The following is a 57,671-nucleotide window of genomic DNA, read 5'->3' as shown; positions in this document are numbered from 1 at the left end:
CAGCCCTTGTGTATTAACAGACCAGATATGAACAGCTAAGGTTTCTGCAGGTCTGAAAATATTTAGTGGTGAGTTTTCAACGAATGGATTCCAGTTTGCATAATCCAGTCTTGGTGTTGATAATCCAGATGTAAATAATAGAGCAGCTGCTTCTCCGAACACTCTTCCTGAAGCAAGAATAGCGCCTGTTAGAATAGATGGAAATGCCGTTGGTAACAGAATCGTTTTAATTGTATGCCAATGTGTAATTCCTAATGCAAGACTAGCCTCTTTTTGATCACGCGGTACAGAACGTAGTGCATCTTCACTTACACGTACCATAACAGGCAGGTTGAACACTGTTAGTGCCAACGCACCACCAAGGATTGAATAGCCCCATCCAGTTAAGTTAACAAACATTAATAGACCGAACATACCAATAACAATAGAAGGAAGTGATGCAAGCACCTCGATACAAGTACGAATTGTATTTGTTACTCGACCTGGTTTTGCATACTCTGCCATATAGATTCCGCCGCCAACCCCAAGCGGAACAGTGATTAACATTGTGATAAACAAAATATAAAATGAATTGAATAATTGATCTCTGATTCCGCCCCCTGCACGAACATTACTGGAAGGATTAGTCAGGAAATCAAGAGAGATGTGGCTGACGCCATTAAACAAAATATATGAAAACAATCCGACAAGTACGGATACAATAACAATAGCTATCGCAACAAAAACACTGGTTGCGATACGATCTGCAACTCTGCTGTTCATTAAATTTTCCTCCTAGATGACAGATAACGGATTAGCAAGATAAATGCGAATGACATAATTAGTAGAATCAGACCCATTGACCATAAAGTATTGTTTTCAATACTTCCATATGTTGTATGACCCATATTCAATGTAATGATTGTTGTCAATGTTCCGGCTGGATCTAAGATGCTTTCAGGAATAATTCTTGTGTTTCCAATAACCATTTGAACTGCTAAAGCTTCTCCAAACGCTCTTGCCATACCTAGAACAACTGCTGTTAAAAGAGATGGCAGTGCAGCTGGCACAAGCACTTTCCTGATTGTTTGCCATCTTGTTGCACCAAGTGCATAAGATCCTTCTCGCAATGATTTAGGCAATGTTGCCATCGCATCTGTTGCAATAGTCGTAACTGTCGGCAGGATCATGATTGCTAAAACTATTGTTCCAGACAATAAGCTGAAACCTAGTCCGCCTACATGCTCTCTGATAAAAGGCACCAATACTGTAAGCCCTATGAACCCATAAACAACGGAAGGAATACCAACTAGCAATTCAATTACCGGTTGAAGTATCTTCTTCCCCCATGACGGAGCGATTTCTGTCATGAAAATAGCTCCTCCAATTCCAAGTGGTGCTGCAACTAGTGCCGCAAGCATTGTTACAGCGAAAGAACCAAAGATAAAAGGCAGCGCCCCATACATCGGGCTTTCTGGATCGGTAGGATTCCAATTTGTACTGGTTAAGAACTCAATCGGACTTACACCGTTTTTAATGAAAGACTGTAAACCTTTTGTACTTAGGAAAATTGTGATTGCAATTGTCGCAGAAATCATAATAATTGCACATAATGTTACTAAAACTCTACCCCGTACCTCACCATTAAGCCTTGTTTTATTAGATTTAATTAATCTTTCCCTAACAGGAAGTGATGACTTTTCCATAATTTTTGAAGCACCCCTAATTTACGTCATAATGGGGCTAACGCCAACTTGGCATTGCCCCCTACTCATTTCGTTTATTTTTGATTTCCTTCAGCGTCACGCTCTACGTCCATGTCGCCACCAGGAATGTAACCTTGATCTTCAATCAATTGCTTTTGCTCATCAGCAGCCATGTAGTCAAGGAACGCTTTAGCAAGTCCAGTAGGTTCACCTTTTGTATAAGCATGTTGGTAAGCCCAAACTGGGAATTTACCAGATTTTACATTTTCATCTGTAGCTTCTACACCGTCAATTGCAAGTGGTGTTACAGTGTCATCAGTGAAGTAAGAAAGTGCAAGGTAACCTACAGCTCCTTCTGTTTCAGAGATGATTTTCTTAACTGTGTTTGAAGAGTCTTCTGTAACTCCTTCAGCAGGTGTAGCGCCGTCTAATGCATATTTATTGAAAGTAGCACGTGTACCAGAAGAATCAGGACGGTTTACTAGAGTGATTTTTTGATCAGCTCCGCCAAGGTCTTTCCAGTTAGTGATTTCACCTGTAAATACTTTAATTAAATCTTCTTTAGTTATATCTTTAACTCCAGCAGATGGGTTAACAGCAGCTGTCATACCAACTACAGCAACTTTGTGGTCAACTAGCTCATCAGCAGGAATTCCTTCTTTTTCTTCAGCGAAAACGTCAGAGTTTCCAATATCAACGGAACCTTCAGAAACTTGTGATAAGCCTGTACCAGAACCACCAGCATTAACTTGGATATCAACTTCTGGATTCTCAGCCATAAACTCTTCAGCAGCAGCTGCTACCAATGGTTGCATTGCAGATGAACCTGAAATTGTCAAAGTGCCTGACAGTGCTTCTTCTTCTGAACCATTATCATCATTGTTAGATCCACTTGTGTCGTTATTTCCTCCGCATGCAGCAATGAACGCCATTAGTGCTGCAACTAGCAGAAGCAGGCTTAGCTTTTTCAAACTTTTCATTTCTTTAATTCCCCCTAAGGATATGTTGGATTTGTCCTACAAGAATTAGAATAAGGGAAAACTATTAATGCTGTTTGAATCATTTGTAAAGGTTTTGTAAAGGCGGGTTTTTTGTGCATATTTGTCGAAAAAGTGGTTATAGACCTATTTTTATAGTAGGAAAAACCTAAAATATATCCCTGTTTCCGTCATTTTTACTGCTAATCCGTTAATTTACAAAAGATTGGATGTGGCGTAATATAGATTTAAATGGTCCTATTCCGACTTAGATGAAGAGGTAAAAACTATGTCAAACGTTCAATCACTTGAAAGAGCATTAACCATCTTAAACAAACTGGCTGAATATCCAGACGGACTTCAAATCGCCCGGCTGTCTGAACAGGTTGGACTCTCCAAAAGCACTGTGCACCGGCTCTTAGCAACATTGACAAACATGAACTATGTGGAAAAGAATGCAGATACGGACAAATATAAATTAGGTTTGCAGACACTGTTTCTCGCTAGGAACTTCTTAAACAGCAATACCCTCGTCCAAACAGCAAGGCCTTTTCTTTCTAAATTGTCAAATGAAGTAAACGAAACAATCCATCTATGTATTAAAGATCGCGAAGAAGTCCTTTATGTGGACAAGATTGAAAGCACTCAAACAATCCGTATGTTTTCCCGTATCGGCAGCAGGGCGCCAATGTACTGTACAGCGGTCGGCAAGGTACTGTTATCAGGGCTTGATTCTGATATCCAGGAAGAACTGCTGTCCAAAATCGAATTCATCAGCAAGACACCTGCCACTATTACTTCAAAGGAAAGTCTTCGAGAAGAAATTGAAAAGGTGAAATTGCAAGGTTTTGCACTGGATAATATCGAAAATGAAAAAGACTTACGCTGTATTGCCGCTCCTATTTACAATCATGAAGGCAACATTATCGCAAGCTTTAGCATCTCAGGCCCTAGTACAAGGGTTACAATGGATGCTGTTAATGACATCTTGGTTGATAAAGTAAAGCAATACAGTACAGAAATTTCCCGGCACTTCGGCTGGATCAGCTCATAAACATAAAAAAAGAGCAAGGATTGCCTATCAAGGCATTCCATTGCTCTTTTTTTATGTTTATCTGTTTAATTTAAGTTCCATAAAGGCATTCAGATTTTCCCTGTCCGGCAGTCCATCATTATCTCCAGGGGACATCACGGCAAGTGCGCCGATGGCTGTACCTCTTATAATGGCTTCTTCCAAAGGCAGATTTTCCAGCAATGCACTTGTAACCCCAACCGCAAATCCATCGCCTGCCCCTACCGTATCAATCACCTTGCTGACCTTAAAGCCTTTTGTATAGAAACTCTTATCTAATGAGCTTGTAAAAGCACCTTGAGGTCCGAGTTTAATGACTACTGTCTTTACTCCAGCATCATGATAGAATTGGGCTATTCCCTCTGGCGTTTCTCTGCCTGTCAAAATCCTTCCCTCTTCCATTCCCGGGAAGACAATATCTGCTAGTACTGCAACGTTATTAATCACTTTAACCATCTCTTGTTTATCCGGCCAGAGAGCTGGTCTAATATTAGGATCAAACGATATCGGTACTCCTGATCGCTTAGCATTTTGTGCCAATTCATAAACCAACTCCCGGCAGCTTGGAGATAAAGCGGGAGGAATGCCTGTTAAATGCAGATGATCGAAATCCTCAAACTGCAAGGAGCTGATTGATTGAATATCCATATTTGAGGCTGCTGAGTTTTTTCTTAAAGAGAACACCTCTGGATCTCCCTTAACAACCTTTTGCTTCCATTGCATACCTGTAACATGCTTATCATCATAGGAAACAAAACTAGTATCAATATTGTTCTTTTCTAAAAATGTTTGAATATTTTTACCAAACGGATCATTTCCAAGCTTAGTTATATAAGTTACTTGATGACCTAGCCGAGCCATTCCAATTGAAAAGTTTACTTCTGCGCCTGCTACAAACCGACTAAATTTCTCTGCTTCCTCCAACAGCCCCTCATGCTCTGCAGCAAAAAGGGCCATCGGTTCACCTACAGTGACAATCCTGCTCATCATTCACCAACTCCTTCTATATATATAGGAAGAAACTGCTCCTAAATTGCCCGTGAGTCCAAGCCGCTACCGCTGCTTGTTTTATTTTTCTTTTGCATATATTTATACCAGGAAGCAGTCAATATCGGCACTAGGATAGACGTAACAATTACAGATGCAGCAACCAGTGCCGTTGCAGACTGGGCAATTGGCATAAATTCAGGCTTCATGCTAGCAATAATCATCGGGTTAGCAACCGCTGCTCCAGCAGTACTTGATGCAGCAATTCCGGCCGTTCCGTTTCCTCCGCCAATATATTTGTCAGCCAGCATTAACGGAATGCCTGTAACAACAATGACAAGAATGCCTAGTAAAATACCGGCAAAGCCAGTTTTCACAATAACGCCAAGATCAATCGTATTACCTAACGCAAATCCAAAGAACGGAATCATCGTATGTGTAGCTTTGCTGAAAAAATTTCTGAAATCAGAATCTAGATTACCTAAAATAAATCCAATCAAAAATGGAAGCACCGCTCCGACGAATGCCTGAGGCTCAAACGCTATTCCAGTTGAACCAAGAATAAGCATCGTCACAAGAGGACCGGATTCCAGCGACATCAAAACAAATGCCCCAGCCTCCTCCTTTGTTCCATATTGCTGCATCATCGACGCGTATAAACCACCATTTGTCATATCCATCGCCGCAACAAGTGTCAGAATCGAAAACCCGGCAAAAAAGCCTGTCTGCACTCCGCCTTCCGGCAAAAATGCTCCGGCCACAAGGGCAACAATCCATGCAACCCCAATCTTTGTCACCAGCAGCGTTCCTGATTTCCGCAAAACTACTCCTGTCGACTTTAAATTAATCCCTGCCCCCATGCAGAAAAACCAGACAGCAAGAATGGGAATTGTACCTGTCATCAGCCCATTCGTAAATGAACCGAAATACTCTCCTGATTTTGGTGCAAACGTATGAATAATAGCTCCTAAAAACAACGGAACCAGCATTAGGCCCCCTGGAATCTTCTCAATCGACTTCATGATTTTCATTCGGCATCCTTACCTTTCCATATAGGTAATTAAGCAATCGAAAAAGACGCTGCATATAATATAAGTAATTATGTAGTCTAATAGCTTATACAGTTCTGTAAAAGGATTTTAGTCCTTTCCAAATACCATTAAACGCGTCATCCAATTCTTCTTGCTTGTTTAGTAGTTAACGATAGATAAAGCCAGAAAAACATTACTGCTAAAGTCATACTGCTGCTTTTCAATAGTTGGAATACGCTTACATTTTTAATGGTAAAAAATAATTTCTCTATCCATCACCTCTTTTAACGTTCCACGATGTGGTACGTTGTTCCATAATATAATTATAGCGCTTACATATTTATATTTCAATAATCTGGCAAAATAAAGTGGAAATTCGACAAAAAAAACAATATCTGTTTTCGGTGATATTGTTTTTTCATATATGAGATTTTTTTCAGAGTTAATGTATTGGTCTAATGGTTACAGTTAAACTCTCTCCAATGGCATAAACTATGCTTTTCACTTTAAATGTTTACAGCCAAAGTTTAAGAGTCAACATATCATATGGAGGAATAATATACTCATCCTCTTCTAGTATTTCTTCAATACAATTTACTTTAGCTATCTTTGTAAAACTTGGAAATTTATAGTCGGTTAGACGTTTAAATTTATCTGTTGGGTTTTTCAACCGTAATAAAAATGCATTATCTTCATACAGAGACGGGGACAAACTGCTGAAATGATTGTCTTTAGGTACTTCCAATAATGAAAAAACATAGGATAGCTGTTGTCCTTGTTCACGAGGCTGAAGCTTATTATCGAGACGATGAATAAACTTATTTAGTGTTTGAGATTGATAGCTTATATGCTCTACAGTGTAGTCCTCCCAACACTTTGCAGTAGATTCCTCATCATACTTATCTTCTGCAATTCGAAAAGCAAAGTTAAATTGGTGTGTTCCAATCAGTTCTGCTTTTGGGGTTGGAATCATTACATGCCCTTTTTTTGTTGTATCTCCAGAAGCACGTCCAGGTCTATAAAGCAGGTCCGGTTTCCCTAGCTGACTTGTCGATGCAAATAATACAGCATCTATAAAAGCTTGATTCTTTGTCACTTGCTCCGCTTTCTTAAAAGAATAAATGATTTCTTCATTGATAGAATGATTATTTTGCTCATCATTAAATATTGAAATTTTAATTCGTTAAATCCTTTAAAACCAATTTTTTCAGAAAAAGAAATTACTGTACTTGGAACATTATGTGTCCTTTTAGCTAAATCTCTTGCTGTCATGCTTTCAACCTGATCTGGATTATTCAGTATATAGTTAGTAAGTGATTTATGTGCTGGTGATAGTCTTCTTAAATGTTCATTAATTCTATTAATTACTATATTCATTTCTACCTCCCTCTTCTTGATATGTGTCCCTTAGAAACCTATAGCCACACTAAAAAACCTCTATGAAGAAAATCAGTCTATTCGGCTAATTCTTCTTATAGAGGAGAAATTCTATTATTTTAAAGTATACTATTCCTTTTCTAATTGCTAACTATTGCTTTTTGACAAAATAATGACACTTTTATAATTTATCCCTTTAGAGAAAATAGAAACTATTGATTACATTGTGGATATCTTCTAATTAATAAGAAGATATCCACAAAAAAAGCCCCCCATCCACAACAGGAGACTTTCAACTAATTTCATTAAGTGTTGATAGCTTTATCCACAAGCTTTTCAACATTATTTTATTTCAGCATGATTATAGAAAACCCATATGGATCTAAATTAATCCTCGAATTCTCTTCCATTTGCGTGCCACTCCATAGATCTACAGGATTTTTGTCCGTAAAATCGTATGGAATAGACACTGCAATCGAGTCATTAGAGTTGTTGATAGTTATAAGAAGCGTTTCTGTCTTGGTTTGTTTTTTGTAGACGATGTGGTTTGTCTGCCGGTTTGCTTCAAGTATCTGAAAGTCGCCATTGCTGCCAAAGGCAGCTATGTTTTTTCGCAGCTCTATCAGTTTTTGAACAAAGTCAAACAGGTTACGATCCTGGTCTGTTTCTTCCCACACCATGCACTTGCGGCAGCCAGGGTCATTTTCTCCAGTCAGACCAATTTCATCTCCATAATAAATACAAGGACTTCCCATAAAGGACAGCTGAAATAAGAACAACAATCTTAACTTTTCTTTGCTGTTATTGCTGACTGTTAATATTCTTGGTGTGTCATGACTGCCTAGCAAATTAAATGCAGCTTGGTTAACATTTTTGGGGTAGGCTGTAAGAACAGTTGTAATTTTTTCTGCAAATTCCTCTGCATGGAGCTCATCCTTTGCTAAGTAGCCTAACACTGCTTCTGTAAAAGGATAATTCATTACTGCGTCAAATTGGTCTCCTTGAAGCCAAGGCATGGAATCATGCCAAACTTCACCGAGGATATATGCATCTGGTTTTACTTCTTTCACTGCTTTTCTAAACTCACGCCAAAATTGGTGGTCCACTTCATTTGCCACATCAAGACGCCAGCCGTCAATATCAAATTCTCTTATCCAATAGCGGCCCACTTCCAGCAAATATTCTTTTACTTCGTGGTTTTCTGTATTCAGTTTAGGCATCATATGCGTAAAGGCAAATGTATCATAATTAGGAACTGGCAATGGTTTTACAGGAAATTCTCTAAAGTGAAACCAGTCTTTGTAAACAGATGCTTCTTGATTTGTTAAAACGTCCTGGAACGGAGCAAAAAAGAGGCCGCTATGATTAAAAACAGCATCCAGCATCACTTTAATGCCTTTTTGATGACAGATTTCTACTAATCTTTTAAACGTTTCTTTATCACCAAATTGGGAATCAATCTCCATATAGTCAATTGTGTCATATTTATGATTGGAGAAGGATTGGAAGATAGGTGTGAAGTAAATTCCCGTTATCCCTAGGTCAACTAAATGGTCTATGTGTTCGATAATTCCTTCAAAATCTCCGCCAAAGAAGCTGTCTGGCTTTGGCTCTTCACTTCCCCAAGCTAGTGCCTCTTTTGGATTTAATTCAGGATTTCCGTTTGCAAATCTCTCAGGAAAAATTTGATACCAGACTGTATCCTGCACCCACTCTGGAGCATGAAAGACATCTGTCTCATTTAAAAATGGAAAACAGTAGTAAAAGCTTATTTCCTTCGGATAATGGTTTTTAAAGCCACCTTCTCCATGAATGAGTAAATCATTCCCTGAATATAACTCAAAACCATACCGCAAACGGCGGTATTCCGGCTTTATCTCCACAAACCAATAATCAAATAATTCGTCTGTTCCTTCCAGATGCATCGGTTTTGTCCGATTTTGCCAGCCATCCTCGCTCCACTCATATGGGTCACCATAAATTAAATAGGCTTTCGTTAAATCATTTCTTTTAGCACGGAGACGTATATGCAGTTTTTCTTTATCATAAGCATAAGCAAAATTATTTATTGGTCTATGGAAAATCGCTTCTTTTAACATAACAAGTTATCCCTCCCTTTAGGATAAGGGGATATGCGTCAGTGTGCCTTACAGAAGCTTTTCTACGTTTTTGCTCCTATAAGATTAGCTATTGAACGAAGCCGTGCTTTGCCTAATTTTTAGACTGACTGGAGAAATTATTTTGCGATTGTGTTCCATAGTCTTTTCCTCTATTTGATCGATGAGAAGTTTTACAGCAGAATGACCTCTTCCATAAATATCCTGTCTAACAGTTGTCAATCCTGGTGTTAAATATTCCGAGAAGTACAAATCATCAAATCCTACTACAGAGAAATCATTTGGCACAGAGACACCGAGATCATAAAAGCCTTTAATAACTCCCATGGCTGTCATATCTGAAAAAGCAAATACAGCAGTCGAATTCCCCTTTTGTTTTATAATTTGCTGTGCGGCTGTATAACCGCCCTCTACTGAAAATTCATGTGGAAAAACTAAGCTTGGGTCAAAATCAATTCCTGCTTCTTCTAATGCCTTTATATGACCAAAAAGCCGCAAATGGCCGACTGTATTCATTTTTGTCTTTTCTGCCGGATTGCCGATAGGATCAAGATTGCCAGCAATAACATTGATTGACTTGTGCCCTAAGCTGATTAAATATTTCGTTGCTAAGTATCCTCCCAATTCGTCATCTATCACTAACTGATAAAGCTCAGGATCAGAAAGATAGCTGTCCATAAAAACCGTCGGCAGTCTCAGCTTTTTTATCTCTTCCAGTATTACTTGGTTTTCATTTGCACCAAAAACAATCAAACCATTTATTTGCTTCTCCAGCAAAACAGATAATTGAGGTTCATCTTTGACCGCAGCAACAATCACATGAAAATTCCTGTCTCTTGCTCCGCTTTCAACACCAGAAATGAGCTGTGTAAAAAATGGATTAACAAAGACTTCTCCTTTATCGGCAAATGGCACAACCAGTGCAATTAATGGGTTTAATTTATCCTTTAAGCTTCTTGCTGCTACATTTGGCATAAAGTTTAGTTCTTTAATGATTTTGTCAATTTTCTTCTTTGTTTCTACAGAGTATCTTCCTTTTCCGTTTATTACATTGGAAACAGTGCCTATTGAAACATTAGCCATTCTTGCTATATCTTTAATTGTTGGTTTCTCCATTATGGCTTTCCTCTCATATATATAAATCAATTGCTGTTCTTAAATTGGTTTGTATCATTCCATCTTTATAGAGTAATTGTATTTTATCACGCCAAACCTATAAATAACTAAGATTCCCAATCTAAGAAGAAGCTATTTTTTTATCCATATGAGCGCAGTTTTAAAGGAATCAACCTTTATTAGCTCCTGCCTTTAGGCCGTCTGTCAGCTGATCCTGGAAGATAAAGAACAGAATAGTAATTGGCACTGCCACTAGAACTGCTCCAGCTGCAAATGTAGTAAATTCACTGTTCCCGCGCCCAGTCACCATTTCAAAAAGTCCGATAGCCAATGTTTTTTTCTCGCTTGAGCGCAATACTAATCTGGCAAAAATAAAATCCATCCATGGTCCGATGAAGTTAGTTACCGCCACAAAAACTAAGATTGGTTTGGAAAGCGGCATCATAATCTTGTAGAAAATTTTCACATTGCTGGCACCATCTATCTTTGCTGCTTCCTCCAGGCTTCTCGGCATGCCATCAAAATAACCCTTTACGAGCCATGCATTAAATGGAATTGAACCACCTGCATAAACTAAAATCAATCCCCAATGATTGTCTAATAGATTAAGCTGCAATAACAGGATATAGATTGCAATCATTCCCATAAATCCTGGAAACATCTGCAAGACAAGCATGGTCATCAGCCCCTGCTTTCTGCCTGGAAAGCGGAATCTGGAAAAGGCGTATGCTGCTGTTACTACTAAGAAGGTAGATAAAATCATATTCCAAAAAGCAATTTTCAGCGTATTTTTATACCAATTTAAATAATCTGTTTCATTGAATAAATAAACATAGTGTTTTAATGATAAGGAATCTGGAATGAGACTTGTAGAAAATAGTGAATCCCCGGGATTTAAAGATCCAGTTATAATCCAAATAACAGGATACAAGACGAAAATGGCTGTAATGACTAAAATAGTATAAGTGAAAAATTTGCTTATTTTCTCTCTTAAAGATATCCCTATCATGACATCATATCCTCCTCTTTAAATGCTCGTGTTTTCCTGAAATTATAGATGGAGAATATCGCGATAATAATGAAAATCAGGATAGACACAACAGATGCAACAGCAAACTGGCTATTATCTAATGTCAGTTTATAAATCCAGCTGATTAAGATATCTGTGGAACCTGCATATGAGTAATCAGTATTAACTGGTCCACCCTGTGTCATTAAGTAAATAATGTTGAAGTTATTAAAATTGTTCGCAAACGACATGATTGCCAGTGGAGCTGTTGAGAACATGATAAGCGGCATTGTAATTTTCCAAAACTTTTGTACAGAAGAAGCACCATCCACCTCTGCAGCTTCATAAATTTCCTTATCCACACTTGTCATAACACCGCTCATCAGCACCATCCAAAACGGAAAGCCAAACCACATGTTTACAATAACCAGTGTAAGCTTTGCTAAAATTGGATCTGAAAGCCAATGAATTGCCTGGTCTGTAATTTCCCAGTCCATTAAGTACTTATTAATTGGTCCAAACTCTCCATTAAAAATATTGCGGAAGATTAAAATGGATACAAACTGTGGAATTGCCCATGGCAAGATAAATATACTTCTCCAAAACTTTTTCAGTTTTATTCCTTTTTGGGATATCAAAACAGCAAAAACAAGTCCCAGAAAATAAGTTGTAATCGTCGCTAGAACAGCCCAGATAACTGTCCAAGAAAACACACCATAAAATGTAGCGCTCCATGTTTTCATTTTGAAAAGTTGAACAAACGTGTCAAAACCTACCCAGTCCACTAAAGCCTTCGGCGGCAAATGGTTTGGTGCTGAGTAGTTTGTAAAAGCAATCAATACGCCGAACAGCAAAGGCAAAATGGTCAAGAAGGCGGTAAAGAGGATAGAGGGAGTCAAAAGAATATAAGGAAACCCATTATCCCAAATGTTTTTGAGCATTTGTTTCGCATTATTAGGCTTGATGCCTTTTTCTGCTTTAGCAGCAACCTTGTAGGCATCGCGAATATTTAAATAATAAAACCACAGGAACAGCAAGAATGAAATCAGAAACAATATCCCTTCAATCATTAAAAAGATGGAATGGTCTCCTTGAATAATTTCAAACCCTTGTCTGGTCTGAACAGTTTCTCCTAAAGTTGTGAGACCCCACATCGCCCATTGGAAGGGCACTGTCCAAAAAATAAGAAGATACAATTCTAGCAACAGAAAAGTTAATCCCTTTAAGTATTGTTTATTATAGAGCTGTCCGAGTCCCATAAAAAGAACAGATAAACCTGCTGCAAGCATAGGTTTTGTAAAGAACTGTTTCTTTACAGGCGGTGCCGCCTTTTCGTTGTTTGTCAACAGACCCTCATTCAGCTTCCGTTCTGGTGTTGCCATTTATCATTCCCTCCTTAGTTATGCTGTTGAGCCAATCCCAAGAAGGCATTGGCTCAACACATGTCTATTCAGTTTGTGAAGCAATTGCATCTTTAATTTGCTGAACACCTTTATCAAGGGCCTCTTTTGGTTCAGACTGGCCATTCCATAATGCTGTAAATGCGACTTCCATACTTGCCCACACATGCTGCATTGCTGGGATGTTAGGCATTGATATAGAATATTGCGCTTGCTCCAAGAAAGCAGCATTCATCTCATCTGCTTTAATTGTTTCATTCTCCATCAATGTTTTTACAGGCGGTAATTGCCCTGTCATTTCATAACGTTCCAGCAGCATTTCGTCAGAGGTTGCAAATTGTGCAAGTAATGTTGCAGCCTTTGGATATTTGCTGTATGCGTTTACAAATAATGATTTAACACTTGAGAAGGTTTGAGGATGTTCCCCATTGTCCAATAAAGGCATTGTTTTAACACCAAAGTTAATTCCAGCATCTTGATGCCCTTTTACTGCCCATGGACCTGTTATATAGTACAGCAACTTTCCTTCATTAAACTGGGAACTGATAACATCACCAGTAATGTCTTCTTTTTTAAGCGGCAGAATTTCATCATGTATTTTTGTCATCAGCTCTGCAGCTTTAAGTCCGCCTTCCCCGTTCAAACCAATGTCCTCTGGATTTGTATTATCCTCACCAAAGATATAACCGCCGTATCCTCCAAGAAACCCATGCACTAAATAATAGTTGCCTGGCTCAACCATAAATCCGTATGACTTAGGATTCTTTTCCATAAATTGCTTTGATTGGTCAATAAGCTCATCCATCGTTTCTGCCGGCTTAAAGCCCATCTCATCTAATAAATCTTGGTTGTAAAATAATCCTATTGTTTCAATACCAACTGGATATCCATAAACTTTCATCTCCTCATCTGTCTTTGAAGAAACTCCAGTGATGGCTCCTTCCATGAAACGCTGTTTATATTCATCAGCAAAATAGTTTTCATAAATTAGTCCTGCTGCGTTCATTGTCCCTACATGATCATGTGCCCCGGTAAATACATCACCACCCAGCCCTGCTGGTCCGTCTGTTTCCAGTTTCCCGGCAGCCTCCACATGGCTCACCTCTTCAATTTTGACAGGAACCCCATATTTATCGGTGTACTTTTCTGCAACAAATTTGGACCATTCTGCTTCTTCATCTCCATTTGTCCACATTACCAGCTCGGCTCCATCCTCCGGTTCTATCTCTGCACTGTTTTCCTGTTTAGAGTCATTCGAAGAATCAGAACTTGCTTCATTTCCTCCCGTTGAACTGCTGCCAGGTTTACTGCAAGCAGCCAACACAATCAACATGAAAACTAGTATTACTGACAAAGATTTTTTCATTCATTTTCCCCACCTTTTATATAATTTTGCAGCATAAAAAAATTGATTAAACGTTTTATCATTATGTAAAAAAATATAGGAATAAAACCAACTATATATTTAAGTAAAAAATGATTAAACGTTTTATCAATACATCAAAAAAATATCACATAAAGTGATAACCCAAAAATGAAAACCCTTTCAATTTACAGGTTAATTATAAGTTGCTGTATTGGCTCTGTCAATAACTGAATAGCTTTATTTTTCGAGGAATTTCGACTTTTAACTAGAGGCTTCCCTTTAAGTTATCTTGTTGTTCACAGAATAATCAACTACTCATTAACGGAAGCATAGAGGAGGAGAAATGGTTATGAGATAGTGAAGAAAGATATAGAACGCAAGAATCATTAGATAAGACTAAGAGAAAAATGGGGCACATTTCTTGATGCACAGGTGATTAATTCTTTACTTATCGTATATGAACTTAAGGCGGTGATAGTGATGGCAATAGCTCCAACTAAAAAAATTGGAAAGAAACAATGGTTTTTAAGCAATAACTCCATAAAAAAATAAATAGTTTCATCCTTACACATTAATCCCTAAGTCTAGTTGCTATTTATGCTGTTAATAGTTCCCCTTTTAAATTCTACATATAGCTCCCCCGCACTTTAAAATTAGATGCATAAAAAAATAAATCCCGGATTTCATGAAAGAAACCCGGGAAGCATTCTATTTTAATACCAACTGCGCAACAGCCTCTACATGCATTGTCTGCGGGAACATATCCACAGGCTGTACTTCAAGTGTTTTATAGCCGCCGTCTTCAAGGACGCGTAAATCTCTTGCTAATGTTGCCGGATTACAGGAAACGTATACGACCTTTTTCGGTTTCATGTCAATGATTGTCTGCAATAGTGCTTCATCACAGCCTTTTCTTGGCGGATCGACTACGAGCACGTCTGCTGTATTCCCTTCCTTATACCAGTTGGGGATAACTTCTTCTGCTTTGCCGACAGCAAAATCCACATTGTGGATATCATTGAGCAAGGCGTTTTTTCCTGCGTCTTCTATTGCTTGGGGAACGATTTCTACACCGAATACCTTTTTCGCTTTTTTAGCGAGGAATAAGGAAATGGTGCCTATACCGCAATAGGCATCAATAACACTTTCTTCTCCTTGCAAATTAGCATATTCGAGCGCCTTTTCATAGAGAACCTTTGTCTGTTCTGGATTCACTTGATAGAAAGAACGGGCAGAAATAGCGAACTTAACATCACCAATATAATCAGTGATTGTTTCTTGTCCCCATAATACCTTAGTCGTATCTCCCATAATTACATTTGTTTTTTTGTTATTCACATTGTGGATAATTGATTTTAAGCCTGGAACAGCTTGTGCAATTTCATCCACAATTTTATTTTTGTTAGTAATTTCATTTGTTCTGGTGATAAGAACAACCATAATTTCACCGGTAACTAACCCGCGGCGGGCCATAATATGACGAAGCTCACCCTTGTGACGCTCTTCATTATATGCCTTTACTCCGTGTTTTTGGCAGATTTCTTTCACTGCTCTTACGACATCATCATTTTCCTCTTGTTGAATAAGGCAAGCTTCCATATTGATAATTTGGTGGCTGCGCTGCTGATAGAAACCGCCTATCAGTCCGCCTTCATGCTCTCCTATCGGCACTTGTGCTTTGTTGCGGTAGCGCCACGGCTCACTCATCCCGATAGTCGGGTGTACAACAGCGTCTATTTTCCCGATTCTTGTAAGAACGTCCTGGACATGCTTATGCTTCATTATAAGCTGGCCTTCATAATTAAGATGCTGAAGCTGGCAGCCGCCGCATTCTTTATAAATAGGACATGGTGCTTCCACTCGGTAAGGGCTTTTTTCCTCCAGCTCGAGCATTCTGCCAAAGCCGTAATTCTTATTCGTTTTAATAACTTTAACTTTTGCTTTTTCTCCAGGAAGTCCATTGGGGATAAACAGTGGATAACCTTCAACTTTTGCTACACCAGAGCCGTCATGTGTCAAATCTTCAAATACTATATCTATTATATCGTTCTTTTGAACGGGCAATGTTCTGCTCATTGTCTACTTCCTTTGCTACATTTATCTTTTAAAAAGTATACCGAACAAATTGTATCATACTTTTCCTGTAATCTATAATCCTTGTTCGTTTTTGGTCAGTTGAAAACAATGGAAAAAAGGGGCTTTTTTGGGGGTTAAAAGAGTGGTGGATAGAGTGAGTCATCCTCACTCTATAGCTTTACTCGTCTGTTTCTTTTACTGCTGTCTCTTTATCAGGACGGTCCTCATCACGGATACTGTCTATTGGAACAAACACTTCAAAATGTCTGTACAAATTAACAAATTCAGCTGGAAGAACCCCGCCAAATTCACCGTCGAGATTTAGTTGAACCTTTTCCTCTGATGTTACTTTAATGTGGTTGGCATTAACATAGATAACGCTTGGATCATTAATATGCTCTCCGCGCAGAGCCAATGTAGCGATTCGAATAAAATCAGCTAAATTTGCCTTTTTCAAGATTAGCAAAGAGAATAGACCATCATTAATGGAAGAGCCTGGCGCAAGTTTCTCAAACCCTCCGACAGAGTTAGTCAGCCCAATTAAAAACAGCATGACTTCTCCCTCAAACAATTTGCCGTCGTATTCTATCTTTACTTTCGTTGCTTTAATGAAAGGCAGCTTTTCCATACCCTTTAAATAATAGGCAAGCTGTCCAAGCATTGTTTTTAACTTGCTTGGCACTTCATAAGAAAGCTCTGTCAAATTGCCTCCGCCGCCAATATTGATGAAGTACTTATCTTCATTCAGCCGTCCGATATCAACAGGAATTGTGTCTCCTTTTGCAATTATATCGGCAGCAGCTTCAATATCTCGGGGGATATGCAAGGCTCTTGCGAAATCATTAGTCGTTCCCACTGGGATAATCCCAAGCTTCGGCCGGTACTCCTGCTCTGCAAGCCCATTTACTACTTCATTAATCGTCCCGTCACCGCCTGCAGCAACAACAAGATCATATCTTCTTTCTACTGCAATCCTTGCCGCTGTTGTAGCGTCCTCTGGACCTGTCGTAGCATGGCAGGATGTTTCATACCCTGCGTTCTCCAGTTTTTTCAGCACCTCCGGTAAATGCTTCTTAAAAGCTTCCCGGCCTGATGTAGGATTATATATAATTCTAGCCCTTTTCATACCCATCATCCTATTTCATAATTTCATGACTTGTTTCTACCATCTAACATCATATACGAAAACTACTTCATTAGGCAATATTTAGTATCCTGCGAAAAATGCTCTGCAGGATTTAGAAATCTGCTATCAATTATACCCTAATAATAGGCGTTCCAACCGCTTTTGCCTGTTTTATAAAATTAAACAAACGTTTGATTAAATTCTTATTTCATATTATTTAAGATCAATGTGTCACTATTGGATACATATATATGATTTTCCGCTTTTCCTTTTTCAAGGGTAGCATTAGGCGTTGTGACTTCCACTTCACTAGCTGAATCCGCGTTCCCGTCTATGTCATTATCCAGCTTAGCAAACTTCCAATTCTGGTCCTCTTTATTGTATATGTCCGTATTTTGGACGGAGACACGAACATTATCTGTCTCTCTAATATCCAATCCGATCTCCCCTGTACCTGCTATTTTCCAATCACTGTTCAAATTTCTTGGATTAAGAGAAATATTGCTCCAAAGATCAGCAAGCTCCAGTTGGACATCTGTCGGCACAAGCAGAGTAGCATCCAAACTTGAATAATCTTCATACAATCCTGTTTGATGCGGACGCTCCTTCACCCTAATATACAGTGTATCTCCTTTATCCGTAATGGTAAGATAATCCTCTGCTTTTTCTATCTTTTCGATTGTACTGTCTTGTCTGTATGTACCAAACATGGAGACATTTCTTTCGTTTATTCCTTCGACTCTAAATTGCTCTATGCCGTCACCTTCTACTACGACTCTTTTAATATCCTTACTTATATCTTGGTTAAAGGCTGGAAGGTCCAATGTTATTGCTTCCTTTTTAATTTCATCTTGAATTAAATCCATAACGCCTGAAGTCTGCAAAAAAACCATGATGACCCCTGCTGTACCTAATATCCCAACGATAACGATGCTGAAAAGGTCAAAATTCAAATATGGCTTCTCTTGCTTGCTAAGGAACAGATACACAAGGATTTCCAACCCAAGGACTACAAGAATGACAGGCCACCACAGCTTTAATGCCGTTGTGATATTCCAATCCAATATTTGCGACAATAACAAGAAAACCCCCAGAAACAAAAGTGACAACCCCATCGAAAATGTTCCAACTCTCCATGTTCTCATTCCGTGCTTCTCCCCCTTTATGCAATCTTTTTTTGCTGACTGCTTATTTGTCTGTATTTTTCTTATTGCCGACAAGCACCCGCAATCCGCCTAGAATAAGAATGATGCAGACTACTCCTGTCTGGAAATAATGATAGAACAAGAATTGCAAATCAATTCCAAGCCATACCTTCAGCCTTGAAGAAAAGGCAGGAAGCAGGATATTAACGATCATGTAATAGAAGCCTACAAGAAGAAGTCCAACTCCAACCCATTTTTGATAATTGGTCAAATAGGCGATAACAGGTGTATCTTCCAGCTCCACTTCTCCTATTTTAGATGCTTTTTGGAGTCCATCGAAAAAGCTGTAGAACCAAATAATCGGAATTAGAAATAGGAAAATCCCTAAGTAAAGCTCATTGATTAAAAAGATTGCAAACAGGAATGCTGCCATCAGCTGCAGCCCCCTTTGCTGCAACCCTAAATAAAGATGGCCGGCTCCTGGAAAAATGGATAAAAAAGTGGCAATGATTTTGCTTTTCTTTCCGTCTTCACGATTTTTTTCAAAGTCTTGGAAAATCGTCTGGTCAACCAATTCCTCTCCATTTTGCTTTTTGGTAAACTGCTGCATCACATCAAAAAATCCATATACCCAAATGACCGGCAGGATAGCAAGAAACAGCAGAAACTCTCCTGCACCTGTCAATATGGAAACAAACAGCACCATGATAATCAGCCCTAAGAAAGTGGACAATAGTGTTATCCCTCGGTACATCAATCCTAATTGAATATGTCCTAAACCAGGCACAAAGGATAAAACAATGGTGTAAAAACGCTGTGATTCTATTGTATTTACAAGCACTGTTCTCTCCGTTCCATCACCTGTCTGACTGCTTGGGAGAACCTGTCTTTTAAAATAGCGGCTAGCTGTAATATAAGTGTCCAAAATGCTTATGCAATAGATGAGAAAGCCAATAAAAATAACGGCTGCAACAACCCCATCCATATATCCAGACATGCTAAACAGAAATATCGAGAATACAGCCAGTCCGAATACAGCTGCTCCATACAAGGACCCTCTTATCCGGTTTCCAATGTAAAATAGTCCGCCTCCCGGAAAGAAAGCTAATATAAATGCGGCAAACGGGTTTTTCATTTTTTCTTTTCCTCCTTCATACTCATACTCCCATCAAATGTATTTAGCCAAGAAAATGTTTTATCAACAAAGCCTACTTTTACCTCTTCCTGTTTCATTGGCATTTCTGCCTTCTGAATGCTTTCAGTATGTTTGATAATCGATTGGAAAACTCCAGTCGTCATCAAAACTAGTGTAATGCTGGCCGCAATTGCGTAGTGAAAGATAGAGGATTGATAGAATGATTTTTTCTTTTTCGGTTTTACAACAGGTATATCCATTAATTCTGCCTGTTCCTGTGTAATTTTTTGCATGATTTGATCTGTGAAGCCTTCCACATCCGAAATAGACGGTAGTTCCTGTTCTTGTGCTTCTACTGCTTGGACATACAAATCAAGACAATGATCACATCCATATAGATGGTCTTCCATTTGTGAACGATTACCCTCGTCCAGTTCATCCTTTGCATACTCTAGCCATTGTTCAAAAGAATAGTGTGTTATCATAAGAAATCCTCCTCCTTCCAATGCTTCTTCAACCAGATTCTTGCCCGGTACAGTTTTGTTTCAATTGTTTTGACTTGAACATTTTGCTCTTCTGCCAATTGCTGATAGCTCTTTTCCGCAATATAGTAGCCATAAATAACATCACGGTAGTTATCTGGAATATCGTTGAGCTTTTCTCTTAACAGCTTGCGCTGCTGCCTAATGAGCACTTCTGCTACTACATTGTCTTTTTTTCCTGTATCCAGCTCGATTTGTTCTGTAATGTCCTCTTTTCTTCTTTGCTGTTTTCGCTTAACATCAATCGAATGATTGACAGCAATTCTCGTTATCCAAGTCTTAAATCCTTGGTTTTCATATTTAGGGAGAGAGTAATAAATTTTAAGGAATACTTCCTGTGCAGCATCTTCAGCTTCCTTCTGATCCTTCAGGATGCTGTAAATTGTGCGAAATACATCTTGGCGATACTTCTCGACGAGCTGTCTAAATGCATCATCATCTCCAAGTTTGACTAACTCAATCAACTCTTGATCTGCTATTATTCTCTCCCCCCTTCTAAACATGTTCACATAATAGACGTTATAAAATGCTCAACCCCTACACCAATGTTATATTTTTTTCAATTAATAAGCTTTCCAGCGAGTCATACTTTTTTATAGTAACATTTTTCTGATCTTATAAAGATGTTTTTTGTCGGATTAAGTTAGGAATGATTTATGAAACTATTATGGGGAACATTCCGTATTACAATGGAAGCAATTATCATAAGGAGGTTTATGTTAATGATATATTTATTATCATTGCTCGCGTTAACGCTTAATCCAATTGTTTGGAAAGCTTATTATCGCAGTAAAGTTTTTTTATACACACAGCTTCTGCGCGTCATACTTGGAGCGATTATCATCTTTATTTTAACTTATTTCCAGCTTATCGATTATTCTGTGCAGGCTGCAATTAAGTTTAGCTTATTTTATTTAGCGCTGTTCTTTTTGGCTGACATCATTTATCGGAAAGCAAAAGGATTTTATTACACAAGCTTTCTCGGGATTGCCATGCTGGTCGCAAGTGCTTACTTCCAATTTGTTTATCCTTTGACAATAGCTAATGATAAGTATGATTTTGTAGCAGCAAAGGCCACTGTTGCCAAAGAGCAAGAAGAATCTACAGATGAACAGCATATTGCTGTGGTTCCGGAAAAATACGCAAGGTATCGAAGTGAAAAAAAGCTTGGGGAGCTGTCACATGCCTCCTACTATGACCTCGGGGAATCTACTTTGCAAAAAATCGACGATCATCTTTATTGGGTAACGCCCATTGAATACACAGGCTTCTTTAAATGGATGAAAGATGTGCCTGTTCCTGGATTCGTTAAAATGAGTGCAGAGGATGAAAATAAAGATGCCGTTTTAGTAAAATCAGAAATGACTTATGTTCCATCTGCTTATTTCAACGAAGACTTAAAGCGTCTTGTAAGAAAAAAACACAAGGACTCTGTCCTGCTCGAAGCAAGCTTTGAACCCGATGATAATGATAAGCCCTATTATGTTGTTCCATATGGGGACTACAATAAATTTAGGGAAATTGTCGATGTAAAGGGCATTTATATTATTGACCCAGAAAGCGGGGAAATAAAAGATTATAAGATGAACGAGATTCCTGCATTTATCGATCATGTCATCCCAACAAGTGTAGCGGAAGATTGGAATGAATGGTATGGAAAATATGTGCATGGCTTCTGGAATACTATTTTCTCTAAAGAAGATATAAAGGTGCCAACAGAACGGGAAGACATAGATGAAGTGAATGGAGTGTTCAATAAGGATCTTGCGTTAAACTGGTTTACAGATTTCACTCGTCCTAAATCAGACAGCGGCAGCATGGTCGGCTACTCTCTCATAAATGCCAGAGATGGCAAGCTCACATTCTATGAGAATGCAAATGGATCGTTAAATGGAAAGTCTGCCATCAATGTGGCGGAAAAGACATTCAGAGCGGAAAAATATGAAGCTGGCACGCCTATACTTTATACGATCTATGGCCAGTTTACATGGGTAGTTCCTTTGATGGACAGCAACAACGTGCTGAGACAAATTGTTCTTGTCAACGCCAAGGATGAGAAGGTTTACAGCTACAGCAATGAAAAATCAAAGCTATTTAATGATTATAAATATGCAATTGCTACATTGCTAAAGGACGATAACACAGTTCCTACCGATTTGGCTGATATGAAGGAATTACAAGGGACAATCAGCAATGTCTATAAATCAGAAAAGGAAGGCAGCACTGTCGTCCGCTTTATGGTAGATAAAGATAAACGAATATTCCAAGTGTCATCTAATGATTTCCCTTACAGCATCTTCCTAGAAAAAGGGATGAATGTTTCTGTGCAATATATGGATACAGAAGAGGTTGTTGTCAGTGTCCAAGAACTTGTCATGGCAGGATTTGAATAGACTATATTTGTCACAAGAGCCGCCTATCAATTAAAATTGGCGGCTTTTTTGCCGTTTTTTTAAAATCATGTTATTCAGGAACAAGTATACTTTTCTGCTTGCATATACTAACATAGGAAATGGGAATATTTATCATACCGTCAAAGGAGAATGCTTTTGTATACGATATTAATCGCATATTTAATAGGATCTATTCCAGCTGCCATTATAATAGGTAAGATGTTTTTTGGTATCGATATAAGAAAGCACGGCAGCTTTAATCCAGGAGCAACGAACTCTATTCGCGTTCTTGGGAAAAAAGCTGGTCTCGCCGTACTCATCTTCGATATCGGCAAGGGTGCACTAGCTGCAGCTCTTCCAATTTTATTGCACCAGGATATCGATCCGATTTACACAGGTTTGGCGGCTGTAATCGGCCATTGTTTCCCTGTGTTCGCAGGCTTCCGTGGCGGAAAGGCCATCGCCACTACAGCAGGTATGCTGATTGTCGCAAATCCTGTTATGTTCTTGGTTGTCTACTTAACATTTATCGCTGTTATCTGGATAACTAAATATGTATTCCTCGGCAGCATATCTGTCGGAATTACGATATTGCTGTATGCCCTATTCGATGCTACTTTAGAACATGAACTTATATTTATCATCTATCTTTTACTGCTTATATACTTGCACAGATCCAATATTATTAATTTCTTTAATCACACTGAACCGAAAATAAATGATAAAACAATAAAAAAAGACCGCATCGGACCGAAAAAGATTAGCTAAGTATCTTCATTAGGACAAGCTTTGCAAAAAAAGTTCGAAAATTGCCAAGAGAACACTTTTCCTGGGAAATATGCAGAGAAAATGTCGAAATAAATGAAAAAACCAAGAGCAGTTAGCTCTTGGTTTTTCTACATTATCTTTTGTTTATTTCTTGAACAAGCAGCTTGTTGACCATTTGCGGGTTAGCCTGTCCTTTTGTTGCTTTCATGATTTGACCAACAAGGAAGCCGACAGCCTTTTGTTTGCCGTTCTTGAAGTCATCAATTGATTGCGGATTATTGTCCAATGCTTCGGAAATAACCTGAAGGAGAGCTCCTTCATCCGAAATTTGCACTAATCCTTTATCTTTAACGATTTGTTCTGCGTCGCCGCCGTTTTCAATCAGCTCTTTGAACACTTGCTTAGCAATTTTGCTGGAGATTGTCCCATCTTCAATGAGTTTAATCATGCTTGCAAGACTCTCTGGAGTCAGTGCAACATCTGCCAGCTCTTTTCCTTCTGCATTCAAGTATGCTGATACATCACCCATAATCCAGTTAGAGGCAAGCTTAGGATCTGCTTTAGCATTTACTGTCGCTTCAAAGAAATCTGCCATTTCTTTCGTAACAGTCAATACATTAGCATCGTATTCAGGCAAGCCTAATTCTTCTACATATCTCTTCTGACGAGCATCAGGAAGCTCTGGAATTTCCGCACGAATTCTAGCTTTCCAATCTTCATCGATATATAGGTCCATTAAGTCTGGCTCTGGGAAATATCGATAATCATCTGAACCTTCCTTAACACGCATCAATATTGTTGTATTTGCTGCTTCATCATAACGACGTGTTTCCTGCTCTATCACACCGCCGCCAAGAACAACTTCACGCTGACGCTTTTCCTCGTATTCAAGACCTTTTCTAACAAAGTTAAATGAATTTAAGTTCTTCAATTCTGTTTTTGTTCCGAATTCTTCTTGTCCAACAGGGCGAATGGAAATATTCGCATCACAGCGTAAAGAGCCTTCTTCCATCTTACAGTCAGATACTCCAGTATACTGGATGATTGATTTCAGTTTTTCCAGGTATGCATATGCTTCGTTTGGTGTTCTGATATCAGGCTCTGAAACAATCTCAATCAAAGGTGTTCCTTGGCGGTTAAAGTCGACTAGAGAATAACCGTCACCATGGTTCAGCTTTCCAGCATCCTCTTCCATATGAACACGTGTGATTCCGATTCTTTTCTTATAACCGTCCACTTCTATATCAATATAGCCATGCTCACCGATTGGTTTATCAAACTGAGAAATTTGATATGCTTTCGGATTATCTGGATAGAAATAGTTTTTACGGTCAAACTTTGTTTCTGTTGCAATTTGGCAGTTCAATGCCATTGACGCTTTCATACCGTAATCGACAGCTTTTTTGTTCAAGACCGGCAATACGCCTGGATAACCTAAATCGACAACTGTCGTATTTGTATTTGGTGCAGCCCCAAAATGGTTCGGGCTTGCAGAAAATATCTTCGATTCTGTTTTTAATTCCACATGGACTTCAAGTCCTATGACTGTTTCAAATTCCATTTATTTCACCCCTTACAGCGTTGGTTTTTGCTTATGATAGTCCGTTGCTTGTTCAAATGCATATGCCACTTTATAAACAGTTTCTTCATCAAAGTGCTTACCGATAATTTGCAAGCCAAGCGGCAATCCGTTTGTGAATCCGCAAGGAACAGAGATTCCAGGCACTCCAGCAAGGTTTACTGGAATTGTCAGAATGTCATTTGCATACATCGTCAATGGATCATTCACATTTTCACCGATTTTGAATGCTGGTGTTGGGGTTGTAGGTCCTACGATTACATCGTATTTCTCAAATACATCCTCAAAGTCCTTCTTAATAAGTGTGCGGACTTTTTGTGCTTTTTTATAGTAAGCATCATAATAACCAGAGCTCAATGCAAAAGTTCCAAGCATGATTCTGCGTTTCACTTCATCTCCGAAGCCTTCTGCCCTAGTCTTTTTATAGAGTTCAATTAAGCTTCCTGCATCTTCTGCACGGTAGCCGTAGCGGATTCCGTCAAAGCGGGACAAGTTAGCAGAAGCCTCTGAAGAAGACAGCAGATAATAAGTTGCCAACGCATATTTGCTGTGTGGCAATGATACTTCTTCCCATGTTGCTCCAAGCTTTTCTAACACCTTAAGAGCATCGAGCACAGATTGACGCACTTCCTCGCTTACACCTTCGCCTAAGTATTCTTTTGGCACTGCAATTTTCAAGTTCTTAATATCACCTGTTAAGCTCTTCGTAAAGTCCGGAACTGCCACATTTGCTGATGTGCTGTCCATCGGATCTACTCCTGAAATAGCTTTCAGCAAGAAGGCATTGTCTTCAACTGTTCTTGTAATCGGTCCGATTTGGTCTAAAGAAGACGCAAATGCCACAAGACCAAAACGTGAAATACGTCCGTATGTAGGCTTTAAGCCGACAACTCCGCAATACGCAGCCGGCTGTCTGATAGAGCCGCCTGTGTCAGATCCAAGTGAAAACAGAACTTCTCCTGCAGCAACTGCAGCTGCTGATCCGCCTGATGAACCACCTGGCACTCTATCTAAACTCCAAGGGTTCTTTGTGTTCATATAATAGGAGTTTTCTGTTGATGACCCCATCGCGAACTCATCCATATTCAGCTTCCCGATTGTAATCGTGCCTGCATTATGTAATTTCTCCATAACTGTCGCATTGTAGATTGGCTGGAAGTTCTCCAATATGCGGCTAGAACATGTTGTTCTTAAATCCTTAGTGACAATATTATCCTTTATCCCGATTGGCAAACCGAACAGTGGACCTGTCGTTTCACCTGTAGCCAATCTTGCATCAAGCTGCTTCGCCTGATTAAAGGCATTTTCCTCATCTAATGTCATAAAGGCTTGTACTTTTTCATCTACGTCCTTAATTCTCGTGTATGCTTCCTGCACCAAATCTGTAACAGAAAGTTCTTTTTTAAGCAGCATTTCTTGTAAATCTGCCGCTTTTTGATCAAATAAGCTCATCCTCTTCCCTCCTTACACAATAATTGATGGCACCTTGATCTGGCCGTCCTGATGCTCTGGAGCATTTCGCAGGACATCCTCGATTGGCAGGCCTTTTCCTGCAACATCTTCACGCAATACGTTTTTCATATCGAGCACATGGGATGTTGGTACAACACCTTCTGTATCCAGCTCATTCAACTGCTCAGCAAATGAAATGATTGCATCAAGCTGTTTCTGAAATTTTTCAGCTTCATCTTCTGTAATCGCAAGCCTCGCAAGGTTTGCAACATGCTTTACTTCTTCTTTAGTAATCCTTGACATAATTGTCACCTCCAAGTACGTTCCATGCAATAATCTGATGATATCAAACAAGCCTCTATTAAGGCAACAAGAACAATGAAGTATTTGTTATCCTTCCAAAAATCTTGCCTTTATAATGCTGCCCCAATTTACTTCATTAGGAAAAAAGCTATAATTGGATTACAATAGTAATATTATTAAGATACTTTAAAGTTGGTGAACTACAATGGCAAATGAAATAGATATGCTTAAACTGGAAAATCAGCTCTGTTTTTTGCTTTACGCCAGTTCAAGAGAAATGACTAAAAAATACAAAACTTTGCTTGAGGATCTTGATGTGACTTATCCTCAATATTTAGTTCTACTGTTATTATGGGAGCATGAGGTGCTAAGTGTGAAAAGCATGGGAGAAGAGCTGTACCTTGATTCAGGCACATTAACTCCAATGTTAAAACGGATGGAACAGAACGGTCTTATCAAGAGGGAACGTTCCCAAGAAGACGAGCGCTCTGTTATGGTATCGTTAACAGAACAAGGCAAAAGCCTTAAAGAAAAAGCAGCCTGCATTCCAGCAGAAATATTCAAGCTTTCTAATAAAGAACCACAGGAATTTAGTCAGTTAAAAAATTCCCTGGCTCATCTTTTACAGCAGCTTGCCAAATAAAAAAGAAGCGTCTTTAAAAAGGCGCTTCTTTTTAGGGATAAAAAAACCATCACATGTAGGCGATGGTTTTTTGATTTATTATGCAGCAATAACTTCAAGTGTAACGTCAATATTGCCTCTAGTTGCTTTAGAGTATGGGCAGAAATTATGTGCTTTATGAACAAGATCTTCTAAAGTAGCTTTATCTACGCCAGTACCTTTGACAGACAATTTAACACCAAGTTTAAAACCTTGATCTGTTGGATCTTTTATCAGGCTGACACTTGCTGTCACTTCTGATTCAAATTTCACACGTTCTTTTCCTGCGATCATCTGAAGAGCTCCATCGAAACAAGCTGCATAGCCTGCTGCAAACAGCTGCTCTGGGTTAGTTGCATCCTCAAGCTGTTTTGCTCTTGGTGTTCCAGGCATTGCTGTTTCTAATTGAATGACATAATCCTCTGATTCTACTCTTCCTTCTCTTCCGCCAACCGCTTTTACAGATGTAGTGAACAATGTTTCTGACATAGTTAAACCCTCCAATTAAATAATGTTTTACACAATTGTATTGTACACAATTTAATTTTACATTACAAGTTATATAACTTACTTTTTTTACATTTCCCATAAATAAACGAAATATCCTGTTGTTTTTGTATATCACGTGCCTGTCCCTTTTAAACCTCATCTAAAGAAACAAGGGAAAAGAATCAGCATTCTTTTCCCTCTCGCCATAAACCTTATTATCTTTTGAAGAGCTTAGCAAAAAAACCTTTTTTCTCTGTCGGTTCGTCTGCCTTCTTTTCTGCTGAATTTTCTGTTACATAAATATCTTCTTTGTCTACTGCATGGTCATATGCTATCAGCAAACCGATATCACTGTTATAATCGTTATTTGTTACAATTGTATATTCCATGTTTTGCTGATTGGCGATTTTTAAGTACTTAGACAAATAGGAATAATCCAAGTGGCCGTTTAAATAAAGTTTTGCCCCCTTATTGCCTTTAATAGCTTCCTCTGCCTCTTTATAGACATCTGGTTCTCTTACTTGGCTCTGCCTCAAAGCAAGAACAATCCTTTCCCTGATTGTTCCGAGAAACTGCCTTCTTTCTTCAGGCTTTGTTTCTTTAGTGCCGTACATACCTTGCTGCAGGTAATCATCTAAATTTGGATTTGTCATTCTTTCCAACTCCTTATATAGATACTCTTTACCACTATACTAAAAAAATTCCACCTACAGTCATTGAAATTGTTGCAAAAAAAGGAAAATAAAAAAGACTACCCCGTATTGGGATAATCTTTATACCTTACTGATAAATATGAACGAACGGTTCATCCTGACCTGCATCTCTGACTATCAGTGCTTCTTCTCCATTTGCAGAAGTTATGCTAACCTGTACTGCCTGGTTTGTGTCTTTGAAACGATCCATCACTTTCCCAGCTACATATTGGGAGAAACCGATGACTTCTGTCGCTCCATAAAATTGTATCTTCATCTCAATGCTGAGGCTCCGCAGCTTATTGTTTATATAAAATCCTTTGCCGATTACACCATTGAAATTCGGGAAATATTCTTCAATATCATTTTGAAATTTTGAGAAGGCAGCATTTTCTGTTTTATACTGGCTATCATTATTCGGATAAATCACATACTTCTCATTTATACTTTTCCACTCACCTAAAGAAGATTCTCCACTTCCTGCATTCGCATAAGCAATAAAATTGCCTGGTACAACAGAGGACGTCTCTTTTTGTTCAAACAAGGCGATGTTGATTGGTACATTTTCTAAGCCTTCGATTTTTCTGAGCCTTTTGATAACCTCTGCAGCAATTTTCTTCCCTTCTCTTTGAAGTGTTTGCTGACTAATATCTTTCTTTTTTGTAGATCCGTTATTTTTTTCCTGATAATAATAAACCGAATTTAGTGCAAGGCCGATTGTCACACCGCCCAGCTCCAATTTATTTGTTTCTTCATTTTTCACTAAATAATCATGCTCGAGAATATGTGCAAGATATATCGGATCCATCTCTCCACTTTCTGCTTGGCTCTTATCTTCATCAGAAGGATTCAACCCGACATTGTCACTTTCAGACATTTTCTTATCTTTCAGTTCCTTCGCTGTGTACTTTCTGTTCAGCCATGAAGCAACTGTTGAACTATTCAAATACTGCCCCTCTTGAAAATAATAGTTTTCTGTACTGAATGTGTTTTGGGCAACTCGCATCAAACCGCTCTCAAACTCACTGATGTCGTACCTTGAATTCAAATTATTGACGACAAGCCCTCTCGCCTCCGATGTTTTGAAAGGAAGACTCATGCTGTAATACTCATCCGATATTTTGAATTTCGGCAGGATGGCTGTCTCCGTTTCATTATCGCCTGTTTCACTCTTTACTTCCTCTTCTTTCTGGAAGTTGGGGGCACAGGCAGTAAGTAGAAAAACGAGACTGGCTATAAATAAAAAGCTTCTTTTCATCAACATTACACACCTTTAACCTTTAGTTCTTCCAACAGCTTATCCTCATCCCAAACTTCAATTCCCAGCTGTTCTGCTTTCGTCAATTTGCTGCCTGCATCCTCACCGGCGATTACGAGATCTGTTTTTTTGCTGACACTTCCCGTAATCTTCCCGCCTAAAAGCTCGATTTTTTCTTTCGCTTCATTACGGGAAAGCTGCTCTAGTTTACCAGTTAAAACAATTGTTTTTCCGGCAAACACGCTGTCTGAATCCTCAAGTGCAACAGGTCTTGCACCTGTATATTCCATGTTTACTCCAGAAGCTTTAAGCTCCTCAATCAGCTCTGCAGCCTCTTCCTGCTCGAAGAATGCAACAATTGAATCAGCCATTTTATCGCCTATCTCATTAATTGCTTTTAAGTCTTCAACACTCGCATTAGCCAATGCGTCCATATTGCTGAATTCCATCGCAATCGTCTTAGCAGCCTTCGCTCCAACATGACGAATTCCTAACCCAAACAACAGCCTCTCTAAGGAATTACTTTTAGATGCAGCAATAGCATTCAACAAGTTCGTCACAGACTTTTCGCCCATTCTTTCCAGATTAATAAGCTGCTCATATGTAAGCTTATAGAGGTCAGCAACATCTTCAATCAGCTTTTCAGAAAACAGCTGACTAACAACCCTTTCGCCAAGTCCGTCAATATTCATGGCATTGCGGGACACAAAGTGGATTAGCCCTTCTCTTATTTGGGCAGGACATTTAGGATTAATGCAGCGCAGAGCCACTTCTCCTTCAATTCTTACCAGTTCACTGCCGCATTCAGGACATTCAGTCGGCATGATAAAGTCCTGCTCTTCGCCTGTTCGTCGTTCCACAAGAACATTCACGACCTCAGGAATAATGTCGCCCGCTTTTTTTACAACAACACTGTCGCCGATTTTAATATCTTTTTCGCGAATTAAATCTTCATTATGCAAAGATGCCCGTTTGACAGTAGTCCCTGCCACCTTAACAGGGGCAAGCAACGCTGTCGGCGTCAACACACCTGTTCGTCCGATGCTTAGCTCGATATCAAGGAGCTTTGTGACAACCTCTTCAGCAGGGAACTTATAGGCGATTGCCCATCTTGGACTTTTCGCAGTAGTACCTAACTCGTCTTGCTGCTCCAAGCTGTCAACCTTAATAACAATTCCATCGATTTCATATGGAAGATGAGGGCGCTTATCCTGCCAGCCTTCCACATACTGAAGTACATCCTCAATTGTTGCACAACGCTGTCTTTCTTTATTCGTTTTAAAGCCTAGCTCATCTAACAAATCAAGTCCTTGGCTGTGAGATCGCACACCTGTTTCTCCAGGATCTCCAATCGCATAAAGGAAGATGTCAAGATTTCGGGAAGCCGCAATCCTCGGATCAAGCTGTCTGAGAGAGCCAGCTGCCGCATTCCTTGGGTTGGCAAACGGCTCTTCTCCGTTCTCATCTTTTGCTTTATTCAGTGCTTCAAATGATTTCTTCGGCATGAAGGCTTCGCCTCGCACTTCAATGCTTACAGGCTGATTTAACCGAAGAGGGATGGAGCGAATTGTCTTTAAATTCGCTGTAATATCCTCCCCAGTAGTGCCATCACCGCGTGTCGCTCCCAGTTCAAACAATCCATCTACATAGCGAAGCGACACAGCCAGTCCATCTATCTTCAGCTCACAAACATAAGAAAAGTTGTCTCCAATTGCTTGGCGCACCTTTCTGTCAAAATCACGTAAATCAGCTTCATTAAAGGCATTCCCAAGACTAAGCATCGGTGTCTCATGCTGGACCTTTGAGAACATATCCAAAATTTCCCCTCCAACCCTTTGGGAAGGAGAGTCGCTTGTCTTTAATTCAGGAAATGTTTGTTCCAAATCAACAAGCTCTTTTAAAAGAGCATCATATTCTGCATCGGGAACAGAGGGATTATCAAGTACATGATATTCATAGTTATATTTATTTAAAAGGTTATGCAATTCCTTTACCCTTTTTTCTGCTGCTTGTAGATCCATACTTCCATTCCTTTCTCGTTCATCAGCCTTTTTGGATTGGCGCAAATTTCGCCAATAGTCTCTTTATGCCTACCGGACTTGGGAATGCAATATCAAGCTCCTTGGAGTCTCCGTCTCCCTTAACGCTTACTACCGTACCGGTTCCCCATTTACCGTGAACCGCCTTATCTCCGACATTCCAGCCAATATCCTCTCCACCTGTTGTCCTTGCCGCAGGGCGTATAACTGCTTTTCTTGCTGCAGGTGCTGCCGGTCTGGCACTGAATCTCGATTCGCTCTTTCTTTCTGGAACACCTTCTAATAAATCTTCTGGTATTTCCTTAATGAAACGGGAAGGAGGATTCATATTCGTACGACCAAACAATGTTCTCATTTGAGCGTTTGTTATGAACAGCTGCTGTTCTGCCCTTGTAATCCCAACATAAGCAAGTCTTCTTTCCTCCTCCATTTCCACTTCCTCCATAAGGGAACGGGAATGCGGGAAAACCCCTTCTTCCAGACCAATCAAGAATACTACTGGAAACTCCAGTCCTTTTGCCGAGTGGAGCGTCATTAGTACAACAGCATCTGCCTGATTGCCGTCATCATCAAGCTTATCGATGTCTGCAACAAGAGCTAAATCTGTCAGGAAGGCAATTAAAGACTTGTCTTCATTCGTGTCCTCAAAGTTTTTCGTAACAGACATGAACTCCTCGATATTCTCAATTCTGCTTTGGGATTCAATCGATTTCTCTGCTTTCAGCGCCTCTAGATAACCAGACTTTTCAATCACTTCCTCCACCAGCTCCGTTACAGACAAGTACTCCTGCATTTCACTGTACTTACGGATGAAGTTGTGGAATTCTGCTACTGATTTTGTGATTTTTGGGCTTAATCCAATTAGCTCAACTGATTCAATCGCATCATACATAGACATATCATGCATTGCTGCAAAATTAGCGATTTTATCGATAGAGCTTGAACCAATCCCTCGTTTCGGCACATTTATGACCCTTTGCAAGCTAATATCATCATCGGGATTTGCAATCAGTCTTAAATAAGCAAGTGTATCTTTAATTTCTTTTCTATCGTAGAACTTTATTCCCCCGACAATGGAATATTCAATATTTGATTTTAGAAGCATTTCTTCCATTACACGAGATTGAGCATTTGTACGGTAAAGAATCGCAATATCAGCCAGTTTTTTTGAGGTTTCTCTTCTGATTTCTTGGATCTTACCAATCACAAATTGTGCTTCCCCTTGCTCACTGTCTGCACGATAGTAATGAATTTTATTTCCATCTTCATTTTCCGTCCACAGATTTTTATCTTTTCTGCCTGTGTTGTTTTCAATAACTTTGTTGGCAGCTTGAAGAATCTTCTTCGTAGAACGGTAGTTTTGCTCAAGCATGACCACCGTTGCGTTCGGGTAATCCTTCTCGAATGAAAGGATGTTGGCAATATCCGCCCCGCGCCAACGATAAATAGACTGGTCAGAATCACCTACAACACAAAGATTGCGGAATCTGCTTGCAAGCAGTTTTACAAGCATATACTGAGATCTATTCGTATCTTGATACTCGTCTACATGAATATACTGGAACTTGCGTTGATAAAATTCAAGAACTTCCGGTACACGCTGGAACAAGTGGATTGTCTGCATAATCAAGTCATCGAAATCCAAAGCGTGGTTCTTTCTTAAACGTCTTTGGTATTCGGTATATACATCACTGGCAATCTGAGCGAAATAATCCCCTGCTGTTTTTGCATATTCCTCTGGTGTAATCAGTTCGTTTTTAGCAGAGCTGATGCTTGCCAATATCGCCCGAGGATCATGTTTCTTCGGATCGATGTTTCTTTCCTTTAAAATTTGCTTTACTACAGACTGTTGGTCTGTCGTATCCAAAATCGTAAAGTTTCTGTTATAGCCGATTCTGTCGATATCCTTCCTCAGGATGCGGACACACATGGAGTGGAATGTGGAAATCCAGATATCCTCGCTCGCGCCGCCAAGCACTCCTGCAATCCTATGTCTCATTTCCTTTGCTGCTTTATTCGTAAATGTTATCGCTAAGATGTTGTATGGATTAACCCCTTTTTCAACCATCAAATAAGCGATTCTTTGTGTAAGCACTCTTGTCTTTCCACTTCCTGCTCCTGCCATTATAAGAAGCGGGCCTTCTGTTGCCTTAACAGCCTTTTGCTGTTCAGGATTTAAACCATTTAATATTTTATCTGTTAAAAATTGCATTATCTCACCGCCATAAGAACATATATTCTATAATACCTTTTTCCGTTTTTGTAATCAATGCAGATTCTTTATTTTCACGGTGCTTAAAGCAGCCGCTATATCATCATAAATAATATTTCCAACAACCACTACATCTGCCTCGAGCGCCATTTTCTGCGCGTCATCCAGTGATCTTATTCCTCCGCCGTAAAAAAGGACAGTATCGGTCAGATTTCTTTTCGCTGCCTTGACAACCTCCACGTCTCCGTAAGAACCGCTGTACTCAAGATAAAAAATAGGCAGGTGCAACATTTTCTCTGCCATCATTGCATATGCAGCAACATCAAGGGCATCGAGGTCGGTATTCGCATCTGTTGCTTTAGCTACTTTGCAATCACTGTTTAAGATGCAATAGCCTTGGACAAGTATCTCTTCCCAATTCATAATCTCACCATATTCCTTTACTGCTTCATGATGCAGACCTGTCACCCATTTTGTATCCTTGCTGTTTAAGACAGTTGGTATGAAGTAAAGATCAAAACCGGGAGTAATAGCATCGATTGTTGATATTTCTAGTATGCAAGGAACTGTATATCTTCTGACTCGGGACATGATGCTCAGCACATTTTCAAGCGTAACCCCATCTGTCCCGCCAATGATAATCGCATCTGTTCCTGATTCAGCTATTTTCTCTAAATGTTCATCTGAAATTTCTTTATTCGGATCTAATTTAAAAACGTGACGCCACTCACGGACATTGTACATGCAAAAATCCTCCATTCTAACTTCCATTACATCATTATAGCATTTGTGTATGTTACAAAAAAGAAATGAAAGGCGGGAATTATGCATGTAAATATTTGCAGGATATTTCGTTATGAATAACAATAAGTTTCACGTAGTTCTGCTTTATAATAGGACGATTTTGTAAGAGACAATGTTTCAGCAAGCTCAGCTTTTTTAACTAAACAAAAAAGCAGGCAATCATTGCCTGCTCAGGAAAATATCTTATTCACTTTCTTCTTCCGAAGTCTTGTCTTCTTGAATTCTGTCCAATGCCATAACATAGGCGTCATTGCCGTAGTTCAAGCATCTTTTCACACGGGAGATTGTAGCTGTGCTAGCACCAGTTTCTTTTTCAATGCTATGATAGGTATTTCCTTCTCGCAACATTCTTGCAACCTCAAGACGCTGTGAAAGTGATTGAATTTCATTAACTGTGCATAAATCATCGAAAAATTGATAGCATTCTTCTAAATTCTCTAATGAAAGGATGGATTTAAATAGCTGATCCAGCTCTTTCCCTCTTAGTTTATCAATTTGCATTTCATGACCTCCATCGGTTACATATATTAGTTTATTGTGTCTCTAATGAAACGGCTGCGTCTAATCCAGGATCAGAAGGTATGATATTTATCCATGTCTTTCCGGGAACAAGTCCTATTTGCCGGTCACCGTCAAACGGAAGAAGCCGGCCATCTATGTTTTTCCATTCAACCTTATTCCACTTGCCTTTTTGAAGCAAGTAGCCATCTCCACCAGATTGCAAATCTATATCTCGTCTGCCTTTGCTGTCGGCTGTGTGATGTTCTGCTTCCAAAATGAACACATTGCTTACGGCAACAGGCATGCCGGATTCGTAATCCACGGTTTTTTCGCCGTTTGAATACCTGATATACTTTTCAGTGTCTTTATCATAATAGAATAAAGAATTGTACTGTGGGTTCGAACCATAATATATGGATATTTTATTCGCTGCTTCCCCTTGTATTTGGTTTACCTCTTGTTCATTTAAAAAGGTGAGCGGTCTAGGTGATACATCCATATCATAATTATTTTGTTGCGCCCCTTTTAATATATTGCTATAGCTGATATACGAATTATGAGGCGCTTGCCTTTGAGCGGAACGCTGAAACAATGTTCCGTCATACTGCATACCGTTAAGATTATCAATAAAGCCCTCTGTCAACAGCCTCTTTGCTTCCGGACTATAGCCATGCGCAATATAAAGGCCATCATAACCTTTAGCAAGTTCAATATAGTAGTCTCTTGCGCTTCTGACAGGCCCAATCAGCTTTGGAGCCTTGCTCTGATAGATGGCAAGAAACCTTGTTATCTCTCCTTCAGCCAGAACCTCATATACAATATCAGCATCAGTTAAACCAGTCTGCGGCCTTGCTTTCGGATGATTATTCACCATAACGCTGACTGCTCGCTCACTGCTTTTCACATCTGCAGACAGGCCTGTCAGAGGAAATGTATACCCTAAATCCTCCACACTGCCTTCGTCCTTGCCAGCATCACCGCCCTGATGATTTTCATCATGTGTGCCTACACTTTCCGGTTCTTTGCTGCATGCTGTCAATAAAAGAAAAACTGCCGCCAAAAACAATACTATGCTCTTTTTCATAAATCCTCCTAATAGCGCGTTTTTTTTTTTAAACCTGCTAGGAAGAATGGGCGGAAAAACGCTGAAGGCAAACAGTGGTTCTCTGTAAAAATAGGCTAAAAAGGCTGCACTTACTAAGAATACGTACCAGATTGATTTGCTGTTACACGGGCTACAATCAATATTTTATTGCTATATTGTTGCCTTTTTATACATATATCAGAATATTCTCATTTATAAAAGGATCTCTTTTATATTTTAACGCATTATTGACGGAAAGAGTACATTTTTATTCATGACATCATATAAACCTCTCTGGGTAATTCTTATATACGGTAGATGGGTAGCGGAAAAGAAAACAAGCGTATATATTGGATCGTCAAAAGGAAAGCCAGCATCCTTAATATATTGTAATAACTTTTTTTCTGTCTTAATCAATTCATTAACAGACATATCAGCCATTACACCTTTTAAAGGCAGCGGCAGCTCTAAAGCCAATTGGCCGTCCTTGTATATGACAATTCCTCCGCCTATCTCTTTCATCCTATTGAAAGCCTTTATCATGTCTTTCTGATTTTTTCCTAAGAGGATAATATCTCCATCGCCTGTATAAGAGCTTGCCAAACCGCCTATTTCCTTCGAGAATCCTTTAAGAAGTGTGTTTATTCTCCAATTTCCGTTTCTTCCTAACAGCATAAAGAAACACTCATCATGATTTTGGGAAAGCGCCTCACCAGATACATCAATGGAAATGGAGTATGGTTTTGTGATAACAGAGTTTTCAAGCTTTATTCCGAATGGCATGGAGAATTGCATATCGTCATAAGTCAATTCCCAGTCCAGCTTTAATGGCTCAAAACCAAATTCCACCCAATCAATGGAAGGGTACGCTTCTGTCACTATCTCACCTGCCCGCTTTACCCAGACTCCTTTTGCCAAAACGGAGTGAGGTGTTGGATCAGCGATGTCTTTTAGGAAATTAATATTAGCGACTCTGCCAGTCGCAATATTTCCGTGCAGGTGCTCAATATTGTAGTATCTTGCAATATTTATGGTTGCCATATTATAGGCATCCACAGAAGGAATTCCTTGTTCCATTGCTATGCGGATAAGCTGGTCAATATGCCCGCTTTCATAAAAATAGGACGGAGACCCATCTGTTGTCAGCATGCATTTATCAAACTGGCTGATTCCAAGCTCCTTCATTTCTTTGACAAGCTTTGGCAAATCAGGGCGTATAGATGAGTATCTGAGACTGACCATATAACCTTGCATCAGCCGGTCAAGCACTTCCTTGCCTGTCATTGCCTCATGATCACTGTCAACTCCAAGCAGCATCAGCTTTGCTAATGTTTTTTCCGATGCTCCGGGAAAATGTCCCTCTACTTGCTTTCGCATCCGTTTCGTCTCTTGAATCCAATGGAGCATCATATCATCACCATCCAACAGTTGCGGCCAACCGCTAAGCTCCCCACCTTGAATGACAGCATCATGCTCAAGCCAGCTTTTAACATTGCTGTGGGAGAATACTTTTTCCTCTTCTGCAAGCTCTGTCTGAGAATCATACCGGCACCACCAAAACATTGACGTTGGAAGGTTCCGCATCTGACTCATAAAAGAAAACGCTTTCTTTTTTTCTAACTGCAAAGCCAATAGAAGGTTATCATTTATGAGCGTTGTTGTTCCAAATTGAGATGTATATTGAGCAAGTGTAAGGGGATTATATATTTGAAAAGGATGGGAATGCGGTTCTATATAGCCCGGCACTAAATATTGACCATCACAATCAATAATTTCACTGCCGCGGACATTTCCAGGCATCTCTTGCCCGACATAAATGATTCTATCTTGGTATATCCAAATGTTTGCACAAATCCATTTTCGCAAAATCTGATTAAGATATTTTGCGTTTTGCAATATGATGGATGGCGCAATTTCGCCATTTAGGACGGAAACATGTTTTCTTAACAATTTGTTCTTCCAACGGTAACGTTGCTCTAACATTGTTTTCTCCCCTTTGTATTTGCAGCTTTTGTTTTTATTTTAAAAAAATGGAAATGTTTATCATTAAAATCATTTTATCACAGAAAGATTTTTCTAATATTACTATTACGTTAAATTTTCTAAGGAGGCTGTTTTTATTATGAACCCTAAGCAAAATATCAGCTTGATAAATGCAATGATTCGCATCACACTTGGCTTTACCTTTTTAGCCTGGAGCACAGCTAAGCTCGCAAAAAGACCTAATCAGCAATCCTATTTATGGATAGCTATGCTTGCTGGAATGAAAATCGCAGAAGGAATTGTGCGTTATTGTCCGATTGTTGCTCTATTTGACAACAGTAAGGGACATACACCTAAAAAAGACAATGAGCACACTGCCCACAAGGAAAATAAGGAAAAACCTAAGGATAGTGAAAAAGCTTCTCCTGCGGACATTCAAAACATCATGAGCGAATTTAATCCTGCAACCATCTTTTCACCTGAGGATATGAAAAAATAAACCACTAATGCCTGCAGCCTTGCTAGCCTGCAGGCTTCTTATTGTATTCGTAAATAATATGCAAAAGACTCATTATCCATACCTCTTACTTTTATTTCTCTTTGTAATTTTTCACCAAAGTATTGTTTATTGTTGTGTATGATTGGGAATCCAAATAGAGAAGCATGAAAAAAGAGTAAACGGAAATAAAACAAAAAGGAGAGATTGCATTGTCTAATCTAAACAATCCATTAGAACAATACTTTACAGGAGACTTCCCTAAGCAATATCAGGACCCGCCAGGACTGCAGCAAAAAATGGAGCCAGTGCCTGACTGCGGAGAAAAAAGCTACAAAGGAAATGGCAGATTGACAAACCGCAAAGCTCTTGTAACCGGAGGAGATTCTGGTATCGGCCGTGCAGCTGCTATTGCTTATGCTCGAGAAGGCGCAGATGTCGCAATCAATTATCTGCCAGAAGAACAGCCCGATGCAGAAGAAGTAAAGGAACTGATTGAAGCGGAAGGACGAAAAGCTGTTCTTATCCCTGGTGATTTAAGCGATGAGTCTTTTTGTGGTGAATTAGTTAAAAAAGCATATGATGAGCTCGGCGGTCTTGATGTGCTGGCGTTAGTAGCAGGCAAGCAGCAAGCAGTTGAAGATATTGCTGATTTGACGACAGAACAGCTTCGAAGCACATTTGAAATTAATGTATTTTCATTGTTCTGGGTTGTAAAAGCAGCGTTGCCACTTCTGCCAAAAGGGGCTTCCATTATTACGACTACTTCTGTTCAAGGCTATAATCCAAGCCCGAACCTGCTTGATTACGCTTCTACTAAATTTGCGATTACCGGATTTACACGCGGGTTGGCTAAACAAGTTGCCTCAAAAGGCATTCGTGTAAATACGGTGGCACCAGGTCCAATTTGGACAGCATTGCAGGTTACTGGAGGACAGCCTAGTGACAAAATTCCACAATTTGGTCAAAATACACCGTTGCAGCGAAGCGGACAGCCTGTTGAATTGTCTTCCGTATATGTGTTCCTTGCATCTGAGGAATCAAGCTACGTAACAGCACAAGTATATGGAATTACAGGCGGTATTGAACTAGCCTAACAAAAAAAGATCCCAACTGGGATCTTTTTTCATATTATTTAATTGCTTTAAAGCCGATGTCTTTTCTGTAGAAAACTCCATCGCTTTCCAGCTTTTCTAACTCTTTATATACCTTGTCTTGGGCAGCCTTAATTGTTTTGCTCTTAGCAGCAACAAGCAGTACTCTGCCGCCGTCCACTGTAAAGTTACCGTCTTCGTCCAAACTTGTGCCAGCGTGGAAAATAGATACATCCTCCATCGTGTTTAAACCTTTGATGACAGCACCTTTTCCATAGCTTTCTGGATATCCTTTCGCTGCAACGACAACACCAAGCATATCCTCATCGTGCCACTCAATAACAGGAGTCTCTCCTTCAAGGATAGCAAGCAGCACTTCAACTAAATCAGATTTCATCCTAGGCAAAACAACCTGTGTTTCTGGATCGCCGAGGCGAGCATTAAATTCAATCACTTTCGGGCCTTCTTCTGTAGCAATAAGACCGGCATATAAGATTCCCGTAAACGATCTGTCTTCTGTAATCATTGCCTGTGCAGTCGGCTTAACGATTGTTTCAATGGCAGTCTGCACGATTTTCTCATCGATATGAGGAACAGGAGAATAAGCTCCCATGCCGCCAGTATTCGGTCCTTGATCACCATCATATGCTCGTTTATGGTCTTGAGCAATCTCTAATGGAATGACTGTGTCCCCATTGACGAAGGACATTAAGGAAAACTCCTCACCAGCCAGGAATTCTTCAATAACAACAGTCGCAGATGCATCACCGAATTTCGCACCGACAAGCATTTCTTCAATGCTTGCCAAAGCTTCTTCCAATGTCATTGCAACTGTTACACCCTTGCCTGCTGCAAGGCCGTCTGCCTTAATAACAATCGGCGCCCCATGCTCTAATATATATGCTTTAGCTTGCTCATAATCAGAAAATGTTTCATACTTTCCTGTCGGGATCTCATATTTCTTCATTAAATCCTTCGCAAAGGATTTACTGCCTTCAATTTCTGCTGCTTTTTGCCTTGGTCCGAAAACCTTCAGCCCAGCAGCCTCCAATTTATCAACAACACCTAACAGCAAAGGAACTTCAGGTCCTACTACCGTCAGGTCCACTTTATTATCTAGAGCAAATTCAACAAGCTTATCTACTTCTGTCTCTTCAATTGAAACGCGTTCGGCAACATCTGTCATTCCTACATTGCCTGGTGCTACAAAGATAGTTTCAACTAATTTGCTTTCTTTAATTTTTGTGCAAATCGTATGCTCTCTTCCACCACGGCCGATTACGAGTACCTTCATCATTTCCATCCTCCATCAAAGCTTTTAGTGTTTAAAGTGCCTTACTCCTGTCAATACCATGGCAATTCCATACTCGTTTGCTTTCTTGATGGAATCTTCATCTCTGATACTGCCGCCTGTTTGAATGATTGCAGTGACTCCAGCTTTTGCTGCTGCTTCGACTGTATCATCCATTGGGAAGAACGCATCGGAAGCCAATACTGCTCCAACTGCCTTTTCTCCAGCCTGTTCCAAGGCAATCTTTGCTGAACCAACACGGTTCATTTGACCTGCACCTACTCCTAAAGTCATTTCCTGATTATTAACGACAATCGCATTCGATTTCACATGCTTAACAACCTTCCAGCCAAACTTCAGTGCTTCCCATTCTTCATCTGTCGGCTTTTTGTCAGTTGGGATAGTGATTGTTGCATCATCCAATGTAAAATGGTCGAAATCTTGAACAAGCAAGCCGCCTTCAATTGTCGTAAATTTCATTTCCTTCTTGTTGCCTGCAGAGAATGGAATAGTTAACAGACGAATGTTTTTCTTCCCTTTAAGAATCTCTAAAGCCTCTTCTGAATAAGATGGCGCAATGACGATTTCTAAAAAGATTTCATGCAGCTTCTGAGCTGTTGCAGCGTCAACCTCTCTGTTCAATGCGACAATTCCTCCGAAAATAGAAACAGGATCTGCCTCAAATGCTCTTGTGTACGCAGTGAAAATATCCTCGCCTGTTCCAACTCCGCATGGGTTGCTATGCTTAATTGCAACAGCTGCTGGTTCTGTGAATTCTTTGACGATTTGAATTGCAGCATCTGCATCATTGATATTATTGTAAGAAAGCTCCTTGCCATGCAGCTGTGTTGCATTCGCAATAGAAAATGCAGAACCTAAAGGCTTACGGTAAAACGCTGCATTTTGATGCGGGTTTTCTCCATATCTTAAAGATTGCTTCAGTTCATATGTGACAGTCAATGATTCAGGGTTTTCTTCACCTGAAAGATCGCTCATGTATTGAGAAATCATGGAATCGTAAGCAGCAGTGTGACGGAACACTTTAGCAGCAAGCTTTCTTCTTGTTTCAAACTTCACTTCTCCATCTTGCTTTAGTTCATCGACAACCGTTGTATAATCACTTGGGTCCACTACAACTGTTACATATTGATGGTTTTTTGCAGAAGCGCGAAGCATTGTTGGACCGCCGATATCAATATTTTCAATGGCATCCTCCACTGTTACGTCTTCCTTCGCAATTGTTGCTTGGAAAGGATAAAGATTCACACAAACTAGCTGGATTGGCTGAATTTTATGCTCCTCAAGCTGTGCTTGGTGTCCAGGTTCGTCAAATTTCGCCAAAAGACCGCCATGAATATACGGATTTAAAGTTTTTACCCTGCCTTCCAGGATTTCCGGAAATCCAGTTACGTCACTGACACTAAGTACTGGGATGCCGCTCTCTTGAATGGCCTTTTTTGTTCCACCTGTAGAAATCAGCTCGAATCCTAATTCATGAAGCTCTTTTGCAAAGCTTGTAATTCCTGTTTTATCTGAAACACTTATTAATGCACGCTTTTTCATTTCCTTTATTTCCCCCTGTTTCATATAGTAGTCTATTGCTGCAATTACTCAATTGGAAAGGACTAATGATTGAACTACCTTCGGATACAGTCCATGCTCGATGCTTTGGATTTTCGCTTGAAGGCTTTCATTCGTTTCTCCTTCTATAATACCGACGGCCTCTTGAGCAATAATCGGTCCTGTATCCATTCCTTCATCCACATAGTGAACCGTTACCCCTGTTTCCTTTGCACCTGCTGCAAGCGCTTGGCCGACAGCATCTTTGCCAGGAAAATTAGGAAGCAAGGACGGGTGGATATTTATTATCTTACCAGGGAATTCCTGAAGCAGTGTATCTCCAATCAAACGCATATAACCTGCAAGGATAATCCACTCTATCTCGTAATCTTTTAGTTTCCGAAGTATATCTTGTTCATATTCCGCCTTTGAAGGATAATCTTTGGCTGTGAATGTAAACACATCAACATTGTGGTTCGCAGCTCTTTCTACAACATACGCCTTAGGTTTGTCACAGACTAGTAATTTAATAGACGCCTGCAGCTCATTTTTTTCTGCAGCATCTACAAGTGCTTGGAAATTGGAGCCGCTGCCTGACGCAAAAACAGCAATATTTTTCATGTCTGTTCCTCCGTTATTGTTTCAGAATGATGTTGATTTCCCCATCATCTGTTACCTTGCCGATTGTATATGCCTTTTCGCCGATTGCCTGAAAATGCTTTAGAACATCTTGCTCCGCATCGCTGTCCACAGCAAGAACCATTCCTGTGCCCATGTTAAAAATATTATACATTTCCTTGCGCTGTAAATCTCCTATTTTTTCCATCAGCTTAAAAACAGGAGGCACTTCCCAATTAGTTTCTTCAAGTTCGATCCCTAATCCTTCTGGAAGCATGCGAGGAATATTTTCAATGAAACCTCCGCCTGTTATATGGGATAATCCCTTAATCTCGAACTTTTGAAGAGCAGACAGAACTGATTTTACATAGATTTTCGTCGGCTTGATTAATTCTTCTCCAAGCGTACAGCCTAATTCGTCTACATAATCAGATAAAGACATATTAGCTTTTTCAAAGAAAAGCTTGCGGACAAGAGAATAGCCATTGCTGTGAATTCCGCTTGAAGCCAAACCAATCAGAACATCTCCAGCCTTAATATTTTCCCCTGTAATGACACGTTCTTTCTCACAAGCACCAACAGCAAATCCAGCAAGGTCATATTCCTCTTCGCTGTACATCCCTGGCATTTCAGCAGTTTCCCCGCCGACTAATGCGCAGCCAGCTTGTTCACAGCCATCTGCAATCCCTTTTACAATAGCTTCAATCTTTGCAGGCTCTGCTTTGCCGCACGCAATATAATCAAGGAAGTAAATAGGTTCTGCTCCTTGTACGACAATATCATTTACACACATTGCCACAGCATCTACGCCGATTGTATCATGCTTATCAAGCATAAATGCAAGCATCAGCTTTGTACCTACCCCATCTGTTCCAGAAACCAGCACTGGATTTTTCAGGTTTAATACTGACAGATCGAACATGCCTCCGAAACCGCCAAGACCTCCCATTACACCAGGTCTGAATGTTTTATTTACATGCTTCTTCATTCTCGAAACTGCTTCATAGCCTGCCTCGATATTAACTCCTGCTTGTTTGTAGCTTTCAGCCATACGTATCCTCCTACTATTCAAAGACATCTCTTATGTGCATTTCAATGGAAAAGCGACACACCCATATGCCGCTTTTCACTTCTGTTTACTTTTACACCTTTTCATATGATTGAAGTGCAGAAGGATAGATTTCTGTCGGATATTTGCCTGTAAAGCAAGCTAAGCAGGAACCTCTATTCTCCCCTTCTTCATTTCTGCCGATTGCTTCTACCATTCCTTCTGTGCTCAAGAAAATGAGAGAGTCAGCACCAATGATTTCCCGAAGCTCATCAACCGAGTATCTCGATGCAATCAGCTCTTCTTTTGTAGATGTATCGATTCCGTAAAAACACGGGTTTTTAATAGGTGGTGAACTGATTAATACATGCACTTCTGTTGCACCAGCCTCACGAAGCATGGACACGATTCTTCTGCTTGTTGTTCCTCTAACGATAGAATCGTCCACCATGATGACACGTTTGCCTTCAACGACACCACGGACTGCTGAAAGCTTCATTTTTACCCCTTGTTCACGCAATGATTGGGATGGCTGAATGAAGGTGCGTCCTACATATCGGTTCTTAATTAAGCCTAACTCGTAAGGTATGCCTGTTTCCTCTGCATAGCCAATTGCTGCAGAAATACTTGAGTCAGGAACGCCTGTTACGACATCTGCTTCAATTGGCGCTTCAAAAGCAAGTCTTTTCCCTAAGTTTTTTCTGGCAGTATGAACATTGATACCATTGATATTGCTGTCTGGTCTTGAGAAATACACATACTCCATCGTACACATTGCAATATTGGAAGCCACTGAGAACATCTCAGAACGGAAACCATTATCGTCAATAATCAAAAGCTCTCCCGGCAGGACATCGCGGATAAATTCTGCACCGACAACATCAAATGCACATGTTTCTGAGGCAACAACATAAGCATCCCCCAGTTTTCCTAAAGAAAGTGGTCTCATACCATTTGGATCTAGAGCAACCATCAGCTCTGTCTCTGTCAAGATTAAGAAAGCATATGCCCCTTTAATCATTGTCAAAGCATTTTTCACTCTTTCATTAAAAGCAGAAAAACCGCCTCTTCTAATTAAGTGAGCAAGTACCTCTGTATCAGAGCTAGTCTGAAAGATGCTGCCTTGCGCTTCCAATTGGCTTTTGAGCGCATTAGCATTAACAAGATTTCCATTATGAGCAAGTGCCATGCTTCCGCTTTGGAAATGAAACAGAAGGGGCTGGACATTTTCATAGCCCCCACCTCCTGCTGTTGCATAACGAACATGACCGATTGCAGCTTTTCCTGTCAATTCCTTCATGGCATCCTGTGTGAAGACCTCTGCAACAAGTCCTTCCCCTTTAATGCCTTTTAGCTGTTTCCCGTCTGTTGTAACAATTCCTGTACCTTCTTGTCCCCTGTGCTGCAGGCTGTGAAGCCCGTAATAAGCAAGCTGCGCAGCATCGTTATGGCCCCAAACACCAAAGACTCCGCATTCTTCATTTAACCCTCTTATTTCAGCAAGCATGGAATAGCTCCTCTCCAGGCGGCTTCTAACACTTCCACCTGTTCCTTAATTAGGATATTTTCCCCTTGGCTAACAGCAAGAATATTGTCGTCTGTTACTTTTCCAATCAATGTTGCAGGAACTAGCTTTTCGAATTCTTCTTTGTTATCTGGTTTAACAGAAAGCAAGAAACGTGATTGAGATTCACTGAATAGAGCAGAAACAGGGTTGCCTTCCAAATCAAGCTTCGCACCCAAACCGTTCGGTCCAAACAAGCTTTCTGCAGCTGCAACTGCTAAGCCGCCTTCAGCTAGATCATGAGCAGATTCAACAACCCCTGCTCTGATAGCAGCAAGCACTGCAGCTTGATGGCTCTTTTCTACTTCTAAGTCTAATTCAGGTGATTTTCCTGAAATGGAGCCTTCAAGCATCTTTTGAAGTTCGCTTCCTCCGAATTCATCCTTCGTTTCACCAAGAAGATAAATAAGATCTCCGCTTGCTTTAAAGCTTTGTGTTGTTATATCATTTGTATCTTTAATCAGACCAACCATTCCGATTACTGGTGTCGGATAGATTGCTGTTCCGTTTGTTTCATTGTATAGGGACACGTTACCGCCAATAACCGGTGCATTAAGTGCTAAGCATGCTTCACTTATACCGTCAGCAGCTTTTTCAATCTGCCAGAATATTTCTGGCTTTTCAGGGTTACCAAAGTTTAAGTTGTCTGTAATTGCCAATGGCTCTGCCCCTGAGCAGACGATATTGCGAGCAGCCTCTGCAACAGCAATTTTCCCGCCTGTTTCTGGATCTAGGTAAAGATAACGCGCATTACAGTCAGTCGTCATCGCTAACGCTTTTTTCGTTCCGCGAATACGGACAACAGCAGCATCTGATCCTGGTGCAACTACTGTACTTGTGCGAACCATATAGTCATATTGGTTATAAACCCATTCCTTTGAAGCGATTGTCGGCTGTTTAAGAAGATTAGCAAGTGCTTCTCCATAATTATCAACTGCAGGGATTGTGTTCTCCATTGCTTGGAAATCACGGAAATATTGCGGTTCTGCAGAAGGTTTTTGGTAAACAGGAGCATCCTCAGCCAAAGCATCAGCTGGTACGTTCGCAACTACTTCCCCTTTATGAAGAAGTCGCAGCATTTTATCATCTGTAACAACACCGATAGCAACTGCTTCCAAATCATATTTATCGAATAGATCCTTAATCTCTTGCTCTCTGCCTTTTTTAACAACAATCAGCATACGTTCTTGAGATTCTGACAGCATCATTTCATAAGCTGTCATGCCCACTTCACGCTGCGGCACTAAATCAAGATTCATTTCAATTCCAGATCCAGCTTTGCTTGCCATCTCTGCACTTGAGCTCGCAAGTCCTGCTGCACCCATATCCTGAATACCGACTAGAGCATCTGATTTGATCAGTTCCAAGCATGCCTCAAGTAAAAGTTTCTCCATGAACGGGTCGCCAACTTGAACTGCCGGACGCTTTTCATCTGAATTCTCTGTCAGCTCTTCTGATGCGAATGTTGCCCCATGAATACCATCACGGCCTGTCTTTGCTCCTACGTACATTACCGTGTTGCCAACTCCATGTGCCTGGCCTTTTTTAATGTCTTCATGGTTAATTAAACCAACACACATCGCATTTACAAGCGGGTTGCCTGCATAGGATGAATCAAAGGCAATTTCTCCCCCCACTGTCGGAATACCGATACAGTTTCCGTAACCTGCAATCCCTGCAACAACTTCTTCAAAAAGATACTTTGTACGAGCATTATCCAATTCGCCAAAACGAAGAGAGTTCAGAATAGCAATCGGTCTTGCTCCCATGGAGAAAACGTCGCGGATAATGCCGCCCACTCCAGTTGCAGCTCCTTGATACGGCTCGATTGCAGACGGATGGTTATGGCTTTCAATTTTGAAGGCCACTGCTTGCCCATCCCCAATATCCACAATCCCTGCACCTTCACCAGGACCTTGAAGCACTTGCGGACCAGATGTCGGGAATTTTCTTAACACTGGTTTAGAGTTTTTGTAGCTGCAATGCTCAGACCACATAACTGAAAACAGTCCAATTTCTGTGTAGTTAGGCTTGCGGCCAAGAATCTTTTCGACCATAGCGAATTCTTCGTCCGTAACACCCATTTGTTTGTAAATTTCCTCTGACTTAATTTGTTCTGGACTTGGCTCAAGCATTAACGACATTTGCTTCCCTCCACTGTTTAACGATTGATTGGAAAATCTTTAGGCCATCCGCTCCGCCTAACAGCTCATCAACTGCTCTTTCTGGATGCGGCATCATGCCAAGGACATTTCCTTTTTCATTAGTGATTCCTGCAATATTTTCTAGGCTTCCATTTGGATTTTCGCCATTATATGTGAATACAATTTGCTTGTTTTCTTGTAATCTAGCTAACGTTTTTTCATCACAATAGTAGTTTCCTTCTCCATGGGCGATAGGAACAGAGATGACTTCCTGCTCTTTATATGCATTGGAGAACATTGTGCTGTTGTTTTCGACCTTCAGTTCAACAGGACGGCAGATGAACTTAAGCTGATCGTTCCGTCTCATTGCTCCTGGCAAAAGTCCAGCCTCCAGTAAAATTTGGAATCCATTGCAGACACCCAATACTGGTTTGCCCGCTTCGGCTGCTTTTACAACTTCCTTCATGACATTGCTGAATCTTGCAATGGCGCCGGTGCGAAGATAGTCACCGTATGAGAATCCGCCTGGCAGTAAAATTCCGTCATAACCTTCCAAGCTATCTGCGTCATGCCATACGTATTCTGCTTCTTCTCCCAATTCATCCGTTATTGCGTGCAACATATCGACATCACAATTGGACCCTGGAAATACGACTACCGCGAATTTCACTGTGCAACAACCTCCTCAACCTCATATGTGTAATCTTCAATTACAGTGTTTGCCAACAATTTTTCACACATTTCCTTTACAAGCTCATCTACATTTCTATCCGATTTTTCTAGAGTAAGCTCTAAATACTTCCCGATGCGTACATCATTTACTTCTTGATAGTTAAGGGAATGAAGAGACCCTTTCACTGCATTTCCTTGTGGATCTAAAACACTCTCTCTTAATGTGATATATACTTTAACTTTAAACATGCTGTTTTCCCCCTAATCTAGCTAGAATATTCTCATATGCTTCTGTCAAATTTCCTAAATCGCGACGAAATACATCCTTATCTAATTTCGCGTTTGTTTTTATATCCCATAAACGGCATGTATCAGGAGAAACCTCATCAGCTAGCATTATTTCTCCATTGCTGTCCTTGCCGAACTCAAGCTTAAAATCGATAAGACGGATGCCTAACTCTGCAAAGAAAGCACTTAATGCTTTATTCACTTCAAGAGCGTTTTTTTTCAATATTGCAACTTCTTTTTCTGTCGCAAGCTTTAGCTCTTCTATATGATCCTCCGTCATAATCGGATCTCCTAGAGAGTCATCTTTATAATAAAATTCAACAAGAGGCTTTGATAATGGCTGCCCCTCTTCTATTCCTAATCTTTTTGAAAAGCTCCCAGCAGCTAAATTCCTAACAACAACTTCTAATGGAATGATGGAAACCTTCTTCACTAGCTGTTCTGTTTCTGACAGTTTTTCGATAAAGTGGGATTCTATGCCCATGTCTTTTAGCTTTAAAAATAGCAAGCTCGTAATCTCGTTATTTAAACGGCCCTTACCTGTGATATCTGCCTTCTTTTCACCGTTAAATGCTGTTGCAGAATCTTTATATTCAAGCCAGACGATATTTTCATCAGACGTTCCATAAACTCTTTTTGCCTTTCCTTCGTACAATAAAGCTCTCTTTTCCATTTGAAGAGTCTCCTTATCAAAAAAATTAGGGATAAAACGAATGTAAGATTAACTTGCTAAATTAGGGTATTCGGCATAAAAGCGCCCCACGGTGCTTTTATGCCAAATTTATTAAAGTCCCAATCTGTTAAAGATAGTATCAACATGCTTGATATGGAAATGGTAATCAAAGCAATCATCAATTTCTTCTTTAGTCAGCTTAGATGAGATAGTTGGGTCATTGTCTACTAGTTCACGGAAAGGAACTTGCTTTTCCCAAGATTCCATTGCTCTCGGCTGAACTGTATCGTAAGCCTCTTCTCTTGTAAGTCCTTTATCGATCAAGGCTAATAGTACTCGTTGCGAATAGATCAATCCTAATGTGCGATCCATGTTGCGTTTCATGTTCTCTGGGAATACAGTTAAGTTCTTAACAATATTGCTGAATCTGTTTAACATATAGTTGATAGCAATTGTTGCATCTGGAATGATAATTCGTTCAGCTGAAGAGTGAGAGATATCTCTTTCATGCCATAGCGGAACATTTTCATAAGCAGTCATCATATAGCCGCGGATAACACGAGCAAGACCTGCCATATTTTCTGAACCAATCGGATTACGCTTATGCGGCATTGCTGAAGAACCTTTTTGCCCTTTAGCAAAGAATTCTTCCACTTCTCTAGTTTCACTCTTTTGCAGTCCGCGGATTTCAACAGCAAACTTTTCGATTGATGTTGCAATGAGAGCGATTGTCCCCATATAGTCTGCATGACGGTCACGCTGTAATGTTTGTGTGGAAATCGGTGCTGGTTGCAAACCTAACTGCTCACATACGTATTGCTCCACAAATGGATCGATATTGGCATATGTTCCAACTGCTCCTGAAATCTTTCCAAACTCTACACCTGCTGCTGCAGCTTTAAAGCGTTCTAGATTGCGCTTCATTTCCTCATGCCATAATGCCAGCTTCAACCCAAATGTTGTCGGTTCTGCATGGACACCATGTGTACGGCCCATCATGACTGTGTATTTATGTTCAATTGCTTTATTTTTCAAGACTTCAATAAAGTTCTCCAAGTCCTTTAAAATAATTTCATTTGCTTGTCTGATTAAGTAAGATAATGCTGTATCCACTACGTCAGTTGATGTTAATCCGTAATGAACCCATTTGCGCTCTTCTCCCAATGTTTCGGAAACAGCTCTTGTGAACGCAACAACATCATGACGTGTATCCTGCTCAATTTCTTGAATTCGTGCAATGTCAAAGGACGCGTTTTCGCGGATTTTCTTAACATCCTCTTCAGGTATTTCACCTAGCTTCACCCATGCTTCACATGCAAGGATTTCAACCTCCAGCCATGCTTGAAAACGATTTTGCTCAGTCCAAATATTTCCCATTTCTGGTCTCGTATAACGATCAATCATATCTTATCCTCCGATTTTTTCTGTTTGCAGGCTCCAAATACTGGACCTGTCTATTTCATCAAGGGCAATTTCAACAGACGAACGCAGCAACGTCGCATGTCCCATCTTGCGCTTTTCCTTTGGTTCTAGCTTTCCGTAAAGGTGGACTTTCCAGTCTTGCAGTTCTGGAAGTACGTTGATAATAGGAGCTTGATGTTCACCTAATATATTAACCATTACTGCTGGTCTCAATAACTTCGTGCTTCCCAGCGGCATTCCACAAACTGCTCGAATATGCTGCTCAAATTGTGATGTTTCACATGCCTCTATCGTATAGTGTCCTGAGTTATGCGGTCTTGGCGCCAATTCATTGATATATATATCGTCACCCTTGCTTAAGAACATTTCCACTGCCAATGTGCCGACTAGCTGCAGGTGTTCAGCGATAATTCCTGCCTTTTGAATCGCAGCCTCTTTTGCATGGTCGCTTATTCTGGCAGGCACAATTGATTGGTGAAGTATATTGTTAATATGGATGTTTTCACTCACTGGAAAGACAGTTGATTCTCCATTAGTGCCTCTTGTCACAATAACAGAGATTTCTTTTTCAAAAGGAATCCATTTTTCCAGAACACATATGCCTTGCGTCAGCAGCTTCTCTGCTTCCTGTACTTCAGCGCTTGAAGTGATTACAAATTGACCTTTACCGTCATAACCGCCTCTTGCTGTTTTCAAAACAGCCGGAATACCTATCGTTTCCAGTGCCTTTTTTAAGTCTGCAGGCTCCTCGATTACCTCGAATGGAGCAACCTTAACGCCGGCTTTTTGAATGGCTAATTTTTCGCTAATTCGGTCCTGCGTTATTTCCAGGACGGAAGATCCCTGCGGTACATATGCATGTGTTTGCAGCCATTCCAATCCTTCTGCATCAATATTCTCAAATTCATATGTGATAACATCACTCACCTGCGCCAGCTGTTTAATGCCTTCCATACTGTTATATGCAGCCACAATCTTATAATCAGCCACTTGACCGCATGGTGAGTCCTCTGTTGGATCCAACACAGCAATTCGATACCCTTGCGCTTTTGCAGCCAATGCCATCATTCTGCCTAATTGCCCACCACCAATTATACCAATAGTTTGACCTGGAAGAATCACTGAGTTAGACAAGTTCATCACTACTTTCTATAACCTCGGTTTTAGTTTTCTCTCTCATAGAGGAAATTCTTTCAGCTAATTCTGGTTCAAAGGCAGCTATTATTTGGGCAGCCAGCAAGCCTGCATTAGTCGCACCAGCCTTACCAATTGCCACTGTAGCAACAGGAACACCGCCTGGCATCTGCACAATTGATAACAGAGAGTCAAGCCCGTTAAGCGCTCTTGATTGGACCGGAACTCCAATCACAGGCAATGTCGTTTTTGCTGCAACCATCCCTGGTAAGTGAGCGGCACCGCCAGCACCTGCAATAATAGCACGCAGTCCCCGGCTTCTAGCACTCTCGGCATATTCAAACATTAAATCAGGGGTGCGATGTGCAGATACAACCTTCTTTTCATAACTCACTTCCAGCATATCCAAGATGTCACAAGCATGCTTCATTGTCTCCCAATCTGATTTGCTTCCCATAATAACGCCAATTTGAGCAGTCATATTTCTCCTCCTGAATTATTACATATAAAAAGCCCTGCCCAGATGTTTCTACTACATAGAGAGAAAGCATCCGTCCAGAGCTCAAATAACCTGAAAAGACTGGAAAAATACCAATCCCTTCTGCTGGCGTTCTATTGCTTTCCCTCATAGTCCGGCAGTTCTCGGCAGCCAGGTAGAAACTTATGGGCCATATTCCCATTATATATGAGGGCTATTAAAATTTAGTTTGTCATTTATATTATTTATTAACACAATACCATATTAACAAGCATTTTCACCCGTTGTCAACATAAAAATCGAACAATTATACTAATATCATATTTATTGTTCGTGATTTACCCTTCCAGCTTAACCGCCTCAAACACTATTTGGCTGGCTACAGGTTCATAAGATTTCTGTCCATTTACTACATTTTCTTTAAAAATCGGTTTTTCCAATCTTTTTACAGGAGTGTAGCCTTCACTCTTTATCCGATCTAAACACTGATCGATCGTTTCATTTTCTTGTACTTCAAACTTCATCTTTTTGCCCATTAAATAACTTTCCTTTCTTTACGCTCTTTACCCAAAAGCCGCCGTAGATTGTCTTTGGCTCATATGCAATAATAAACGCCTTTGGGTCTAAGTTCTTTATTGTATCATAGAGGCGCAGCTCATATTTTCTCGGCGACAGTATTTGCAGAGCCATTCTGTCTCCTTCTAAGCCATGTGCAGCCCAGCTCGTAACTCCATAACCCTTTTCCCGTAAGGCCTTAGGTAAATCTCTATCATATTCTTTCGTAATAACATTAACTGTTATGTATCCTAACGCAAGCTTCTCTTCTATTTTCATGCCTACGATAACACCAATTCCATAACCTACAGCATAAGCCACTAGATTTTGAATCTGATCAAGATTATCTAATACCAGCCCGAGGCCGATGACATAAATAACTACTTCTATCATGCTGAGAAAAGCCGCCAAATATCTTTGCCCTTTTAAAGTCAATATCATCCTGATTGTAAAAAATGACACATATACAATATTAATGACTAATATGATTACGACCATTGTAACACTGTTTTCCAGCATTAATCCATCACCCTTTTTTCAGCATTTAATTGTGCGTTTCTTTTTATAATTACCTTAATTTTTAATTGTAAACAAATCTCTTCCTATTTATATGTATGAGTATTTAAAATAGAAAAGGCTTAAAAGGAAAATCTCCTTTTAAGCCTTTTTCATATTATTTATTATTATTACTTCATTCCAGAAACATTGAAGCCTTGCAAAATATACTTCTGAAAAACTAAAAATACGATAATAATGGGAATAATCATGAAGGTTGAACCAGCCATTTGTAAGGCATAATTGCTTGCATATTGCCCTTTTAACAGCTGTAGCCCGACAGATAGTGTATAATATTTTTCATCATTGGCGACAATTAACGGCCATAAGAACGAATTCCAGGCTCCAATGAAAGTCAGTATGCCTTGTACTGCTAGAACAGGGCGCGAAACAGGAAGAACTATACTCCAAAAGATTTTCCATTCACTAGCACCGTCCAGCCTTGCAGCTTCAAACATTTCATTTGATATTGTAGACATAAACTGCCGAAACAGAAATATGCCAAATGCACCTACTAAGCCAGGAAGGACTATTCCCGCCATTGTATTCGTTAATCCCATCGCATTCAAGATTAAATACACCGGAATCATCGTGACTTGTCCAGGAATCATCATCGTTGCAAGCACTAAATAGAAAAGAAAGTTTTTTCCTTTAAATTTGTATTTAGCAAAACCGTAGCCTGCCATCGCATTAAGAAAAAGTCCTCCAAATGAACAAAGAACGATAATCATTGTGTTCTTAAAATAAACAAAGAAGTTAAAAGCAGAGAATAGTTCTTTAAAGTTATCCATAGTGGGATCTTGCGGTAAAATCGTTGGTGGAAACTGCATGATTTCTGTGTCTGTTTTTAATGAGGATAACAACATCCAAATGAAAGGAAGCACCATAAGCATACCGCCTGCAGTAAGGATGATGGCAACAACCCATTTGCTAGCTTTTGTCTTTTTATGTGCTGTATTCATTTTATCCCTCCTCTATTTAATCCTCCGTCTTAACTTTTTGCATACGGAATTGAATCAAGGTGACAATTATTATCGCTATAAATAATAGGAAAGATCCTGCTGCTGCATAGCCGAATTTACTAAATTGAAAGCCATTGCGATAGATAAATAAAGATACAGAAGTAGTACTGTCCAGAGGTCCCCCATTCGTCATAATAAACGGTTCCTCAAAAAACTGGAGCCAGCCTATCATCGTCGTGACTGTCACAAAGAAGATTGCAAATTTCAGCATAGGCACAGTAATTTTAATCAGCTGCTGCCGTTTGTTAGCTCCATCTAAAGAAGCAGCTTCATAATACTCTTTTGGAATGCCTTGAAGAGCAGCCAAAAATATGATCATATTTGTTCCAATTGCACGCCAAAGGGCTAAAATTATTAGTGAAATTTTAGCAACAACTGGATGCTGAAGCCACGGAACTGGGGGGATATCTGCCAATGATAATAAATAATTAAGAAAACCAAAGCTGGGGTTATATAAGTAGCTCCATACAACAGCTACGGCAACAACATTTGTAATGGATGGAGTATAAAAAATCAGCCGAAAAAATTGAAAGACTCTACTCTCGCCAAAGTTGATTAATACAGCTATTCCTAAGGAACATATAATCACCAGCGGAACACCAATAATGACATAAAATAACGTATTACCAATAGATTTTAAAAAGAGAGGATCTGTCATAATATCTATATAATTATCAATACCAACAAAGTTAATTTGTGACCAATCTGCCAAGCCTATTAAGCTAATATCTGTAAAACTGATTACAAAAGCTACGACAATAGGTATTAAAGAAAACATCATTAATAAAATTAAGGCAGGGGAAATGAATAAATAAGGCGCCCTTTTATTAACAAAATTCCGCATAACTAGCACTCCCTTTTGTAAATGAAGGAGGGTATGTTAAACTGCTGCTAATAAATGCTTGCTGAGTAAACTTCCCGTTTAAGCTACCCTCACTCATCTATTACTTATTTAACAATTCCTCTGTCTCTCTATTAAAGGCTTCCATTTCCTTCTCAACATTATTTCCACCTAAATAGATTTGTTCAAAATGCTTTAAGTAATTTTGGGCGATTTCCTCAAACTCAGGTATTAAAGGCATCGAGCGGGAAGCCTCCATTTGTTGACCGAAAACTTCATATAATGGATCTTTTGCTAATCTATCATCCTCCCAGGCTGATTTCACTGTTGGCATAGCATTAGTCAGTCCCAGCCATTTCAGCTGATTTTCCTTTTTCATCATGAAATCAATAAACTGAGCTGCTTCATCCTTTTTACTGGAGTGTTCAAAAATGGTCAGATTCGAACCGCCCAAACTAGACAGATTATTATCCGCGCCAGTTGGAAGAACCGCGGTTGCCCATTTCCCCTCAATACCTTCAACTGTATCGTTCACTGCCTTGACCATCCATGGCCCACTTATAAACATCGGAACAATGGCATCACCTGAAAATGTTTGGGAGACATCCATACCTAAATCCTGCTTTGGAGCATAACCCTTTTGAATAAAATCATTTAAATAAGAAACTGCGTCTTTAAACGCTTGTTCATTAAACTGTGGTTTCCCTTCAGACAACAAAGCAGATCCATTCTGTCTTGCAAACATAAATGCCAAGGTTTGTTCCTTTGCATCTACATTAAGTCCGTACATGTTTTCACCGCGTTCAGATAACTTTTTAGCAGCAATCTTAAGCTCTTCCCAAGTCTGTGGTGCTTTTTTATATCCAACGGATTCAAGAATATCCGTACGGTAGAAAAGGACACGGGTTTCCGCAGCCCAAGGAATACCATAATATTTATTATCGAAAAGAGTTGTTTCAACAGAACCTTCAAAGAAGTTGTCTGGTTTTAAATTCGGATATTTATCCAAGAATTCCCCCATATCAGCAAGAGCTCCCGCTGCCTGAAACTCAGGCATCCATGTTATGCCCATTTGCAGTACATCCGGTCCTTTTTTAGAGGCGACTGCCGTTAACAGCTTATCATGAGCACTCGCCCACGGAATCGACTGTATTTTAACCTCAATCCCAGTTTCCTTCGTAAATTCCTCTGCCATTTTTGGAAGCTGCTTTACCTCATCTCCCATACCCCAGACTGTTAATACATCAGAATCACTTGAACTGCTTTTCTGTGAACAACCTGCCATTAAACCAAGTGCCAGTAAAGCTGTAATGCCGAAAATAAACCACTTCTTTTTCAAGCCCATCATTGATTCCTCCTAATCTGATTTATCGAAACGTTTCGATAAGGAAATGATAAACTAGTTTCTAATATCTTGCAAGCGTTTTCTTTAAACAAATTACAAAGGAACCGATACTTGAAAGAAACAAAATAAAAAAAGAGACAGCAGTCAAAATGACTGCTGTCTCTTTTTTAAGGTGCCTGGCGACGTCCTACTCTCACAGGGGGAGAGCCCCCAACTACCATCGGCGCTGAGAAGCTTAACTTCCGTGTTCGGTATGGGAACGGGTGTGACCTTCTCGCTATCGCCACCAGACTATTTGTATTTTGAGAGTTATTCCCTCAAAACTAGATTATGTTGTAAGAAGAAAGAATGAGTAATCATTCATATCCAGCTGCAGAAGCCAAATCGTACGGCTGTTTCACTCACTCGTGCACAGTCTTGCGACTGCTTCTCGCGCGCTCCAACATCCTATCGATTTAAGCTGTTCTTTTAGCTTTTCGTTTTAGTTAAGTC

General features: G+C 39.9%; 53 protein-coding genes, 1 rRNA gene and 1 riboswitch (1 of these 55 running past the window's edge). Of the genes, 6 read left to right on the top strand and 48 right to left on the bottom strand.

Translation table 11 applies throughout. The features are described 5' to 3' along the window. From pstA to M3600_RS19855, 3 genes are all read right to left on the bottom strand, one after another. Window positions 1–762 carry the 5' portion of a phosphate ABC transporter permease PstA gene (gene pstA, locus M3600_RS19865; RefSeq protein ID WP_233316248.1) on the bottom strand. Its footprint begins 126 nt before the window's first position, so 762 of the gene's 888 nt are visible here — the first part of the coding sequence; it begins with the start codon at window positions 760–762; its stop codon lies off the left edge, out of view. Beyond that, entirely contained in the window at window positions 762–1,685 is a 924-nt protein-coding gene (gene pstC, locus M3600_RS19860) for a phosphate ABC transporter permease subunit PstC (protein WP_233316247.1), read from the bottom strand. Before pstC ends, pstA begins: the two co-directional genes overlap by 1 nt. A 74-nt stretch (window positions 1,686–1,759) precedes the next feature. Beyond that, window positions 1,760–2,665 carry a phosphate ABC transporter substrate-binding protein gene (locus tag M3600_RS19855; RefSeq protein WP_233316246.1) on the bottom strand — a complete coding sequence of 302 codons (906 nt, stop codon included), beginning with the start codon at window positions 2,663–2,665 and terminating at the stop codon, window positions 1,760–1,762. 286 nt (window positions 2,666–2,951) lie between these two features. Here M3600_RS19855 and M3600_RS19850 point away from each other — a divergent pair, with 286 nt between their 5' ends. Further along, the gene (locus M3600_RS19850; RefSeq protein ID WP_237940642.1) at window positions 2,952–3,716 is read left to right on the top strand and encodes an IclR family transcriptional regulator; all 765 of its coding nucleotides are present in this window, start codon (window positions 2,952–2,954) and stop codon (window positions 3,714–3,716) included. Window positions 3,717–3,773: 57 nt separating this feature from the next. On the opposite strand, the gene M3600_RS19845 is transcribed toward M3600_RS19850, so the two are convergent. From M3600_RS19845 to M3600_RS19775, 15 genes are all read right to left on the bottom strand, one after another. Beyond that, window positions 3,774–4,721, bottom strand: a complete 948-nt coding sequence (locus M3600_RS19845) for a sugar kinase (RefSeq protein WP_396953829.1) — start codon at window positions 4,719–4,721, stop codon at window positions 3,774–3,776. Between the two features lie 41 nt (window positions 4,722–4,762). Continuing rightward, window positions 4,763–5,752 (bottom strand): 2-keto-3-deoxygluconate transporter, encoded by a 990-nt coding sequence (kdgT, locus tag M3600_RS19840; protein ID WP_233316243.1) that lies wholly within the window; start codon window positions 5,750–5,752, stop codon window positions 4,763–4,765. 514 nt (window positions 5,753–6,266) lie between these two features. Next, complete coding sequence (locus M3600_RS19835; RefSeq protein ID WP_251647193.1) at window positions 6,267–6,848, bottom strand: hypothetical protein; 582 nt, start codon at window positions 6,846–6,848, stop codon at window positions 6,267–6,269. After that, window positions 6,845–7,129 carry a MurR/RpiR family transcriptional regulator gene (locus M3600_RS19830; RefSeq protein ID WP_251647192.1) on the bottom strand — a complete coding sequence of 95 codons (285 nt, stop codon included), beginning with the start codon at window positions 7,127–7,129 and terminating at the stop codon, window positions 6,845–6,847. The genes M3600_RS19835 and M3600_RS19830 overlap by 4 nt, the downstream gene beginning before the upstream one ends. Window positions 7,130–7,476: 347 nt before the next feature. Further along, window positions 7,477–9,228 carry an alpha-glycosidase gene (locus tag M3600_RS19825; RefSeq protein ID WP_251647191.1) on the bottom strand — a complete coding sequence of 584 codons (1,752 nt, stop codon included), beginning with the start codon at window positions 9,226–9,228 and terminating at the stop codon, window positions 7,477–7,479. A gap of 84 nt (window positions 9,229–9,312) precedes the next feature. Beyond that, window positions 9,313–10,362: a LacI family DNA-binding transcriptional regulator gene (locus M3600_RS19820; RefSeq protein WP_251647190.1), complete on the bottom strand. Its 1,050-nt coding sequence runs from the start codon at window positions 10,360–10,362 to the stop codon at window positions 9,313–9,315. 169 nt (window positions 10,363–10,531) lie between these two features. Then, the gene (locus M3600_RS19815; RefSeq protein ID WP_251647189.1) at window positions 10,532–11,371 is read right to left on the bottom strand and encodes a sugar ABC transporter permease; all 840 of its coding nucleotides are present in this window, start codon (window positions 11,369–11,371) and stop codon (window positions 10,532–10,534) included. Next, on the bottom strand, window positions 11,368–12,660 hold the full coding sequence (locus M3600_RS19810) for a carbohydrate ABC transporter permease (RefSeq protein ID WP_251647205.1): 1,293 nt from the start codon (window positions 12,658–12,660) through the stop codon (window positions 11,368–11,370). Before M3600_RS19810 ends, M3600_RS19815 begins: the two co-directional genes overlap by 4 nt. A 157-nt stretch (window positions 12,661–12,817) precedes the next feature. Next, a complete protein-coding gene (locus M3600_RS19805) occupies window positions 12,818–14,137 on the bottom strand; it encodes a sugar ABC transporter substrate-binding protein (protein WP_233316233.1) in 1,320 nt (439 codons plus the stop codon). 708 nt (window positions 14,138–14,845) lie between these two features. Next, window positions 14,846–16,213 (bottom strand): 23S rRNA (uracil(1939)-C(5))-methyltransferase RlmD, encoded by a 1,368-nt coding sequence (gene rlmD / locus M3600_RS19800; RefSeq protein ID WP_251647187.1) that lies wholly within the window; start codon window positions 16,211–16,213, stop codon window positions 14,846–14,848. A 178-nt stretch (window positions 16,214–16,391) separates the two neighbouring features. After that, entirely contained in the window at window positions 16,392–17,339 is a 948-nt protein-coding gene (locus M3600_RS19795) for a diacylglycerol kinase (protein WP_233316227.1), read from the bottom strand. A 203-nt stretch (window positions 17,340–17,542) separates the two neighbouring features. Next, a complete protein-coding gene (locus tag M3600_RS19790) occupies window positions 17,543–18,484 on the bottom strand; it encodes a hypothetical protein (protein WP_233316225.1) in 942 nt (313 codons plus the stop codon). A gap of 43 nt (window positions 18,485–18,527) precedes the next feature. After that, window positions 18,528–19,619, bottom strand: coding sequence for a hypothetical protein (locus M3600_RS19785; RefSeq protein ID WP_233316222.1), 1,092 nt, complete (start codon window positions 19,617–19,619; stop codon window positions 18,528–18,530). After that, window positions 19,616–20,104 carry an anti-sigma factor family protein gene (locus M3600_RS19780; protein ID WP_233316220.1) on the bottom strand — a complete coding sequence of 163 codons (489 nt, stop codon included), beginning with the start codon at window positions 20,102–20,104 and terminating at the stop codon, window positions 19,616–19,618. The genes M3600_RS19785 and M3600_RS19780 overlap by 4 nt, the downstream gene beginning before the upstream one ends. Next, window positions 20,101–20,664 carry an RNA polymerase sigma factor gene (locus M3600_RS19775; RefSeq protein WP_233316218.1) on the bottom strand — a complete coding sequence of 188 codons (564 nt, stop codon included), beginning with the start codon at window positions 20,662–20,664 and terminating at the stop codon, window positions 20,101–20,103. Before M3600_RS19775 ends, M3600_RS19780 begins: the two co-directional genes overlap by 4 nt. A gap of 219 nt (window positions 20,665–20,883) precedes the next feature. Here M3600_RS19775 and M3600_RS19770 point away from each other — a divergent pair, with 219 nt between their 5' ends. Together M3600_RS19770 and plsY are read left to right on the top strand one after the other, a co-directional pair. Continuing rightward, a complete protein-coding gene (locus M3600_RS19770) occupies window positions 20,884–22,554 on the top strand; it encodes a hypothetical protein (protein ID WP_251647185.1) in 1,671 nt (556 codons plus the stop codon). 150 nt (window positions 22,555–22,704) lie between these two features. Next, a complete protein-coding gene (plsY, locus tag M3600_RS19765; RefSeq protein ID WP_233316215.1) occupies window positions 22,705–23,322 on the top strand; it encodes a glycerol-3-phosphate 1-O-acyltransferase PlsY in 618 nt (205 codons plus the stop codon). 133 nt (window positions 23,323–23,455) lie between these two features. Here plsY and gatB read toward each other — a convergent pair whose 3' ends face one another. Genes gatB through gatC form a run of 3 tightly spaced genes read right to left on the bottom strand, consistent with a single transcriptional unit; the run spans window position 23,456 to window position 26,656 of the window. Then, the gene (gene gatB, locus M3600_RS19760; RefSeq protein ID WP_233316213.1) at window positions 23,456–24,883 is read right to left on the bottom strand and encodes an Asp-tRNA(Asn)/Glu-tRNA(Gln) amidotransferase subunit GatB; all 1,428 of its coding nucleotides are present in this window, start codon (window positions 24,881–24,883) and stop codon (window positions 23,456–23,458) included. A 12-nt stretch (window positions 24,884–24,895) separates the two neighbouring features. Beyond that, window positions 24,896–26,353 carry an Asp-tRNA(Asn)/Glu-tRNA(Gln) amidotransferase subunit GatA gene (gatA, locus tag M3600_RS19755; RefSeq protein ID WP_237940622.1) on the bottom strand — a complete coding sequence of 486 codons (1,458 nt, stop codon included), beginning with the start codon at window positions 26,351–26,353 and terminating at the stop codon, window positions 24,896–24,898. 12 nt (window positions 26,354–26,365) lie between these two features. Next, on the bottom strand, window positions 26,366–26,656 hold the full coding sequence (gene gatC, locus M3600_RS19750; RefSeq protein WP_251647182.1) for an Asp-tRNA(Asn)/Glu-tRNA(Gln) amidotransferase subunit GatC: 291 nt from the start codon (window positions 26,654–26,656) through the stop codon (window positions 26,366–26,368). A 205-nt stretch (window positions 26,657–26,861) separates the two neighbouring features. Here gatC and M3600_RS19745 point away from each other — a divergent pair, with 205 nt between their 5' ends. Beyond that, a complete protein-coding gene (locus M3600_RS19745; RefSeq protein ID WP_233316208.1) occupies window positions 26,862–27,299 on the top strand; it encodes a MarR family winged helix-turn-helix transcriptional regulator in 438 nt (145 codons plus the stop codon). A 78-nt stretch (window positions 27,300–27,377) separates the two neighbouring features. Here the strand turns inward: M3600_RS19745 and M3600_RS19740 are convergent, their stop codons facing one another. From M3600_RS19740 to M3600_RS19700, 9 genes are all read right to left on the bottom strand, one after another. Next, on the bottom strand, window positions 27,378–27,806 hold the full coding sequence (locus tag M3600_RS19740; RefSeq protein WP_233316206.1) for an organic hydroperoxide resistance protein: 429 nt from the start codon (window positions 27,804–27,806) through the stop codon (window positions 27,378–27,380). 215 nt (window positions 27,807–28,021) lie between these two features. Beyond that, a complete protein-coding gene (locus M3600_RS19735) occupies window positions 28,022–28,459 on the bottom strand; it encodes a YueI family protein (RefSeq protein WP_251647180.1) in 438 nt (145 codons plus the stop codon). 127 nt (window positions 28,460–28,586) lie between these two features. Continuing rightward, entirely contained in the window at window positions 28,587–29,756 is a 1,170-nt protein-coding gene (locus M3600_RS19730; RefSeq protein ID WP_237940621.1) for a CamS family sex pheromone protein, read from the bottom strand. 5 nt (window positions 29,757–29,761) lie between these two features. After that, window positions 29,762–31,777 (bottom strand): NAD-dependent DNA ligase LigA, encoded by a 2,016-nt coding sequence (gene ligA / locus M3600_RS19725; protein WP_233316200.1) that lies wholly within the window; start codon window positions 31,775–31,777, stop codon window positions 29,762–29,764. A 22-nt stretch (window positions 31,778–31,799) separates the two neighbouring features. Then, complete coding sequence (gene pcrA / locus M3600_RS19720; RefSeq protein WP_233316198.1) at window positions 31,800–34,007, bottom strand: DNA helicase PcrA; 2,208 nt, start codon at window positions 34,005–34,007, stop codon at window positions 31,800–31,802. 54 nt (window positions 34,008–34,061) lie between these two features. Next, window positions 34,062–34,751 (bottom strand): heptaprenylglyceryl phosphate synthase, encoded by a 690-nt coding sequence (gene pcrB / locus M3600_RS19715; RefSeq protein WP_251647178.1) that lies wholly within the window; start codon window positions 34,749–34,751, stop codon window positions 34,062–34,064. A 243-nt stretch (window positions 34,752–34,994) separates the two neighbouring features. Continuing rightward, window positions 34,995–35,312, bottom strand: a complete 318-nt coding sequence (locus M3600_RS19710; protein WP_237940620.1) for a YerC/YecD family TrpR-related protein — start codon at window positions 35,310–35,312, stop codon at window positions 34,995–34,997. 31 nt (window positions 35,313–35,343) lie between these two features. Continuing rightward, window positions 35,344–36,396 carry a DUF3048 domain-containing protein gene (locus tag M3600_RS19705; RefSeq protein WP_237940619.1) on the bottom strand — a complete coding sequence of 351 codons (1,053 nt, stop codon included), beginning with the start codon at window positions 36,394–36,396 and terminating at the stop codon, window positions 35,344–35,346. A gap of 237 nt (window positions 36,397–36,633) precedes the next feature. Further along, a complete protein-coding gene (locus M3600_RS19700) occupies window positions 36,634–38,379 on the bottom strand; it encodes an adenine deaminase C-terminal domain-containing protein (protein ID WP_233316194.1) in 1,746 nt (581 codons plus the stop codon). A 139-nt stretch (window positions 38,380–38,518) separates the two neighbouring features. On the opposite strand from M3600_RS19700, the gene M3600_RS19695 reads away from it, so the two are divergent. Then, complete coding sequence (locus M3600_RS19695; RefSeq protein ID WP_233316192.1) at window positions 38,519–38,878, top strand: YgaP-like transmembrane domain; 360 nt, start codon at window positions 38,519–38,521, stop codon at window positions 38,876–38,878. 203 nt (window positions 38,879–39,081) lie between these two features. Further along, on the top strand, window positions 39,082–39,972 hold the full coding sequence (locus M3600_RS19690; RefSeq protein WP_251647203.1) for an SDR family oxidoreductase: 891 nt from the start codon (window positions 39,082–39,084) through the stop codon (window positions 39,970–39,972). A 34-nt stretch (window positions 39,973–40,006) separates the two neighbouring features. Here the strand turns inward: M3600_RS19690 and purD are convergent, their stop codons facing one another. From purD to rrf, 18 genes are all read right to left on the bottom strand, one after another. Further along, entirely contained in the window at window positions 40,007–41,263 is a 1,257-nt protein-coding gene (gene purD / locus M3600_RS19685) for a phosphoribosylamine--glycine ligase (protein WP_233316400.1), read from the bottom strand. Between the two features lie 24 nt (window positions 41,264–41,287). Next, window positions 41,288–42,823 carry a bifunctional phosphoribosylaminoimidazolecarboxamide formyltransferase/IMP cyclohydrolase gene (purH, locus tag M3600_RS19680; protein ID WP_233316191.1) on the bottom strand — a complete coding sequence of 512 codons (1,536 nt, stop codon included), beginning with the start codon at window positions 42,821–42,823 and terminating at the stop codon, window positions 41,288–41,290. 48 nt (window positions 42,824–42,871) lie between these two features. Beyond that, window positions 42,872–43,441: a phosphoribosylglycinamide formyltransferase gene (purN, locus tag M3600_RS19675; protein ID WP_233316189.1), complete on the bottom strand. Its 570-nt coding sequence runs from the start codon at window positions 43,439–43,441 to the stop codon at window positions 42,872–42,874. 13 nt (window positions 43,442–43,454) lie between these two features. Then, window positions 43,455–44,489: a phosphoribosylformylglycinamidine cyclo-ligase gene (gene purM / locus M3600_RS19670; protein ID WP_251647176.1), complete on the bottom strand. Its 1,035-nt coding sequence runs from the start codon at window positions 44,487–44,489 to the stop codon at window positions 43,455–43,457. 91 nt (window positions 44,490–44,580) lie between these two features. After that, window positions 44,581–45,993 (bottom strand): amidophosphoribosyltransferase, encoded by a 1,413-nt coding sequence (gene purF, locus M3600_RS19665; RefSeq protein WP_233316187.1) that lies wholly within the window; start codon window positions 45,991–45,993, stop codon window positions 44,581–44,583. Beyond that, the gene (purL, locus tag M3600_RS19660) at window positions 45,978–48,194 is read right to left on the bottom strand and encodes a phosphoribosylformylglycinamidine synthase subunit PurL (RefSeq protein WP_251647174.1); all 2,217 of its coding nucleotides are present in this window, start codon (window positions 48,192–48,194) and stop codon (window positions 45,978–45,980) included. Before purL ends, purF begins: the two co-directional genes overlap by 16 nt. Beyond that, the gene (gene purQ / locus M3600_RS19655; RefSeq protein ID WP_251647172.1) at window positions 48,178–48,864 is read right to left on the bottom strand and encodes a phosphoribosylformylglycinamidine synthase subunit PurQ; all 687 of its coding nucleotides are present in this window, start codon (window positions 48,862–48,864) and stop codon (window positions 48,178–48,180) included. Before purQ ends, purL begins: the two co-directional genes overlap by 17 nt. Further along, window positions 48,861–49,115: a phosphoribosylformylglycinamidine synthase subunit PurS gene (purS, locus tag M3600_RS19650; protein WP_144456273.1), complete on the bottom strand. Its 255-nt coding sequence runs from the start codon at window positions 49,113–49,115 to the stop codon at window positions 48,861–48,863. The genes purQ and purS overlap by 4 nt, the downstream gene beginning before the upstream one ends. Continuing rightward, window positions 49,108–49,827, bottom strand: coding sequence for a phosphoribosylaminoimidazolesuccinocarboxamide synthase (purC, locus tag M3600_RS19645; RefSeq protein ID WP_233316181.1), 720 nt, complete (start codon window positions 49,825–49,827; stop codon window positions 49,108–49,110). The genes purS and purC overlap by 8 nt, the downstream gene beginning before the upstream one ends. 111 nt (window positions 49,828–49,938) lie before the next feature. Then, complete coding sequence (gene purB, locus M3600_RS19640) at window positions 49,939–51,231, bottom strand: adenylosuccinate lyase (RefSeq protein WP_237940615.1); 1,293 nt, start codon at window positions 51,229–51,231, stop codon at window positions 49,939–49,941. A gap of 3 nt (window positions 51,232–51,234) precedes the next feature. Further along, the gene (gene purK, locus M3600_RS19635; protein ID WP_251647201.1) at window positions 51,235–52,389 is read right to left on the bottom strand and encodes a 5-(carboxyamino)imidazole ribonucleotide synthase; all 1,155 of its coding nucleotides are present in this window, start codon (window positions 52,387–52,389) and stop codon (window positions 51,235–51,237) included. Then, complete coding sequence (gene purE, locus M3600_RS19630; RefSeq protein ID WP_233316177.1) at window positions 52,376–52,864, bottom strand: 5-(carboxyamino)imidazole ribonucleotide mutase; 489 nt, start codon at window positions 52,862–52,864, stop codon at window positions 52,376–52,378. Before purE ends, purK begins: the two co-directional genes overlap by 14 nt. Before the next feature lie 127 nt (window positions 52,865–52,991). Further along, window positions 52,992–53,092, bottom strand: a riboswitch (purine riboswitch). 107 nt (window positions 53,093–53,199) lie between these two features. After that, window positions 53,200–53,397 carry an NETI motif-containing protein gene (locus M3600_RS19625; protein WP_233316176.1) on the bottom strand — a complete coding sequence of 66 codons (198 nt, stop codon included), beginning with the start codon at window positions 53,395–53,397 and terminating at the stop codon, window positions 53,200–53,202. After that, window positions 53,375–53,935 carry a DUF2179 domain-containing protein gene (locus tag M3600_RS19620; protein ID WP_233316175.1) on the bottom strand — a complete coding sequence of 187 codons (561 nt, stop codon included), beginning with the start codon at window positions 53,933–53,935 and terminating at the stop codon, window positions 53,375–53,377. The genes M3600_RS19625 and M3600_RS19620 overlap by 23 nt, the downstream gene beginning before the upstream one ends. Before the next feature lie 167 nt (window positions 53,936–54,102). Further along, window positions 54,103–54,933 (bottom strand): carbohydrate ABC transporter permease, encoded by an 831-nt coding sequence (locus M3600_RS19615; RefSeq protein ID WP_233316173.1) that lies wholly within the window; start codon window positions 54,931–54,933, stop codon window positions 54,103–54,105. Window positions 54,934–54,949: 16 nt separating this feature from the next. Then, the gene (locus M3600_RS19610; protein ID WP_233316171.1) at window positions 54,950–55,837 is read right to left on the bottom strand and encodes a carbohydrate ABC transporter permease; all 888 of its coding nucleotides are present in this window, start codon (window positions 55,835–55,837) and stop codon (window positions 54,950–54,952) included. A gap of 100 nt (window positions 55,838–55,937) precedes the next feature. Beyond that, on the bottom strand, window positions 55,938–57,173 hold the full coding sequence (locus tag M3600_RS19605) for a sugar ABC transporter substrate-binding protein (RefSeq protein ID WP_251647199.1): 1,236 nt from the start codon (window positions 57,171–57,173) through the stop codon (window positions 55,938–55,940). 180 nt (window positions 57,174–57,353) lie between these two features. After that, a 5S ribosomal RNA gene (gene rrf / locus M3600_RS19600) occupies window positions 57,354–57,470 on the bottom strand. Between the last annotated feature and the right edge of the window lie 201 nt (window positions 57,471–57,671).

Origin of the sequence: Niallia sp. MER 6, assembly GCF_023714395.1 — a bacterium.
Classification (GTDB): domain Bacteria; phylum Bacillota; class Bacilli; order Bacillales; family Cytobacillaceae; genus Niallia.
This window is presented reverse-complemented; position numbering and strand designations above follow the sequence as displayed.

What these genes read in the sequence shown, in the direction of transcription:
- purD (WP_233316400.1), bottom strand. Translation starts at nt 41,263, where the DNA reads ATGAAGGTACTCGTAATCGGCCGTGGTGGAAGAGAGCATACGATTTGC.
- gatC (WP_251647182.1), bottom strand. Translation starts at nt 26,656, where the DNA reads ATGTCAAGGATTACTAAAGAAGAAGTAAAGCATGTTGCAAACCTTGCG.
- purS (WP_144456273.1), bottom strand. Translation starts at nt 49,115, where the DNA reads ATGTTTAAAGTTAAAGTATATATCACATTAAGAGAGAGTGTTTTAGAT.
- M3600_RS19770 (WP_251647185.1), top strand. Translation starts at nt 20,884, where the DNA reads ATGATATATTTATTATCATTGCTCGCGTTAACGCTTAATCCAATTGTT.
- purH (WP_233316191.1), bottom strand. Translation starts at nt 42,823, where the DNA reads ATGAAAAAGCGTGCATTAATAAGTGTTTCAGATAAAACAGGAATTACA.
- M3600_RS19695 (WP_233316192.1), top strand. Translation starts at nt 38,519, where the DNA reads ATGAACCCTAAGCAAAATATCAGCTTGATAAATGCAATGATTCGCATC.
- ligA (WP_233316200.1), bottom strand. Translation starts at nt 31,777, where the DNA reads ATGGATCTACAAGCAGCAGAAAAAAGGGTAAAGGAATTGCATAACCTT.
- M3600_RS19615 (WP_233316173.1), bottom strand. Translation starts at nt 54,933, where the DNA reads ATGAATACAGCACATAAAAAGACAAAAGCTAGCAAATGGGTTGTTGCC.
- M3600_RS19785 (WP_233316222.1), bottom strand. Translation starts at nt 19,619, where the DNA reads ATGAAAAACCCGTTTGCCGCATTTATATTAGCTTTCTTTCCGGGAGGC.
- pcrB (WP_251647178.1), bottom strand. Translation starts at nt 34,751, where the DNA reads ATGTACAATGTCCGTGAGTGGCGTCACGTTTTTAAATTAGATCCGAAT.
- purC (WP_233316181.1), bottom strand. Translation starts at nt 49,827, where the DNA reads ATGGAAAAGAGAGCTTTATTGTACGAAGGAAAGGCAAAAAGAGTTTAT.
- M3600_RS19830 (WP_251647192.1), bottom strand. Translation starts at nt 7,129, where the DNA reads ATGAATATAGTAATTAATAGAATTAATGAACATTTAAGAAGACTATCA.
- M3600_RS19610 (WP_233316171.1), bottom strand. Translation starts at nt 55,837, where the DNA reads ATGCGGAATTTTGTTAATAAAAGGGCGCCTTATTTATTCATTTCCCCT.
- M3600_RS19745 (WP_233316208.1), top strand. Translation starts at nt 26,862, where the DNA reads ATGGCAAATGAAATAGATATGCTTAAACTGGAAAATCAGCTCTGTTTT.
- M3600_RS19855 (WP_233316246.1), bottom strand. Translation starts at nt 2,665, where the DNA reads ATGAAAAGTTTGAAAAAGCTAAGCCTGCTTCTGCTAGTTGCAGCACTA.
- purN (WP_233316189.1), bottom strand. Translation starts at nt 43,441, where the DNA reads ATGAAAAATATTGCTGTTTTTGCGTCAGGCAGCGGCTCCAATTTCCAA.
- plsY (WP_233316215.1), top strand. Translation starts at nt 22,705, where the DNA reads ATGCTTTTGTATACGATATTAATCGCATATTTAATAGGATCTATTCCA.
- rlmD (WP_251647187.1), bottom strand. Translation starts at nt 16,213, where the DNA reads ATGAGCAGAACATTGCCCGTTCAAAAGAACGATATAATAGATATAGTA.
- M3600_RS19795 (WP_233316227.1), bottom strand. Translation starts at nt 17,339, where the DNA reads ATGAAAAGGGCTAGAATTATATATAATCCTACATCAGGCCGGGAAGCT.
- purE (WP_233316177.1), bottom strand. Translation starts at nt 52,864, where the DNA reads ATGACTGCTCAAATTGGCGTTATTATGGGAAGCAAATCAGATTGGGAG.
- gatB (WP_233316213.1), bottom strand. Translation starts at nt 24,883, where the DNA reads ATGGAATTTGAAACAGTCATAGGACTTGAAGTCCATGTGGAATTAAAA.
- M3600_RS19740 (WP_233316206.1), bottom strand. Translation starts at nt 27,806, where the DNA reads ATGTCAGAAACATTGTTCACTACATCTGTAAAAGCGGTTGGCGGAAGA.
- purL (WP_251647174.1), bottom strand. Translation starts at nt 48,194, where the DNA reads ATGTCGTTAATGCTTGAGCCAAGTCCAGAACAAATTAAGTCAGAGGAA.
- purB (WP_237940615.1), bottom strand. Translation starts at nt 51,231, where the DNA reads ATGATTGATCGTTATACGAGACCAGAAATGGGAAATATTTGGACTGAG.
- M3600_RS19625 (WP_233316176.1), bottom strand. Translation starts at nt 53,397, where the DNA reads ATGGGCAAAAAGATGAAGTTTGAAGTACAAGAAAATGAAACGATCGAT.
- M3600_RS19805 (WP_233316233.1), bottom strand. Translation starts at nt 14,137, where the DNA reads ATGAAAAAATCTTTGTCAGTAATACTAGTTTTCATGTTGATTGTGTTG.
- M3600_RS19810 (WP_251647205.1), bottom strand. Translation starts at nt 12,660, where the DNA reads ATGCTTGCAGCAGGTTTATCTGTTCTTTTTATGGGACTCGGACAGCTC.
- M3600_RS19730 (WP_237940621.1), bottom strand. Translation starts at nt 29,756, where the DNA reads ATGAAAAGAAGCTTTTTATTTATAGCCAGTCTCGTTTTTCTACTTACT.
- M3600_RS19845 (WP_396953829.1), bottom strand. Translation starts at nt 4,721, where the DNA reads ATGAGCAGGATTGTCACTGTAGGTGAACCGATGGCCCTTTTTGCTGCA.
- pcrA (WP_233316198.1), bottom strand. Translation starts at nt 34,007, where the DNA reads ATGCAATTTTTAACAGATAAAATATTAAATGGTTTAAATCCTGAACAG.
- purK (WP_251647201.1), bottom strand. Translation starts at nt 52,389, where the DNA reads ATGAACTTGTCTAACTCAGTGATTCTTCCAGGTCAAACTATTGGTATA.
- M3600_RS19780 (WP_233316220.1), bottom strand. Translation starts at nt 20,104, where the DNA reads ATGATAACACACTATTCTTTTGAACAATGGCTAGAGTATGCAAAGGAT.
- M3600_RS19815 (WP_251647189.1), bottom strand. Translation starts at nt 11,371, where the DNA reads ATGATAGGGATATCTTTAAGAGAGAAAATAAGCAAATTTTTCACTTAT.
- M3600_RS19700 (WP_233316194.1), bottom strand. Translation starts at nt 38,379, where the DNA reads ATGTTAGAGCAACGTTACCGTTGGAAGAACAAATTGTTAAGAAAACAT.
- purF (WP_233316187.1), bottom strand. Translation starts at nt 45,993, where the DNA reads ATGCTTGCTGAAATAAGAGGGTTAAATGAAGAATGCGGAGTCTTTGGT.
- purM (WP_251647176.1), bottom strand. Translation starts at nt 44,489, where the DNA reads ATGGCTGAAAGCTACAAACAAGCAGGAGTTAATATCGAGGCAGGCTAT.
- M3600_RS19705 (WP_237940619.1), bottom strand. Translation starts at nt 36,396, where the DNA reads ATGAAAAAGAGCATAGTATTGTTTTTGGCGGCAGTTTTTCTTTTATTG.
- pstC (WP_233316247.1), bottom strand. Translation starts at nt 1,685, where the DNA reads ATGGAAAAGTCATCACTTCCTGTTAGGGAAAGATTAATTAAATCTAAT.
- M3600_RS19820 (WP_251647190.1), bottom strand. Translation starts at nt 10,362, where the DNA reads ATGGAGAAACCAACAATTAAAGATATAGCAAGAATGGCTAATGTTTCA.
- M3600_RS19735 (WP_251647180.1), bottom strand. Translation starts at nt 28,459, where the DNA reads ATGACAAATCCAAATTTAGATGATTACCTGCAGCAAGGTATGTACGGC.
- gatA (WP_237940622.1), bottom strand. Translation starts at nt 26,353, where the DNA reads ATGAGCTTATTTGATCAAAAAGCGGCAGATTTACAAGAAATGCTGCTT.
- M3600_RS19775 (WP_233316218.1), bottom strand. Translation starts at nt 20,664, where the DNA reads ATGTTTAGAAGGGGGGAGAGAATAATAGCAGATCAAGAGTTGATTGAG.
- M3600_RS19710 (WP_237940620.1), bottom strand. Translation starts at nt 35,312, where the DNA reads ATGCAAATTGATAAACTAAGAGGGAAAGAGCTGGATCAGCTATTTAAA.
- M3600_RS19850 (WP_237940642.1), top strand. Translation starts at nt 2,952, where the DNA reads ATGTCAAACGTTCAATCACTTGAAAGAGCATTAACCATCTTAAACAAA.
- M3600_RS19620 (WP_233316175.1), bottom strand. Translation starts at nt 53,935, where the DNA reads ATGCTGGAAAACAGTGTTACAATGGTCGTAATCATATTAGTCATTAAT.
- kdgT (WP_233316243.1), bottom strand. Translation starts at nt 5,752, where the DNA reads ATGAAAATCATGAAGTCGATTGAGAAGATTCCAGGGGGCCTAATGCTG.
- M3600_RS19825 (WP_251647191.1), bottom strand. Translation starts at nt 9,228, where the DNA reads ATGTTAAAAGAAGCGATTTTCCATAGACCAATAAATAATTTTGCTTAT.
- M3600_RS19790 (WP_233316225.1), bottom strand. Translation starts at nt 18,484, where the DNA reads ATGAGAACATGGAGAGTTGGAACATTTTCGATGGGGTTGTCACTTTTG.